This is a genomic window from Bacteriovorax sp. Seq25_V (assembly GCF_000447795.1).
Lineage (GTDB): Bacteria > Bdellovibrionota > Bacteriovoracia > Bacteriovoracales > Bacteriovoracaceae > Halobacteriovorax_A.
On sequence record NZ_AUNI01000011.1, the window covers coordinates 114835 to 172505 of the forward strand.

The following is a 57671-nucleotide window of genomic DNA, read 5'->3' on the forward strand; positions in this document are numbered from 1 at the left end:
AATTTTGTTGAGATAGATTTCTTTGTCATTCTTTCTAATATTTTCACTGAAATTCTTGCGCATCCCTTGTTCGATAGCAATATTCAGAGAGAGAGGTTTTAGGATTTGATTAAGATCACTGTAGTCATCAGAAATTTCTTGAACGTAGAGATCTTGGCCAAATACAGAAAGAGAGAGAAAGAGAAATGAGAATAATTCTTTTTTTCTAATCATGTTAAGTCATCATCCGTGAGTTGTGTGTTTAGTAGACTTAAATGATAGAATTTTTATTTTATAATGTGAAGTTTTTAAAGGGAAATACCCGGACAGCCGCGGCGAATAATATTCTCTTCAAGATCGGCAATTCTTAAGTTGGTAAGCTTTAGTTCTTTGATAATTCCAAGCATTGTTTCAGTGAGTTTTTCTTTAATACTTACTTTTGGTTCGGGAGTGTCTTTTCTAAGCTTCTTGGAGCGTTCAAGTATGTAGGTAAGACGCATTCGATGATTGATTTTTTGTTTACGCTTTTCAATTAATTCGTCACAACGGCGAGAAATACTCGGATCTGTGATAATCTTGTCCTGAATATTGCCCGGTTCGGCCATAATTTCGCTCGCCGTTAATATTTGGATGAAGATAATGATATGTAGCATAACTTTATAAAATTTCATTGATTTAAGCTTATCATACTTTGCCAAAAAATAGAGTGAGTGATAATATTTCCAGAATAAGTATAAGGGAGATTAGTTGAGATGAAAGCTCTAGTATTGATACCTTCGCGCTATGCCTCGACGAGGTTTCCCGGCAAACCACTTGCTAAAATTTCTGGCCTCTCGATGGTAGAGAGAGTTTACCGCGGATGCGAAAAAATTTTAGATTTCTATCCTGACTCAGTTGTTGCGGTAGTAACTGATAATAATGAAATTGAAAATGAAGTTAAATCATTTGGCGGCACAGCTGTCAGAGTTGATGATGATGTTCCAAGTGGTTCTGAGCGAATCAATTTAGCTTATCAAAGACACTTTAAAAATCGTGGATTCGATTTTGTGATAAATGTTCAAGGTGATGAACCTCTTATTGAAGCTGATCTTCTAAAGAAGTTAATTGAATTTCACAGTACATCGAATAGAGATGCCACGACAGTTGTAAAAAAGATTTCTCAAGCTGATGAAAATTTTAAAGATCCAAATAAGGTTAAGGCCATCTTCAATGAAGATAATGGAATTTGCCATTACTTCTCTCGCGCCCAGGTTCCGTTTAATCGCAATCAGGCCGATGGAGTGAATTGGTTCTTACATATTGGAATATATTCATTTAGACCAAATGTTCTCGAGGAGTTTTGTAAGCTTCCTCAATCGAAGAATGAACAGATCGAATGCCTTGAGCAGCTTCGATTATTAGATAACGGTTTTACAATGGGAGCCGTACAAACTGAAATGACTCTTTGTGGAGTTGATTCACCAGAAGATATAAAAGTAGTAGAAAGGATTATAAATGAAAAAAAATAGTACGAAGAAATACATTTTCATCACAGGGGGAGTTTCAAGCTCCCTTGGTAAGGGGTTAGCAGCTGCGAGTATTGCTTCTCTTCTTGAGCGTCGTGGAATTAAAATCAACATGCTAAAGATGGACCCGTATATTAATGTTGACCCAGGAACAATGAGTCCAACTCAACACGGTGAAGTTTTTGTTACGGATGATGGTGCGGAAACGGATCTGGACCTTGGCCACTACGAGAGATTTACTTCTTTGACTTTAAATAAGAAGAGTAACTTTACGACGGGCCAGGTTTATCTTCAGGTTATTGAAAACGAAAGAGAAGGTAAGTACTTAGGAAAAACTGTTCAGGTTGTTCCTCATATTACAAACGAAATCAAAAGAAGAATAGACCTTGCAGCAACTGATGCAGATATTTTAATTGGAGAGATTGGTGGAACGGTTGGCGATATTGAATCTCTGCCATTTGTTGAATCAATTAGACAATTTGCTCATGATGTTGGTCATGAGAATGTTCTCTTTATTCATCTTGTTCTTATCCCATATCTTTCTGCTGCGGGAGAGCTAAAGAGCAAGCCAGCTCAACACTCCGTAAAGGAATTAAGGTCTGCAGGTCTTTTTCCAAACGTAATTATCTGTCGTTCTGATAGGGAAGTTGATGCTTCTATTTTAGATAAAATTTCTCTTTTTTGTAACGTTCCACGTGACAATGTTTTTCAGTCAATTGACTTAGATTCAATTTATAAAGTGCCACTTAACTTCCATGAGCAGGGACTTGATCAGAAGATTGCTTCTCTTCTTGGCATTTGGGCCGCAAGTCCAAATGTCGAAGATATGAAAAATGTTGTTCATAACTTTGATCATCCGCTGCGTGAAGTAAGAATTGGTATTGTTGGAAAATATACTGAACTTGTTGAATCTTATAAGTCTCTTGATGAGGCCTTAAATCATGCGGCTATTTCACAGCAACTAAAACTTAAACCTGTTTATATTGATGCTGAAGATATTGAGTCAAAAGGTGCAAAAGCCCTACTTGAAGGTGTGCAAGGAATTCTTGTTCCAGGTGGATTCGGTGAAAGAGGAACAGAAGGAAAGATTGCTGCGATTGAGTATGCACGGAAAAATAATCTACCATTTTTTGGAATTTGTCTTGGGATGCAACTTGCGATTATTGAATTTGCAAGAAATGTATGTGGGATAAAGGAAGCTACGTCTGAAGAATTTACTTCTGGTGGTGAGCATTTAATTCACTATATGGAAGGGCAGACAAGAGAGGGGTCTAAAGGTGGAAGTATGCGTCTTGGTGCTTATGACTGTGCTTTAGCAAAAGGCTCTCGCGCTTTTGATATTTATAAGGAAGAGAATATTTCTGAAAGACATAGACATCGTCTTGAAGTTAATAATTTCTACGCAAAAAAACTTGAAGACGCTGGACTAACAATCAGTGGTAGAAATAAGGAGCTTGATTTAGTTGAGGTGATTGAGATTACTAATCATCCACACTTTGTAGCTTGTCAGTATCACCCTGAGTTTAAGTCTCGTCCGACAGACCCACACCCATTATTTAATTCATTTATTGAAAAGGCAGATAGTTATGGAAAATAAAAAATTTGATTTCTTCGTTGGTACATGTGTAATTGAAAGTGAACAAATGTGTATGGACGTTGCTGGAAGGCTGACAGAAATTTTTGCAAAATATAAGGATGAGGTAAACTTCTCTTATAAAGGAAGTTTTGATAAGGCGAACCGTTCATCAAAAGATTCTTTTAGAGGACCAGGTCTAGAAAAAGGTCTTGAGATTCTTGCTAAAGTAAAAAAGGCCTATGGTGTTCCACTTATTACTGATTTTCATACTGCTGAACAAGCTATGAAGGTCGCCGAAGTTGTCGACACTCTTCAGGTTCCAGCATTCCTTTGTCGTCAAACAGATATGATTATCGCCGGAGCGGAAGCTTGTAAGAAGTTTGGTGGACAATTAAAAATTAAAAAAGGACAGTTTCTTTCTCCTGAAGAAACTGGAAATATCGTCGAAAAAGCAAATGAGTACCTTCCAAAAGAGAGAATCCTTCTAACTGAAAGAGGAACAAGTTTTGGATATAATAACCTTGTTGTTGATATGGCAAGTTTTCAAATTATGAAGAGCTTTGGTGTAAGAGCAATTCATGATGCTACTCACTGTGTACAAAGACCTGGTGGTCTTGGGAAAATCACAGGTGGGAAAAGAGAACAAATCCTCACTCTTGCAAGAGCTGCTGTTGCTGCTGGAGCTGATGGGATCTTTATGGAAGTTCATCCAAAGCCGGAGGAAGCTAAGTCTGATTCAGCAACAAGTCTACCACTTGATAAGGCTCCAGAGATTATTGAAAAACTTCTTGAGCTTCACCGTGTAGTGAGGAATGGTTAATGAATTTGTTTGAGATTGCAAAGAAATTTGAATCAAAACTTTCAAAAATAAAAGTTGCCGCTTTTGATATTGATGGTGTTTTAACAAATGGTCACGTGTGGTGGGATGATGAGGCTTTAGGTTTTAATCGTTTAACTCATACAAGTGATGGTTATGGGTTGAAGCTCCTTATGGAGGCCGGGATCAAAACTGGAGTTATCTCTGGTGGAAATAGCGTCAGTGTCCAAAAACGTTTCGAAGAAAATTTAAAATTAGATTTCGCTTTTCTTGGAAATGAAGATAAGAGAGAGGCCTATAAGAAGATTCTCGAGATGGGTTATAAAGCAGAAGAAATTCTTTTTATGGGTGATGAACTTTTTGATATTCCTCTTTTAAAAGCTTCTGGTTTTGCTGCGACTGTGACGGATGCTCCACATGAAGTTAAGGCTTTTTGTGATTATGTGTCCGTAAGAGAGGGTGGTAAGGCCGCGGTCAGAGAGGTCATTGATATCGTTAGATATGCACAAGGATTTTCACCTGAAATTCTAGATTTTGACGGAAGTCCGATTGATTTAAAAAATACTTGGCCTAAGCTTTAGGCCAAGATAATTTCGCTGTCACTTCCTTGGCAGAAGTGTTTTCGATTGAATAATGAGAAATTAATTTTGTTGCAAGTGAGTCTAGTTTTTCACATAGAAGTGAGAACTGATCATTATTTTCAATTTTTTTCAGTCTTACTTCCGCATCACTTACTGAAACTGCAGTAAAGATGAAGCTATCATCTGCAAATGAAGCCTTTAATGTCATATGTGTTTCAGACTCAATAGACTCACTAATAAATTTAAGAAAGTGAATGAGAAGAAGAGCATGGCTTCTAATGTTAAAATTTTTGATAAGATCTAAATCAAGACAGTTTTCTGTACTTATTTTTGCACGCTTGAAGCTAGGCTTTGCATAAATAGAGAAAGACTCAAAGAAGTTATGAATTTTCATTTCTTTCTTCTCATCAGACAAGCTATTGGATCGAATAAGCATCGTATTCTCAAGTATTTCTTGTGATCTCTCAATACCGATACTAATATTTTTAAAAAAATTTTTGATCTTTGCAGCTTGAGCTTCTTCAATATTTTCAAGTAGTGGCTCGATTCGATCTTCTAATAGTCCAAGCGATAATTCAATAATTCCAAGTGGATTCTTAACATCGTGAGAGACTGCATTTAGAATATCACTGCTTTCTTGTTGAAAGTATGTATCCAAAGTGTTGATTATTTCTATGCTTGATTTATTTTTTAAAAATGTTTCCATGTACTTAGTATAGCAAACCTTAAGATTGTGACTAAATAAAAAATAGAGGGAATAAAAGTCTTGACTCGCTAAGTCTTTTTTTGGTAATTTTGGCCTATGAATTTAGATAAATTACATTCTTTATTAGACGATCAATATAACTGGCCAGATCATTATACGTTCAAATTTGTCGGAAAAGATGAGCATCGTGATCAGTTAACAGAGGTTATTGGACTTGCTCCAACGAATGAGCGTCCTTCTTCTTCTGGTAAATATATCAGTTATTCTTTTCAGATTAAAATCAATGCTTCTCACGAAGTCATCGAAATTTATAAAAAAGTTTCAGTAATTTCTGGTATCATTACTCTATAAATTAGGAGTAATGATATGAGAAAGGAATACAAAACAGCGCTCGTTGTTGGTGCTGGTGCGTTCGGAACGTCTCTTGCCTCGATTTTGGCGAATAAATTTGAACATGTTATTTTAAAAGTACGTAGTGAAGATGTTTGCACTGCTATTAATAAAGATCGCGAGAACTCAGTTTACCTTCCAGGGATTAAGCTTGCTTCAAATATTCAGGCGATAATTGATTGGGATGAATTTGATGCTAACTATGAAAATACTCTTGAGCTCATCGTTTCAGGCCTTCCAACTGTTGGGATCGCACCATTTTTTGAGGAAAACTATGACCGTTTTTTAAAGTATTTTGAGAGGCAAATTCCATTGATCTCACTTTCGAAGGGGATTGATCCTAAAACATTAGAGCTTAGTGATGATTTACTTTTTGATTTCTATCCACAACATAAAGAATTTATCACTTTCTTGTCGGGACCAAGTTTTGCCAAAGAAATTATGGAGGAGCAGATAACACTTGTTACAGTTGCTGGTCGTTCTAGAAAGGTCCTTGGGCAAATCTCTTCGATGCTTGATACAGAGTATTTTAAGGCCCTGCCAAATTATGACGTCAAAGGCGTACTACTTGGTGGAGCTTTGAAGAATGTTCTTGCTATTGCTGGTGGAATTATTGAAGGTCTTGGTTATAACCATAATACACGAGCAGCAATGATTACTCGTGGTATCGTTGAGATGTTACGCTTTGGAAAAGTATTCAATGCTCGTCCAGAAACCTTCTACGGACTTAGTGGAATGGGAGATCTTATTTTAACTACAACGGGTGGTCTTTCTCGTAATAAACAATTTGGTCTTGAAATCGCCGCAGGCAGAAGCCCTCTTGAAATTATCAATTCACAACGTACTGTAGTTGAAGGATATAAGACAACAATGGCGGCGCACTTAATTTCTGAAAAATATGAAATTCGCGCAAGAATTTTCAATGGGCTTTACGAAGTTCTTTATAATGAGCATGATCCTAAAGATGTGGTGAGCTTACTAATGAAGACTCCAGCAAAATTTGAAATTGAGTAGGTTTAAGAAAATCCAGAAAGTAAGATAGAAATAGAAAGAGGGGATTATTCCCCTCTTTTTTTATAGGCTATTTTTAATTTCTGCGACGGTGATTGTTTCTCCGAGTTTGATAAGCTCCCCCTTGCTATTAATGACAAAGTAAGCTGGTACACCAACAAATCCTTGAGACTTTAGCCAAGCCCCAATCTGTGGATCTCGTTTCGTCCAATCTCCAAGCATAAGCTCAACATTCTTTTCTTTTACAAGATCTCTAAAAGCTTTGGTATCAATAACGAGTCTCTCGTTAACTTTACAAGTGATACACCACTTGGCAGTAAAGTCGATAAAGGTAAGTTTATTGATCCTCATATTGTCATTCATTTTTTCTTCGGACCATTTTTGCCAAGTGATTTCTGCGTCACGATTCTTATCGTTAAGCATATTTGAACCACTTTCCCCATATGAGATAACTGTCCCTTGGGCCTGATAAATTAGCACAATAGTTGGTATCAAGAAGATTATTGACCAAATAATTTTCTTCGTCATCTTAGCACGCATGTAGAAAATAAAGAAAATCAAAACAAGGCCTGTATTGATTTTCATTACAGCAAGGCTAGAGTCTGTTAGAGCTGAAAATACATCAAGAAGCCAAATCGTCGTGAGGATAAGTGTTAAACCTAATATTTTTTTTACGTGATTCATCCACATACCAGGCTTCGGTAAAAATTTAATAAGCGATGGAAAAAAGGCCGTTAAAAGGAATGGAAATGATAATCCAAGTCCAATTGCGAAGAAAATTCCAAAAATGGTTGCAGTTGATTCACTAAAAGCAAAAGTAAGTGCTGTCCCAAGAAATGGTGCAGAACAAGGAGTTGAAAGAATTGTTGCCAGCACTCCTCCAATGAAGTCACCGCTAAATGTATCTTTAAGTTCAACTGATCCAAGCTTAGACCCACCTGGCGTTCTAAATTCAAAGAGACCAAACATATTAAGCGCCATAACAAAGATGATAACTATCATTAGTGCTACAAAGCTTGGTGATTGAAGCTGGAATCCCCAGCCAATTTGCTCACCTGTATTTTTTAAGAGAGTTATAACCCCTGCAAGTGCGAAGAAAGTTGCAATAACACCAGCTGAGTAGGCGAGATTATGTCTGAAAATTGACTTCTTACTCTCATTACTATGTCCAATTAGGCTAAACAGTTTTAAAGAGATAACTGGAAGTACGCAAGGCATAATATTTAATATTAGACCACCAAGGAATGCCATTACTAAGTAGTAGAGCATATTTGGGCCCGTACTTGCTTCAGCAGGAACATCTTCATGACTTTTAACTTCATTTGTTTCAATTACTGGTTTTAGTATTTTAAAGAAAGATTCGAATTGTCCATTGTTATCAAAACTATAAGAACTAAAAGATTTTTTAATAACATATGTTTCTTTAGTGATTGGGTCATTTAGAAGAAATTTGAAATCAAATGGTTTTTCAAACTTTCCGTCAGCTGGCAGTGGCATTTCTGGTTCCATGTAAACGCCATCCCAGTCCATAGTATATTTACCATAAAGTGACTTTTTTGAATCTGTAAAAAGTGACTCTCTTTTAAAAGAGAATGGGAGCATTGGATAAATAGAAAGGACATTGTTCTTGGTTGGGATATCCATCACTGGCTTAGAAATGCTGTAAATGAAAACTAGATTTTCACCTTGTTTCACCAAGCTTATGTCGAAATATACTGGAAGCTCTTTTTCTTTTGGAAGTTTAGAAAAACGAGTTTTCATTTCATCCATTGAAACTTGAAAGTCATTATCAGCAGTAATGAATGCTGAGTCTTTTACTTCTCCATTGATATGTTTTTCACCTGGGATACAGATATTTTTACAGATTAGCCATTTGAAGTGAGCCTCTATCTTTTGATCTTTAAGATCTCCTGGATATTCAAAGAAGAGAGTATACTCATCTTCATATCCAAAAGTCATAATATCTCCATCTTCTTTGAAACGCTTTGGAATTGGCCACTCTTTAACGGTAAGGTTTTTTTCTTCACCATTGATTTTAAATGTTGCCTCTATTGGAAGTCCCGCATCTCCTGGATTGATCCAGTATGTATGCCAGTGGGAAAAATTTTTAAAGTTAGCAGCAAGGAAAGTCTGACCGTCAATATTGATTGGAGACATACTCATTTGCATAACATTTTTAGGTACTTCCTCTGCAAAGATAGAGAGAGCAAGTAGTAGCAAGAATACTATTTTTTTCACGTGAATTTCCCTTTTGTTTCACCTTCTATATCGTCAAATATTAACAGATATATTAGTCTTAGTATTTGATTATCATCAGTTTTGACGAAATTTTGACTTTAAGATAACCTCAGATAATCTTAAATTATAGGAGTCTAGGTGAGAAGCTTTCCACAAAGAATTGTTTGCTTGACTGAGGAATCAGTAGAATTTCTTTATGCCCTTGGTGAAGAAGAGAAAATTGTTGGTGTCTCAGCTTATGCCAAGAGGCCTGTAGAAGTTTCTTCCAAACCAATTGTTACGGCCTTTGTTAACGGGAGCGTCAAGAAGATTAAAGATTTGAAACCTGATCTCGTCATTGGTTACTCTGATATTCAAAAAGATTTAGCCCGAGAGCTGATTGGAGAAGGACTGAATGTCTATATTTCTAATCATCGAAGCATTGAAGAAATTCTTGATTACCTACTTTTTCTTGGACGTCTGGTTGGTAGAGAAGCTAAAGCAAGTGAGCTGATAGCAAAGGTCGAAGCAAAAATTTTAGAGGCCAAAAAATTTGGAGATTCTTTAAGCTATCGTCCAAAAGTTTATATTGAAGAGTGGGATGAACCTATTATCAGTGGTATTCAATGGTTTTGTGAGATAGTTCAACTATGTGGAGCAGATATTGTCTTTATGGATAAATCGACAATGAAGCTTGCTAAAGATCGTATCGTAAATATAGACGACTTTAAAGATCAGGAAATTGATATTATTTTTGGTTGCTGGTGCGGTAAACCAGTTGATATTCACTCAATTCTTAAGCGCCCATATCTGGCCCATACTGAAGCTATTAGAAGGAAACAGATTTATGAACTGGAGCCAGAAATTTTCCTCCAACCTGGCATTGCGCCTATTTCTACGGGAATTGATATCATCATTGATTATTTAAGAAACTACCAGAAATTAGGTGGTTGAGTGGAAGAATCTTCCATTCCTAGGCGTTGGAATATAAAAAGCTAAATTATTTTCATCCATTACCGATTAGTCCTACGAAGAAGTTTAAGGAGCTAGGACTAAGTTCATGAAAAAACTATTACAAATTACGACAGGATCACTAATTTTGGCATCACTATCATCATGTGGCTTTATGGAACATGTTGAGCAACGTGCTGCTGTACTTAATTCTCTTGAGGATAAAGTTCTATCTCTAAACGAGGAGAACCAGTATCTAAGAAATGATATCAGAGAATTAAAATACAAAATTAAGACTCTTGAAAATAAAAACTTCTATCTTGAAACTCAATTGAAAGAAAAGCCTACGATGCCAGCAATGGCCAAAGCGGCGAGTTCTACGAGTCGATCGATTGCAAGCGTTGCTCCAATGAATACAAATGATCTTGTAAAGTTTGACGTTTACAAGTGGAAGCCTGAACAAATGTTGACCATCGCTCAAAAAGAATTTGATTCGAAGAATTATGAAAAGAGTGCTCAATTCTTTTCCGAGTTCTCAAATAAGTACCCATCGGATTCTAATCTAAATGATAAGTTTCTTTTTCAGGCGGGTATTGCTTCGTTTGAATCAGGAAAGCACTATGAGTGGAGTGAGAAGTATCTTTCTCAACTTGTAGAGAGATATCCAACGTCTGAATACTACCTAGGTTCGAAGCTATGGCTAGGACTAACTTATCTTAAGCAAGGTAGAGAGAAAGAGTTTTTTGCTGTTGTAGAAGAATTTAGAAAGAAATATAGAAACACTCCGGAATGGAATATTTTAAGTGGTCACTATGAAAAGATTGTTCAAAAATATAAGTCAAATTAGTATTGTTCTTTCCCTGTGTGGAACTGTCATGGCGGCATCGCCTAAAGCAGTTATTGAAGCAGTGAAAGGAAATGCATTTGTAACTAGAGAGGGGAGAACAGAGAAATTATCTGCTGGTGATTACCTATATGATTTTGATGAGGTTTTCTCAGAAGTTGGTTCTCAAGTAACGTTCGCTGATTACTATGATCATAAATATCACATGTCTGGATCAGGATATGTATCAATTTTAAATAAGATTATTGAGCTTAAAGGTGGATACCTTTGGGTACAAACACAGCAACCATCAGCTTCTCATTTTCATATTCAAACAGTAAATGCGACAGCGGCTTACTCTCGAGGTGAGTTTATTATTTCCTATGATCAGGATTCTGGTAAAACTCAATTACTAAGTATTGATGGAACACATCTATTTTCAAATAACGAAAATAACTTTCTTAAAGAAGAAGTTTCTGCTGGAAAATTTTCTTTTGTAAGTGAAAAGTATGAAAATGGTGCTCCAAGAGTACCAACTCCAATTGGTGCGTCTACTTATTCGTCTGTCGTTTCTCTGTATGATGGGATTAAACCTCTAGATAAGCAATCTGATGTAGTTGAGGATATTGCAAGAGTACAACTTGAAAAAACTGCGATTCCTTCTGCTGGAAGAAATATCGCCTCCACTCCAGCTGCTGACTCTTCAAGCGCAGGGACAGTTATTATCCTCAAAAAAACTCCAATGGAAGATCGAGAGGATAAATTAAAAGCATTTTATAAAAATCAAATTTCTTCAATGGAAAAGAAGTATAAGAAAGTTCCAAAGAAGTTTAAGCCTGATTATTCAACAAAGTCTGAAGTGGCCATTAAAGTATATCGTGTGCCTTCGTCATCATCTCGAGTACCAGCTTCAGTTGATTCAAAGACTCAAAAGAAAGCAGCTAGAATGCCGGCTTCAATGACTGAGTTAAATCCTCAAGTAGAGATTAGTAATGATGCATTTGAAAAATCACTTATTGATCAATATAAGAAACAAATGCGCCATAGCAATGAAATCAACAGTCTAATTAAAGATCTTAAGAGTTATGATCAGGATTATAAACAAGCATACTAGTTTATAGGACATAATTTCTACCTTTAAAATACCGCAATCCCAGTTATTATTGATATATAGATCATTAATTTTACTGGGATTTTTAACATGTCTAAGATTTTATCTGATAATGCATTAACTTATGATGACGTCCTGATTAGACCAGGATATTCAGAAACATTACCTTCTGAAGTATCTCTCAACACAAGATTCAGTCGAAACATTGCTTTGAATATTCCAATTGTTTCAGCGGCGATGGATACAGTTACGGAAGCAAAGACCGCAATTGTAATGGCGCAGGAAGGTGGAATCGGTGTTGTTCACAAGAATATGAGTGCTGATCTTCAAGCTTTTGAAGTTGAAAAGGTAAAGAAATTTGTTTCAGGAATGGTTTCAAACCCAATTACTGTTGGTCCTGAAACACTTCTAAGTGAAGTGGTGGCAATAACGGCTAAACATAGCATTACAGGTGTTCCGGTTGTCGATAAGGATCAAATTCTCGTTGGGATTCTAACGAGTCGTGATATGAGATTTGAGAATAATCTTAATCAGAAGGTTAAGGATATTATGACACCTGCTGAAAGATTAATTAAGGCAGAGATTGGAATTGAATTAGAACAGGCGAAGGCAATTCTTCATAAGCATCGAATTGAAAAATTACCTGTTGTTGATAAGAGTGGAAAAATCAAAGGTCTTATCACTATCAAAGATATTTTAAAAAATATTGAATACCCAAATTCAAATAAGGATTCTCTTGGAAGACTTCGTGTAGCTGCAGCAATTGGAGTAGGTCCAAAAGAAGTAGAGAGGGCGAAGGCTCTTATTGAAGCTCAAGTGGATTGTATTATTATTGATACAGCTCACGGACATTCTAAGGGTGTTATTGAAATGGTGAAGAAAGTCAGAGACCTTACTCCTACTGGCCAAGTTGTAGATATTATCGCCGGTAACGTAGCGACTCAAAAAGCTTGCGAAGATCTTATTAAAGTTGGTGTTGATGGGGTAAAGGTTGGAATTGGCCCAGGATCAATTTGTACAACTCGTGTGGTTGCTGGAATTGGTGTTCCTCAGCTTTCGGCCGTTATTGAATGTGCGGCAGCCTGTAAAAAAGCAAATATTCCTTTTATCGCTGATGGTGGGATTAAGTATTCAGGCGATATCGTTAAGGCAATCGCAGCAGGTGCGAGTTGTGTCATGTTAGGTTCTCTATTTGCTGGGTGTGATGAAACGCCAGGTGAGATGATTTTCTATCAAGGACGTACATATAAGGTATATCGTGGAATGGGTTCTTTGGGGGCGATGAAACTAGGATCAAAAGATCGTTATGGACAAGCAAGTGTTGAAGATAAAAAGCTTGTTCCTGAAGGAATTGAAGGGCAAGTTCCATACCGTGGACCACTTGCAAGTAATATCTATCAGCTTATCGGTGGCCTAAGATCAGGTATGGGATATGTTGGTGCTAAGACAATTGATGAGCTTCAAGAAAAAGCAGAGTTTATCAAAATTACAGCTGCTTCATTGAAAGAGAGTCATCCACATGATGTTATGATTACTAAAGAAGCACCTAATTATTCAATTGATTAAAAGAGAGTAGAGATGAGTTTAAGACAAATATGGATTGTAGATTTTGGTTCCCAGTATACGCAACTAATTACGAGAAAGTCTCGTGAGCTTGGTTTTTCAAGTGAGATTATTACAGTAAAAAAAGCGCGCGATCTTTTTAGTGAAGGTAAAAAGCCAAAGGCCCTAGTTCTATCGGGTGGACCTCAATCAGTTTTTGAGGATGAGAACGATTATAGTTTTATTCTTGACCAGGTAGACCTGCCGATCTTGGGTGTGTGTTATGGAATGCAACTGATGGGGAAATACTTTGGTGGTACGGTAGAAAAGGGAACGATCGGAGAGTACGGCCATGCAAGTCTTAACTTTCAGAATAATTTTTCAATTGATGGTGTTCCAACTTCAATTAATGTTTGGATGAGTCACTCTGATCATATTACGAAACTTCCAGATGATTTTGAACTTGTGATGTCATCTCACAATGGGTTAGTTGCTGCCATTAAGCACAACACAAGACCTGTGTTGGGATTGCAGTTTCATCCGGAAGTGGAGCATAGTACTCACGGTAAAGATATTCTAAATTACTTTTTCAAAGATATTGCAGGTCTTGAAGTTGACTGGAGTGCAACAGAGATGCTTGATGAAGCTAAGCAGCTCGTTAAAGGTGTCGAGAAATCGAATGTGCTTTGTGCATTTTCTGGTGGAGTAGATTCTCTTGTTGCAGCGACGCTCGCTCATGAAGTTATTGGTGATAATCTTTACTGCTTCTTTGTTGATCATGGACTACTTCGTCCGCAGGATTATCATCATATTGAAACATTAAAAAATGAAACACAATTAAATATAGAAATCTTAAACGTAAAGGATGAGTTCCTTTCAAAACTCGCTGGAAAAAGTGATCCTGAAGAAAAGCGAAAAACGATTGGGAAAACTTTTATTGAAGTTTTTGAAAAGAAAGTTCATGAATATGAAAGTGAAAGAGGAATTAAATTTGATTACCTATTACAGGGAACTCTTTACCCAGATGTTATCGAGTCTATTTCTCCGCATGAAGAAGATGGAAAGTCTGTAACAATTAAGTCTCACCATAATGTTGGAGGGCTTCCTGAGAGAATGAAGCTAAAGCTTCTTGAGCCTCTGAGATATCTTTTTAAAGATGAAGTAAGGCAAATGGGTGAGAAGTTAGGACTTGCCTATGAGTGGACACATCGTCATCCATTTCCTGGTCCAGGTATCGGAATTCGTGTGCTTGGGGAATTGACAGCAGAAAGAATTTTAAAAGTTCAACATAGTGATCAGATTTTATTTGAAGAGCTTACAAAAGCGAATCTCTATAATTCTACTTGGCAGGCACTGACTGTTCTTCTCCCAGTGAAAACAGTCGGAGTTAAAGGAGATGCAAGGGCCTATGAAGAGGTTATTTGTTTAAGAATGGTAAACTCATCAGATGGGATGACGGCTACTTGGACAGATATGCCACATGAGTTCTTGTCAAAAGTCTCTGCCCGCATTACAAATGAAGTTAAGGGAGTGACGAGAGTCGTTTACGATATTACCTCTAAGCCCCCTGGAACAATTGAGTGGGAGTAAAAAATGGACTTTATTAGACTTAAAGAAGATGTTTTCTTTGTACGCCTTGACCGTGGTGACAAGGTAAATGAAACTTTGAAGAACTTCTGTATTGAGCATGAGATTAAGTGTGCTCGTCTCCATGGTATCGGTGCTCTTCATAAAGTAGAGCTTGGTTATTATGATTATGATGCCGATCTTTATGATAGAAGACCTTTTGAAGGGGAGTATGAACTTCTTTCGATGGAAGGAAATGTCTCTTTAATGGAAGAGGATACTTTTGTTCACCTGCATGTTTCTATGAGTAATGAAAAGTTTGAGGCGATTGGTGGGCATCTCTTTGAAGCTGAAGTCGCAGTAACACTTGAATGTTTTATCGAAATTTATGATGCAGATTTTGTTCGTCTAAAGGGCCATAAGGAAAAGTTTCGTCCAATTTCATTCTGATGTAAGATTGGAGCTAGTTACTTCACTTCGGTGATATTTGCTTTTTCTTCAATTGCGATTACATCGAGAATATCAAGCGGGTGAAATTTTACGTTATAATCACTAGAAATTGCCAGTGCGACTTCGGGATTGAGCTCACGATTTGAACCACTGAGGTCGAATTCAATATGTGTGTTATTTTTGATGAGAGCTTGAAGGTTATTAACCACGAACTCAAGGTGCTCAAAGCCTTCTTTGTAAGGACTTCCTTCTTTAGGAGCAGGTAATTCCAGGCTCTTGATTACAAGTCCTTTATAATTAATAGGTGTGTGAAATTTAAAAATGGAAATTGGACGCCCTCTTACTATTGTCTCAGTAACAAGGGATGAAATTTTAAGAGCTTCTTCTTTAGCGATATAATACTTCTCTAAGGATGTAACACGATAGCAAATATGATCACATACTAGTGGAGTCGGTATTTTAATTGAGTTTAAAAACTCCAGAGTTGAATCTATAATATGATAATATTGTGAGTACATAAATGTTTTATATTCCAAATCAAATTGAATGACAAGAGAGTGTTTATGAAAGCTGTAGTGTGTGTGGTTGTTTTATTCCTATCTTTAGAAATATGGGCGCAAAGTGCAAAAGTGCTTCGATTACATGGAGATGTCTTTTTAAATGATGTACCAGTAACGGCCGGGAAAAAGTTAAGCGCGGGTGATGTATTGAATGCTAAGGGAAAGTCGAGTTTCTTTGTTGTCGAATATAATAATGGAACAAGGTTTATGCTAAAGCAGGGGATATTAAAAATTGTTTCTTTAGGTGAACTTGAAGATACTGTTGAGCTCAAAGAAGGAACAATATTCACGAAGGTGAAAAAGTCTCTGACTGGTAAGACTAATTTTTCTGTAAGAACTTCAAAAGCTTCGATGGGGGTTCGCGGTACGCAATTTTTTATTCAAGAGTTATCTGATGAGTCTTACTTATGTGTTTGTGAAGGATCTGTAGAAGTCAAAAAGAATCTTGGTTCAAAAGTATTAGTTGAAAAGGGTGAAGATATTCACATTAAAGAAGTTGGGGAGTTAATAAAGCTTCCCGCTACAGAGCAGATGATGACAATGGGAGAAGAGGTCTTCTCTACTTTTTAGATTATTGCGCGAAAAGATTTAGCTGGCTTAATTGAGATTCGTCTTTAGAGAAAACTGTTTTAATTTCATTTTCTAAAACTTCTCTTTTTTCAAAACCATTATCGTAAGTTTGAATAACATAAAAAGACATTTGTGCGTATTTTTTCTTTAGAAAAACCATGGCATCAGTAATGAGGTCTATATTATTTGCATCGTCATCACTCATTCCAAAGCGATGGTGATCGTTGTAACCATAAACCTCAATAGCTCTCTCGACTGATTCGATGATAGCTTTGTATTTGAGTTCTGGTACATTATAGTTATCGTTTGTAGCCCCAAGCTTCTTTCTTGTTTCTGGGTTTGAAACAGCATAAATTGTATGAAAGTTTGGAGTGTTTGGAAGGTGTCCCTCTTTTACGATAAGCTCGATACCTTCTTTTATTGTATCTTCTCTATGACCACGTGCTGTGATTATAGAGACTGGTCTATTATTATAAGTAGCGTGATAAAAGTGATTCCAGCTAGGAGCTTTCCACTGATGATCGTGACAATTTAAAGCATGCTGAATATCGCTGATAAATGATTGTCTCTTACCGGTAAGTCTCTGGGCGATTGAAAAATCTTGGTCTCTAAAATTTCTAAAAGAGCCCTTGTCATCGCAAAAATCCATATAGAAGTCTTTATAAACTCCTTCTTTTCCAATGATCTTATTGTTTTTTGCAAACTCGTGGCTTGAAAGAAGTTTTTCAGAACCTGTATCTTTATGAAAAATAACAATTGGCGTAGATAAGAAAACAACATTGTCGTCAAAATCAAAGAAATAAAAGCTCTTCCCACCGAGGTGGAAGTTACGGTCTTGTTCCTTCGCAAGAGGAAACTCGAACTCGAGCTGGGCCTTATTTTTAGGCAATTTTTTTGATTTAAATACCATAGTGGCAGCATCATAGCCCAATCTGTAAAAAAGGCAAGATAACCCCCTGTAATGCTTGTAAAAAATACATATTTAATAAAGAATTCTTGAGGTTTGACCGATTTGGTCAGGTATGAAAAAACTAATTCTTATAACATTTATGTCTCTGCTGGTTGCTTCTTGCGTATCTAGTAGAAAAACTAGAACAACGGCTTCATCGGCCGAAAAGGTACAGTCTATTCGAATTGAGAGACTTGCTAGGGAGCCTTTACTGGTTAGGCCTGAGAAGTAGCTTTTGATGGATCAGTGCTATTCTCTTTTTGTGCGCCTAATTTAAAGAGCATGATCGTCGTATCATCTCCTAAAAATTTATTTGGGTCTGAAGTCATTTGTGTGAATAGATTAGCAAGACGCGTTTGAAATAGGTCGGCGATCAAAACGTCGCTGATCTCATCTATCTTATGCGTTGTTAGCACACCATCTGTGAAGACTGATAAAAGATCACCGTCAGTGAATGGTATAACTTCGCTAAGTTCTAGCCACATCGGAGAGAAGCCAAGAGCATTAGAAATAATATTATCCGCAATATTACTTTGCTCTCGTGTTGTGACTCCGGCCTCTATTGCAAAGCCAAGAGGTGAGTGTTCAATTACTTTATGCTTTAGTTTTCCTCGACTTCCGAGGTGGAGTCCCATGGAGTCTCCACTATTAAAGAATCGTGCGCCACTTTCTGTAATTTGAATTGCGGAGAAAGTACTACCAGCTCCGATTTTTAAATTATTTATTTCAGCATTTGATTTTTCAATTGCATCGATGATGATATTTCTAAATTCTCTGTCATCATATTTCTTTAGTGTTGAAATATGCTCGTCAATAACTTTGCAGATGAGTTCACTTGCCTTCGCTCCGCCTTGGTGACCGCCCATTCCATCAGCGACAAAGAAGAATTTTAATTCACGATCTATTTCTAAGAAGCCATATGAGTCTTCATTTTGGTCGTGGCTTACTGAACGAAGAGAGTAGAGATGTAGCTCTCCATTAGAAAATGTAAGCTCTGACACTTTGTCGAGATTTTGATTGTTAAAAGTTTGAAGGTTGTATTTTAATCCCATTCTAAGTTCTCCAAGTAAACTTTCAGAGATGTGAGATTTCTAAATTTTTTGAGAATAAGATTCTTCTTTAGGCCAAGACAAATCTCTTTCACCATTGGAGGTTGTTTTGCATAATGCTTTCTGCCGCCAAGACACTCATGAAAGATTTTAATCAGATCGCAAAGATCGTCTTTAAAGTCTTTTACCTTTGGTGGACCGTAGTCAAACATATCAAGAACTTTAACATCATAGCCCAGGCCATAAGGCTTGATTAGGATATTTTTTGAGTGAAGATCTCCATGGTATTCTTTAGAACCGTGCATATCCATGATACCAAGGACTAGTTTATGAAGAAGAACCAGAGCGTTTAGCACATCCATTCTTTTCCCTTTTTGTCTCTTTAGGAACTCATGTAGTGTCTCACCTTCGATGAAGTCAGTGATGAGTAGAGTGATTTTCTCTCCATGGAATTGAATTGTCTCTTGATTAATATACTGGATTACGATTGGATAATTTCTAAGTTTATATAATTTCTTAGCATACAAACTTGCTGTCTTATTTTTGATATTACGTTGTGGGAGATAAAATTTGGCGGCCCTTAAAACATTGGTGCCGACTTCTTGAACTTTGTAGACTTCCCCTTCCCATCCAGAACCAATGCATTCAATTATTTCGTACTTGCTTGCGATGACTTTTCCGGCCGGAAAGTTAAATTCTTTAATATGTGTTTTGGCCATTTAATATGCTCCGAGATCTTTTGCTCTATATCGTAATATTAGCTAATTAAATTAGGGAAAGGAAAAGAAAAGCAGAGATTTTGCGACGAGTTATTAACTTAAGTAAAAATTGGATATTTTTTATATAAAAAACAAGTGGTTATGAACGAAATGACGCTTTCCGCATGGGATATAGAAACTGACATTTTGATTAAAATATAGGAAGATGAAATGCACACACACAACGTTTTTTAAGGATTATAAATGTCAGAACAAACTTCTTTTAGAGAAAGCCATCCAAACAGCTTTGTTCATCTTCACTTGCACACTCAATACTCTCTTTTAGATGGTGCAATTAGGTTAAAAGATTTAATCCCAAGAGCTCAAGAACTTGGTGTTCCGGCCATCGCACAAACAGATCATGGAAATATGTTTGGAGCGATTGATTTTTATAATCGTTGTCACGCAGCTGGAATAAAACCGATATTGGGTTCAGAAGTTTATTTTACTCCTGGCTCCCGTCACGATAGAAGTGCCGCAAAGAGAGCTAAGACTGTTGGCTCTCAGGATGCTGAGGAGTCTTCACGTCAAATTCACCACCTCATTCTTTTAGCAAAAAATAATACTGGTTATAAAAATTTATGTAAGCTTCTTTCTCGAGCTTATATGGAAGGGTTTTACTATAAGCCACGTACAGATATTGAACTTCTTCGAGAGTATTCAGAAGGACTGATTTGTACAACCGCATGTCTCAAAGGTGAGGTTGGTTATAACTTCTTCACTGGGCAAGATGAAAGAGCTGTTAGAGCAATTGAGAAGCTAAGTGAAATTTTTGGACCTGATGATTTCTATCTCGAGATTCAAGAAAATGGTATCCCTGAACAGAAAATTGTTAACGAAAAAGTAATTGATTTCGCTAGAAAAAATAATATTAAACTAGTGGCGACAAACGATGCTCACTATATGACTCCTGAAGATGCGACAGCGCAGGAAGTTCTTCTATGTATTCAGACAGGGAAGACATATGCTGACGAAAATCGAATGAGGATGACGACACAGGAGTTCTATTATAAGTCTCCTGAAGAAATGCGAGCTGCATTCCATTACTGTCCTGAGGCGTGTGATAATACTTTAGAAATCGCTGATAAATGTAATGTGACTTTGAAATGGACGGATGACACTGGTAAACAAATTTATCACCTTCCTGATTATCCAATTGATACAGGAGAGTCTCCTTCAGAATATTTTGCTCGAGTGGCAAAAGAAGGTCTTGAAGAAAGATTTGCTGGTCCACATTTTAGAAAGTTAGTTCAGCAAGATAATTGGGAAACTGAGCTTAAGCAACAGTACTATGACCGTCTTCAATATGAAGTAGATATGATTAATCAGATGGGCTTCCCTGGGTACTTTCTTATCGTTGCTGACTTCATTCAATGGTCTCTTCGAAATGGAATTCCTGTTGGACCTGGACGTGGTTCTGGGGCGGGGTCTTTGGCAGCATACTCGTTGAAAATTACGAATATTGATCCGCTTCCATATAATCTTCTCTTTGAAAGATTCATCAACCCTGAACGTATCTCGATGCCTGACTTCGATGTTGACTTCTGTCAAAGTGGTCGTCAAAGAGTTATCGAATATGTGACTCATAAATATGGTGAAGATAAAGTAGGACAGATCATTACTTTCGGAAAGCTTCAAGCTAAGGCCGTTGTAAAAGACGTTGCCCGTGTATTTGATCTTTCATTTGCTGAAGCAAATATGATTTCAAAATTAATTCCAGATGAGATAGGAATTAGTTTAGAAAAAGCAATTGATACGGAACCAAAACTTCAAGAGCTCATTGAAACAGATCAAAAAATTAAGCAGATCTTTACGATCGCAAGAAGGCTCGAAGGATTATACCGTCACGCAGGTATCCACGCTGCAGGCGTTGTTATTACAAATGAGCCGCTTGTTGAGTACTGTCCACTTTTTAAAGGTGCGAAGGGCGAAAAAGTTATACAGTTTGATAAAGACTTTGGAGAGATGATTGGTCTTGTTAAGTTTGACTTCCTCGGTCTTAAAACATTAACAGTTATTGATCACGCTCAAAAATTTGTAAGAAGAGATTGTGACGAAGTTTTTGATATTGAAAAGATTGATTACGAAGATAAGAAAGTTTTCGATTTCATTGGAGACGGACACACGACAGGAGTATTCCAGTTAGAATCTTCGGGGATGATTGACCTTTGTAAGAGAATTCAACCAGACTCTATTGATGATATTACCGCAATTAACGCTCTTTATAGACCAGGTCCGATGGGATCAGGGATGCATGATGAGTTTGTTGAAATCAAGCACGGTAGAAAGCCTGAGACTTATTTATTTGAAGAGTTGAGACCTATTTTAAAAGATACTTACGGAATTATTATTTACCAAGAGCAGGTAATGAATATTGCCCGTACAATTGCCGGTTACTCACTTGGACAAGCGGATATGCTTAGACGAGCGATGGGGAAAAAGAAAGCAAGTGAAATGGAAAAGCACAAGCAGATTTTCTTGGCCGGAGCGAAAGAGAGAAACTACGATCTTGAAAAGGCCGAGTATCTTTATGACCTTATGGCGAAGTTTGCTGAGTATGGTTTCAATAAGTCTCATGCGGTTGCTTATTCTTATATTTCGTATCAAACTGCATTTTTAAAGCACTACTATCCAGCACAATTCTTTGCAGGCCTATTAAGTACGGAACTTTCAAATACTGAAAAGATTACTATTTATATCAATGACGCCAAAAATTATGGCATCAGTGTTCTCGCTCCATGTGTTAACGAATCTCTTTGGTTATTCAACGTAGTTGAAGGAAATATTCGTTTTGGTATGGGAGCAATCAAAGGTGTTGGTGAAGCAGCTGTTGATGAGATGATACGTGAAAGAGAAGAAAATGGCCCATATACAGGGTTCGTTGATTTTTGCGAAAGAGTAAATCTTAAAAATATTAACAAGAGAGTTCTTGAAGCACTAATTAAAGTTGGTGCCTTCAAAGATTGTGAACAAAAGTTAAATCGTAAGACGATGCTTGAGAATATGGAGATGATTGTTTCTTATGCCAATAAGAAGCAAGAAGAAAAACTTCTAGGGCAAGTAAACCTCTTTGATATGGGTGGTGATGATGTTGCAGCAATGAATGGTGCTGACATGCTTGATATCCACCATGTTGATGACTTCGATGATAGAGAAAAACTTCTCTATGAAGCTGAGTTGATGGGTATTTATGTTTCTGGTCATCCTCTTGATCGTTATCAGGGAGTTATTGAGCAGATGGCATCAATGCCAATTTCACAAATTCAATCTTTCGATGGTCAAGGTAAGAGAGATATGATTCTTGCCGGAATGATCGTTGAGAAGAAAGATATTATGACCAAGAAAGGGGATCGCATGTGTTTTGCAACCCTTGAAGATTTAACAGGAAAGATTGAGTGTATTGTTTTCCCTAAGACTTATGCTGAGTTTGCAGAGTTCTTAAGTACAGATGAACCGATTATCTTGACTGGTCAAGTCAACCTTTCGGAGGAGCCTCGTAAGTTTTTTCCATCAAAAATTCAAAAACTTAAGGAAGAAGCTGAACAAAGGGTTACCTCAGTTCGAATTAATGTTAAAATGGATGGAGTAAATCTAAGTCGAATCGACAGATTGAAACAGATTTTATTAGGTTACCGTGGAAGTGTACCCCTTCACTTGGTTTTTGAAAATGAACTGGGTCGAGCGAGAATTCCATTAGGAGATAGCTTTCTTGTTAACCCTACGCCACAGATGGCCGCGAAGGTGAATGAGATTCTTGATGATAACGCAGTAAGATTTGTTGTCGATGGGAGACTAGAAGAAGTAGTTGTTAACCAATAAAATTAAATAATTCATCATCTAAGGAAGGATATGAAACGTATAGTTATACTTTTATTACTAGTATTAAATGTCTACGCAGCGAAGTCTCTTGAAGGAGAGGGGAAGTTCATTGCTCATGATAATGACTCTCTTGAATTTATCAAGAAGCAGTTACTTTCAGACGCATTCAAGAAAGTTATTGATAACGAACTAAAGGCTATGGGGCTTGATTATGTTACTTTCTGGCAAAACTACGAGCAAAAATTCAATGAGCATTTTAAAGAAATTGAAGAGACAGTGGAGCAGAAGTATACAGCTCCAGAGGGGCAATCTCTTTCTCGCCAAGAACTAGAAAAAAAGAGTGAAGAACTAAGAGATAAAAGACTTACTTCGAAAGCAAAGTTTGGTCGTCTTTCACGTGTTATCAAGTCTTATTCAATTACAAAAATGTCTAAGTCAGTTCGAGTACCGAATTCTCATTATATTAACATTACTGCACAAGTTGATAGAAAAGACTTAACAGATATCTACTACCGCTTTATTGGTGTTTCAAAATTTAGAGACCTGAAAAAAGTCTACCTCGATATTTCTTATAATCTTATTGATACAAATTGGCTTGAGTTAGGTGTTGAGACAGAGACAGATTTTACCAATGTTGTAGCAGACCATTGGAAAAAAAATTTAGAAGGTCAACTCAGTTCAGTTGTAACAAATGGAATTGAGATTGCTGATGATAGTCTGAAGGCGACAGTTAAAGAGAGACTCAAAAAGTCACGTCTTGTGCTCCTTGCAGAAAAGTCTTCTGGAATATCATCTAGTGATGATTTAGAAGATTCTCTCTATATTACAATTGAAGTTAATATTAGAAAGACAAATCTTGATGCTGAGCTTGGAAAGATTAGCTTAAACTTCCAAGGCGGCTTTGTTATCACAGACCTAAAAGATAATGGAGTTATTGCTCACTATGACTTTACGCCTGAAAAATCAGTGTTTGATACAACGGAACAACATAAATTAAATTCAAGTATTGCAAGTACTGTATACCGTCTTCCTTCTCTAAAGTTTTCACAGATTAGAAAGATTGTTGAAGAGAGTGTTAAGAACAATCAAATCATAGAGATCGTTCTTAAAAACACGAACACCATCAATGAGGCAATTTCTTTTGCTCAGAAATTAAAAGAGAAGGGCCTACTTCTTTATATGAATACAGATATCGCTGAAGCAGTAGGGAAGGATGTTAAAATTGAAGTAACTTTTTCTGGTGCACGTGCGAAGGCGATTGAAATTCTTGGAAAAATGGTTTCTGAAAAGTTATCTGATACAAGAATTGTTACTAAAGACAATATGCTTCCATTTGTTTTTAATATTGTAAGTCTAGACGGTGGTAATGGGTCTGAAGTAAAGGCCGAAAATTCATCTAACGGAAATTAATTATGCTAAAAAAAATTACATTTGTTTTATCACTTATCTTTCTTGCCTCATGCGCAACTGATGTTGTTGACAGGACAAACCACGGAAAGAGACCACTTTCAACACCTAAACAGTATTTTAATGGTGTAAAAAAGCGAATTGCTCTTGTTGGTTTCTTTAATGAATCTCCATATGGGGGAGAGGATTTAGCGATAACTGCAACCGAAGAGCTTAGAAGGGAATTATCGCGAGTAGGACAATTTATCATTGATAATCAGGCTTCTCGAATCTTTGGTTCTTCGAAAGAAATTTATGCTGGTGGTGGTGTAAAGTTAGTTCAGATGGCAAGAAGAGCAAAAGACTCTGGTCTTAACTTTGTTGTCTTTGGTCGAGTGATTGAGGCTCGTATTAGAGAGAAAACAGATGAGATTGGAGTCGTGAGACAGACGAAGGCATACACGGAGTCTAAAGTAGAAATTAGAATCTTTGATGTGAATGCTAATAAGGAAATTTTTACAGAAACAGTTAGAGGTTATGCTGATGATAGTAGTTTTAGATTCTTTGTAGCCGATCAAGAATCTAAACTAGAATATCGCCGTGACCTTCTTAGGTATGTTGTAAAGATTGCGGTCAGAAAATCAATTCCACAAATTGTTAATCTCGCCCAGAAACTTGAATGGGTCGGGAGAGTTGCAAAAATTATTGGTACAAAAATTTACATTAACGCTGGTCGCTCAGCAGGAGTTAATATTGGAGACATTCTTAAAGTTGTGACAGAGGGAGTCGAAATTTATGATCCTGAAACAGGGGCACTTATGGGCGTATCAAAAGGTGAAATCAAAGGAACTATAGAAATTATCGATTTTGTTGGTGGAGATGCTTCAATTGCTGTTCTTCATTCGGGAGGCTCAGTCGCGGAAGGTGACTTTGTTCAGTTGTACTAATGTATAAAATCTTAAAAAAGATTCTCTTTTCAATGGATGCAGAGGTTGCTCATGAAGCGATTATAAACCTCTGCCACTATTATCCACACTTTGCCGAATTTCTTGGGCGTAAGCATAAGGCGACAGATAATTTTAAATTGAGGGTAGGCTCAAATGACTGGACTTTTCCTGTTGGACTAGCTGCTGGTTTAGATAAGAACGGATCTTGTTACCCTTTCTTGTCACACCTTGGATTTGGAGCGGTTGAAGTGGGGACAGTTACTCCCTTAGCGCAGGCAGGAAATGAAAGGCCACGACTCTTTCGTATCGTAGAGGAGGAGTCCCTTAGAAACTCTATGGGGTTTAATAATCATGGCAGTGGCCAAATGATGGCGAGCCTTAAAAGACTTAACTTAAGACATGTTCCACTTGGGGTAAATATTGGCAAGAATAAGCAGACTCCTGATGATTTAGCATTTGAAGACTATGCTAAGCTTTTTGAATGCTTCAAAGATCTCTGCGATTATACTGTTATTAATGTTTCATCTCCCAATACTCCAGGTTTAAGGTCCCATCAAACCACTGAAGGACTAGAGCAAATTATAGGGGGACTCGGAGACTTCAAGGGCCATGACCTCTTCGTGAAAATTGCTCCAGATATTGATTCAGAGCAATTGAGAGAAATTTGTGAAGTTGCTAAGAAATATCAATTAACTGGAATTATCGCTACTAACACAACGGCCATGCCTGAAGTCGGTGCTGGTGGTGTTTCTGGAAAGATGCTTTTTGAAAAGTCGAAGCAAGTGAGGCTTAAATGTCTTGAATACCTTCGTGAAACACCTGAGGTTAATCTTATTGGGGTTGGGGGATTTTCAAGCTTTGAGCAAATGAAGGATTATTGGAAAGAAGGTGGACGTGCTATTCAGATTTATAGTTCCTTTATTTTTAAAGGGCCTCAAATGCTAAGAGAGCTTGAGGGCCAACTTGAAGCTGAGTTTGGCATCTATGATGTAAAAAACTTTGAAGAATATCTGCTAGCGATTAGGGATTAGAAATGGAAAATACTTTTTTTGATGAGTCCTTTTTAGAGAGACCTGTAAATCTTGATGAAGCGAAAAAAGAATTAATCAATCTAAAACAACGACTTGAAAAAGAAAAAGACTCTTTACGAATAATAGAAATAAATTTAGATATTGGTCGGGTTTCTCGAGTATTAAACCTTTTAGAAGATGCTGAAAATAGTCTTCTTTGTGCTCATGAAGAAGCGAAAAAGTATAAGTATGCAGATATTTTCTTTAGCTCTGCTAAAGAACTTGGCATTCTATATTGTATTCAAAAGCGTTATACTAAGAGTGATGATTATCTATCAAAGTGTGTGAAAATTTCTTCTAAAGCAAAACAGTATAAGGATCAATTGGCCAAGGTTTTTTTATATTTGGCCATCAGCAAGAAAGATCAAAGGCAGTCAAGCTACGCAACAGAATATACTCAAAACGCCATCGAACTCTCTATCGAAATGGGGAAGCTCGATTTACTCGAAGTATGTAAGAGGTTTCTTCACTCTATTTAATTACAGATCGTTTTGTATGTTATGGAAGCACCTTTGTTTTTTTTAAGGTTAACATTGAAAGCATTGATGATTTTATCGCTTTTTTCTGAGCAAATACTATCAAAAGCTTTTTTAGCTTCTTCTTTATCTATATCTAGATATTCGATTTTTTCGATAATTTCAATCTTGGTATATCCACTTGCATTCTTTAATTCACTATTTAGACTCGATAGAAAAGTATCCCGAAGGTACGGGTCTTGCTTTGTGACCTCATCAAGCATGGCATAGAAAGTTCCTTTAACCTCTTCTTGAATATTATTAGAAAAATTAAAAAGTTTTACGATATCAGCTTGCTCTTGATATCTATTGAGATAAAGCTTAAGTGCATTCTCTTGTACAAAATTATTTTGGCTTTTGAATATTGTTTCAAAATCAAGGTCATCAATATTATAGTCAAAAATATTGGACTCTGTAGAAACTAAGTAGAGAAGTTTTAAATTTCTAGCTAAAACCTTATCGGCAACAGTATTTTTAGGATCAAAATAGCCGTCTTTATCAGCGGACATAGAGCAAAAGTCTGTAAGGCAGTCAGTGATTTGTTTAATCAACTCTTTGGCGTTTGAATAGATTGAAGTGGGAGCTTGTTTTGCAAAGAATTCTTCTTCTGATTTAGAAAAATCGATTACTTCGTCAAAATATACTGATTCGGACATTTCTTTCTTTATTGAAGCCTTGAGACTTGTAATATCACTTTTATTCGGAGCTGGAGTGAGGTCGGGTTCTGCTAATTTTTTCGTTGTTTCAATTTTTTCTTCTTTAGAAGGTTGTTCAACAATCTCCTTATTATCTTTATTTTTTTGTAAGTAAATAATTGAACCAATTATTAAAATGATTACCAGAACTGATGTGATTTTCTTGTTCATATTACCGTCCATAATGGAAGTTTGTAACCTCCATTATGATCGGAATATTATTGCTTTTCAAGTGAAAGACTTAAGATTTTAATATAGCCTGTACTTTTGAGTGCGTTTTGCCATCAGCATTACCTTCGTTGAAATTATTGATAATTTCATCGATTGCATCTTTAACTTCTTTTGAAGTCTCAAATGAAATACTATCTGTGTATCCAACACTCTTCTTGTCTAGGAATCCGTTAACTTTTTCAAGATTGTTTTTGAAGTGAAAGTCTGGATGTCTTTTAATCATTTTGATTTCATTTTCAAGTTGTGTCACTTTCTCTTGATACTTTTGTTTCTTACTGCGACTTGAGACGAACCTAATTTTTCTCGTTAGTTTAGAAGATTCCTTCTCCAGCTCTGCCAGCTTATTAATATCATCGATACGACATGATTTTGATACCTGGCCTTGGTTGTACTTTCCTGACCATGTCGCGCGAATAAGCTTGTTTAGGTCTACTTTTCCGCCAGTCATAACACATGACATCGCCTTTTTAGAGTTTGTACTATCGTAATAGAGCTTTTTAAATCCAGCATGAATAAAATTTAATCCGTAATCAAATGTTTTATCAATTGATTCGTAGTACTTTTTACCAATGAAATTATCAAAGTGCCATCTCAGTGATAGTTGAACTGGACCTATATCTGTCCCATCTCCACCTCGGATAATTTGTCTAATAATTTGATCTTCTTTTACGTCGCTACATTCAACAATAAACGGATTTTCTCCGCCTTTAAGATATTTTTTGAAGTGCCTGTAGTTCGATGGACTTTCTGTATTGGCTATAGACTCTTTCTTTTCTTGCAACTTAATATGTGTATAGTCATCAACAAGAATATTTCTAAGCTTTTCGAAATTTTCAATGTCACTTTCTTTTAAGATTTCAAGCTGTCTTTTTTCTTCTTCACTAGCAAATTCAGACTCTAGATTTACCTGAACATTCTCAAAGATTTTCTTCTTTGTTTGTTGGAACATGATATCACCAGAATTGGCAGGTTCATAACAAAGTCCTTTCTCATCTTTTGTTTCACGGAAACTCATATAGAGACCTTCATGGAGAGGGAAGGTTAGAGAGAGCATCATAAAAGCATTATAAGCTTCATGATCACCATACTCGAGATACTTCTTTGCAATTTTATGGGCCGAAGTAATCAGTGACTTCATATATTCAGTTCCATAACTATTTCGTTCAGCTTCTGTATTTACCCAAATAGGAGCCTGTAGGTCGACATTTCTGTTAACCGTATAAAACATCTTATCCATCCACTTCACACGCGCAGGTGCTTCGCTTGCTTGCGCCATGTTTACAAGTAAAATTGTGGAAAGTATTGCCGATCTTAATGGTCTCATTTTCTTCTCCAAATAAAATGAATTTTTAGCAAAATACCTTAGTTTTTAACGCTTTGCATTAAAAACAGGGCTTCGTGTAATAAATACCTGACCTAAGTGCTCGTTTTTACTTTTATTTTTCTAAGATAGGTCGCTTAAATGTCGATATAGTGGGCATGAAGAAAATACTACTACCACTATTTGTAATGTTTATTTGTAATCAATCTTTTGCTCAGAATAAGACTCCTGACTATTGGAAATGTAATAACAAATCCGGTGGATCGTGGAATTTTGGTAGAGCACCTAGTGTCTGTGATGTTGATCAATTTATAGATCCCGGATATGTCAGTGCGGAGTACGGCCCTGCTATCTTTGATGATGCTAAAGAAGTTACAGAAGAGCGTGCTCGTTATATGTCAGAGGTTTACGGTCTTATCAAAGATACTGCCCGCTACTATATTGAATCTCGTAAACCAGATGTTAGTGAAGAAGAGGTTCAACAATTCATTCATGCTGCTTATGCGATTGGACATCAAGAAAGTTACTGGAGTCACTATAGAATACCGTCTAATAGAAGATACCAGTATATGAGAGGTGATTATGGGCATGGACATGGAATGTTTCAGGTCGATGATCGCTGGCACTTTACGGCAATCAATCAAGGCCGTGGTGCAAATTTAATTCTCAACATGATTTACTCTCTTGAGGAATACTACGATGCTTGGCAAAGAGCACCTTCTATGAGCTGTGTTAATGGTGAAGCAGATTGGAGGGCCAGAGCGAGAGCTGCTTATAGTGCTTACAATGGCGGAGCTTCAAGAATTTGTCGTTTCACGAATCCAAAAGATAAGTGGGCACGAAACGACGAGGGATTTAGATTAAAATACGATGATCGATCATGGGAGAGGTATGTTGATGACCTCGATCGTGAAGGTTATTTAAATATTGAGTGTGCTTTTAATGAAGGTGAAAACTGTAAAAAAGGTGAAAATAGTGTTCTTCCGCGTGAACATATTATTTATCGTTCTTCAAAATATGGGTCATGTGTTTATAAGAAAGATTCTGAAGAATTCTTTTGTTCGACAGCTAATGAATCTTGCTTGTTTACGAAGGTAAATGGAGCCGATTCAACATCATATGCTGTTGGTGTTTTTAAAGATATCTGGGATGAGTTTCAAGTTTCTGAAGTTAGTAAAGAGGGGATCTGTTCTGAGATTGATGGTCTTTATTCGAGAGGTGCAAAAGTTGAAGTTCTAAAGAATATTAATGTGAGAAAAACTCCTGCAGGTGAAAAAATTGGTGTTATTAATAGTGGCTCGGTTACTCAAGTCATTGGTCTTGATATCTCTCATCCAATTACCCAGGATCGCTACTATAAAATTGTGTTTGGAAAGAGTGTTGGTTACATCTTTGCTGGAAGTAAAAGCGATTATGCTGCCTGGGCCAAGATTTCTCAAAAAGCATTTTCTTATCAATTGTTTGCAACTGCTGGGCAATACGTTAAGGCAAGTGATGGACATAAGTCAGTTGATGATCAACAAGTTGAACTCGAAGAGGGGAAATCATATCTAGTACTAGATGTTCACATTGATGGAGAAGCGTTAGTTTATAAACTTGAAGCTGATGGGATTGAGGCAACATTCTATGCGGGGAATTTAGAAGCAGAAAATACGTCTGACTTCTTTACTCTATCTGAAAAGCCAAGTGACAGTAATGGGGATGATGATGAAGTTAAAGATCCTGTTCCTCCTGCTCAACCAAAAGTGAGATATGGACGTTTAAGTAAAAGTATTTGGTGGAAGAAGACTTACTCTTGTCCTGCAACGTCATGTTCGAAAGGACCAACATTTAAAGGTCCAAAACTAACAAGTAGTAAGCTTGAGATCAAAGAAGAGAAGTACGGTTGGTATAAAGCAACTCAAAAGGGTAAGACGGGTTGGATTCAATCGAAGTATGTTTATCTATTTAACTAGGGATATGAATGAATAAAGTAACGTATGGATTAGTTTTATTTTCCGCTGTTGTTGGATATATGTTTTTCTTTCCTGGTTCGAAGGAGTCAGTTGGTAGTCTTTTAGACTACAGAAATCCTTACTCTCGAAAACCAGCAAGTTTATCAGCTCCACAAGAAGTTGTCGAAACTGAAAGTGTCGATAAGACAAAACTTCAGATTAAACTCTCAAAGCTTTATACACTGAAGGACTGTTATACAAGTGATTGTGATATTGCAAGTAATGATGCCAGAGAGTATGAATTAACAATTGGTTCAAAACTCAAAAAAGAGCTTCTATCTTTTTATGAAGAAGTGCTAAAAAGTGGTAAAGTTTCGTCTGAAATTGAAGATGTTGCTTTAGAGTTTCTTGCAATAAATGATGGTCACGTTAAAGAAGCAGCCCTTCTTCTCCTAAGTACACAACCACCAACTCAAGTCGCACTAAATGGCATCATTGATAATGTTCTTGATTATCATGATCCAAATCTTATTGGTCTTGCTCTGATTGAGTTAGAAAAATACAAGAGTGAAGAATACAATCTGCAAATAAAAGAAAGCTTTGTGAGAAATTTCAGAGAGGGAAGCTTACTTGTAAAAGAAGCTCTCGCAAAAGGAATCTATAAGTTTGTTAACCATGAAAGTAGATCTCAATATGAGAATATTCTCAACAATCTTCCAAAAAATTCGAGAGTAAGGAAAAATCTAAAGGCTTCCTTGGAAAGATATGATTATCGCTCAAAACTATAATTCATAAGGTATAGCAGTGTCGACCTTAACTTCTTTGGGAGTCACACTGCATCGATATACCAGTATCTCAACACCAATCTCTTTTGCTTCTTTTAATAGTCTTGCATACTCTGGATCAATTTCCTTGGCAGGTTTAAACCTTGAAACATCCTCGCGTTGGATAATATAAAGCATGCAGGCTCGTTCTCCACCTTTAACAATTTCCATCAGTTCGTTTAGATGCTTTTGTCCACGTTCAGTTACTGCATCTGGAAATGTTGCAAGATCCGATTCACTCTTCATTGAAACATTCTTAACTTCAACGAAGCATCTATTAGTCATTTCTTCATTATCAGCTTGATCATAGAGCAGGATATCGATTCGACTTTTTCCAATTTTATATTCAGGTTTAAGCTTATCAAATCCCTGAAGCTCTTTTATTTTTCCATTCTCGATGGCTTCAATGGCCAGAGAATTTGTGACACTTGTATTTACTCCAATTAGAGATGAACCATTATTTGTGAGTTCAAGGCTGTATTTTAATTTTCTCTTAGGATTATCGTGAAAGCTAATAAGAGCGTTCCAGCCAGGTTCAAGACACGTCTTCATACTACCCGTGTTCGCAGTGTGAATAGTGATAACATCATCCTTCTTGTGTTCTAAATGATCCTGTTCGAGTATCGCATCAACTAAGAAACGTTTATACCTTTTTATCACTTTTACTTTAATCAGTTCATTTTCAAATTTCATATTCAAAGATTACTAAAAAACTCGGTGAATTTCTAGTAATCATCCTTAAAAATCAACCGATTAGTGTTAATATATAGGTTGTGGAGAATTAATTAATGTCAAAGATTTTGCTTATTTCAGATAATGAAGTTTTAAATTCACTCTATAGTGTGAATCTAAAAATCTATGCTGGGCTTGAGTGTGAGGTAAAAAATTCACTTGAGGAGATTGTAGATATCATTGAATCAGAAAGCTTTGACTACAAGATGGTTATATCTCTATGTATGATTGGGGATCAGGACACAGCATTGCTCGTGTATCACTATCTTGTTGAAAATGATCGTGAATCCATTCCATTAATTGTTATGGGAAAACAAAGTGAAGTTCCAACAGAGGTACAACAACTTGGGAACCTCTTTGATGTGAAGTCCCTGATTGGTGAGGTTGCGAGTAGTTTGAATATTACTGCCCAAGATATGGCAAGAAGGGAAGTTCCCGATTTCTATCCAATGCCAATACGCCTTTTCTTTCCTTTGAGAAATGCTCCCTGTAATACTTTTTATTCCGTAAGATCAGCTAATGGTGAAAATGAGTATCTCACAATCTTTCAGGAGAATGAGGGTATTTGGCCAAAGATTAGAAGTTATCTCGATGAAGGAGTCCATGTCCTCTATGTCGAAGCTAAGAATCGTTTTACTCTAGCAAAAATTGTTACGACTCAACTTATTGACGACATGAATGGACTTAGTGAGAGAAGTGAAACTAGTGAGAAACTTGATAAAGTAGAACTTGGAATTGAAACTGTTGCAGAACAGATATTCGATGGCGAGATGACAAAAGAGATCGTCAAACTTTCAACTCAATGTATGGAAACACTTTCAGAAGTCATGAATGAGCTTCCTGATTTAAAGGGACTTCTTCGTGATCTAACAAGTAATAAATCTGGATTCTTGTATAGTCATTCTGTTATTGCTGGTTTTGTGGCAACTCATATCCTTGATAATATCGAATGGGGTGGAGAGTCCCATAAAGAAAAATTAAAATTCGTTTTATTTTTCCACGATATGCACTTAGTAAGTGTTTATAAAAAATATCCTGATTTAATGTATGAGGAGAACTTGATATTTGATGCTCGACTTTCTGAGGAAGAAAAAGAAATTGTTATCTCTCATGCAAATGAAGCCGCAGATGCCATTAAGAGATTTCCAAAATGTCCAATGGGCGTTGATACAATTATCAGACAGCACCATGGTACAGCTAATGGACTAGGTTTTGCTACGACATACAAAGATGATATTTCACCTCTTGCTAAGGTTCTTATTATCGCGGAGGCATTTACTGAGGAGCTTCTTAAAAACCTACACAGTGGGAACAAAGTCGACATTCCTGTGATTGTGGATGAACTCTGTGAAAAATTTCCAAAGCATACCTATGTAAAGATTGCAAAAGAACTACTTAATCTTAAATTATAGTTCTTTGTAATGCTTGGATTGGTTCTTTGAAGTTTCCTTGATTATAAATAATCTTCACTTCTCTAAAAATATTTAGTAGGGCACCTTGCTCTTTTCCTGAATTACAAAGTTTCGTAATGAAATTATTGGCCAGGATAAAAGTACAAGAGTGAGCTGTCAGTTTATTTGTACTGAGCTTACTTGGAAAACCATCTCCCTTGGGTCTTTCATGATGTTGAGCGATAATAAAGTCAGCATCTGGGTAAGTGCTAAATTGCCTTGCTATCTCCGCTGCTTTTAACGGGTGATCCCTAAATTCTTGTTGCTCTGTCTCTGTGAACATTGGAAGACTTGGGTCTTCTAGACTTGTAATCTTTGATAGATCATCATTTTTTAACATCGAATCATAGAGTAGGGATGCTAGTCCTAGTTTCTTTCTGGAAGTTTCACTGGCCCATCCAAGTGCAGTTAGAATTGATTCAGAAAGATAAAGAGTCATAATCGCTTGCTCTGCTAAGTCTGCGTGAGCAGTAGGAAAGAATTGAATAATATTTTTGAACTTCTTATGCTCCAGGATAACGTCGCGAGTTGCCGCGATAACAGCATCACATAATTTTGTTAGAGTATCTGAGACACCAACAGTCTGAACGTACTGATGAATAATCAGGATAGAACGAATTTGATTCGAAATCGTTTTCTTTGCACCTAGTCTCTGACTTGATTCGAAAATAGTGAGAAGCTTTTCGATCCCGTCTTCGAGAAATTTAAGATATTCATTCTTTCTAAGATAGAGATATTTAATATTTTTTTTGGCGTAAGAGTTTATCTCACTGTGAACATATCGCTTATTTGCTGAAATTATCTTTATGTATTTTGTTGAAGTTAGCTCGAGGAAAACATCATATGGAACAGAGTCAAAAAGGTAGAAATTTCTAAGCTTCATCGGAAGTAGTTCTTCTTTATCAATCTCCTCGATAGACTTCTCAAACTCCTCGTTCTTGGCCCAGTCGATGGCCTTCTTGATTTTCTCTTTAAAGAGTGGAACTTCTATTGGTTTTAGAATGATGTGATTCATTTCACTTGTTTCATAGAGCTCTGGAGCAATTCGGTCATTGACGTGAACCTTGTCACCAATAAATACAACAGGTCTCTCTCCTGCTACAGAGAGGAGACTTTTTGTAATTTTTGATGGGTCTTCTTCTTTGAGGCCGGCCTCCATTAGAATTAGAGCGAAAGGTCCCTCGTAGCTAATATATTCCATCGCGTCAGCACCATCGATGACGCAAACTAGTTCTACTTTAGGAAAATGAGACGCAAAAAGATTACGAATAAAATTCCATTCTTCTTTATCATCACATACATATAAGGCTTTCATTGGCACTCCCGAGGGAATATTATCTATTCTAACTTGACCGAGGGCTAGAATTTAAGTTAAGTATCTGAAATATTATACATTCGAAATAGGATAATTGACCAGATGCCAACAAACTCTGCCTCATTCTCAACTAAAGATTTAATAAATAAAATCGTTGTAGCTACAAGAAATTGCAATGGTATTGAACGAGTTTTTCATGGAAGGGGTAATGTTTATAAGGGGTTTGAGCACCTGACAATCGATTTATACCCCCCTGTTTTGTATATCCGTTCATTTAAGCATGATATAAATTTAGAAGAAGTCTTTATTTCCTCCTTACTTTTGGAGCTTGAAGGACAAAAGATTGTTTATCACGACCGTGAGAAGCAACAGTTTGGTTTTCATAATATAGGTGTGGATGAAGCGTCTCACTTTACGTCCGAAGAGTTGGGTTTGAAGTATTTGATTAAGCTTGGAGAGAATCAGAATTTAGGATTTTTTCCTGACATGACTTTGATGAGAAAGTGGCTCTTTAAAAACAAAGATGTACTTAAGGGCAAAAAAGTTTTGAATCTGTTTAGTTACACATGCTCAATTTCGGTAGTAGCAAAAGCATGTGAGGCCTCTCAGGTTCACAATGTTGATTTGAGTAGCAGTTTTTTGAATTGGGGAAGAGAAAATCACCGTCTTAATTTTGAAAATATTGATGGGATATTTTTTCACAAGAAGGATATTTTGAAGTCACTTACATGGCTTTCAAAGAAAGGACCTTATTCTTTAGTTTTCTTCGATCCTCCTTCATTTCAAAAAGGTAGTTTTGATTATAAGAAAGATTATGTGAAGGTTTTAAGAAGAGCTGAGGACCTTGTCGAAGTGGGAGGGTACTTTGTCTCATGCTTAAATACACCTTTTGAAAGACACGATTTTATTTTAGATACTTTTAAAACCGTTAGTGAGTCATTTGAATTAGAAGAAGTTCTCTACTCACCAAATGAATTTGAAGAAGTTGATAAAGAAAATGGCGTTAAGATTTGTATTTTTAAACGAACCAAGTAGAGAAATATGTTAAATGCGCTTCTTGAAATTCAAAATTGCTTTAAGTCTTATAAGAATATTCATTCTGCCTTTGAGTCTTCTTGTAAGCATATGGGAGAATTTCTCGATGCACATCGGATTGTAATTTTTGATCGTCGATTCGATGAAGAACGTGATGAAGCTTATATTTCTTTCTATCATGAGTGGGCTGATGTTGGGCGACCTCTGCGATACTCAACAAATCAAGTACCGAGACGCTTATATCTCGATGACATTTACAAGGCATATAATCAAATTGCTGTAGAATCGTTCTTTGTTTTGTATCCAGACCGTCTTAATAAAAAAGTAGATCCTACATTAAGAGAATTTTATCGTGATTCAGATATTAAATCTGTCTTAATTCTACCAATTATTGTTCACAACGAAATTTGGGGAAGCTTTACTGTTCACGATTTAGATATTGAAAGAGACTTTGAAGCTGATGGAACAGTTCAAAGAGCAGTTTATTTAGCCGGAGAGATTAGCTCATTCATTGAAAGAGTACGTCAATATAACAAAAGGGTGCTTACTCAGCTCGATGATCACTCTTATAGAATGGAGTCACTGGGACGAATGGCCGCAAGTATTGCTCACGAAATTAATAATCCTATTTTCTTGATTGGTGGCTTTGCTACACGTATTGAACAAATTTTTGAAGAAGGTGATGTTGAGAAAAAAAGTGAAGAAGTTCTACGCTGTCTTGATCTCATCCAAAAAAGTTGTAAGAAGACTTCGAATATCATCGAAGGTCTAAGACTGATGTCGAGACCAACAAAGCGAGATGAGTTAGAGGTTTGTGATCTAAAAGATATTATCAATAGAACAGTTGATATCTCAAAAGAGCGATTACAATTTGATAAAATTGAAATAATTAAAGAGTTTAATGATGATCAAGAGTTCTTGGTTGAATGTAAGCCTGGCCAGCTGTCACAAGTACTTACTAACTTAGTTAACAATAGTTTCGATTCATTAATTGAAAAAGATATTAAACGTTGGATAAAGATTGAATGCACAAAAACAGACTCTTGTGTGAAGCTCTCCTTTACTGACGCAGGACAAAGACCAAGTGATGATATTATAAAAAATATGATCGAACCCTTTTATACAACTAAACCTCCAGGGAAGGGAACTGGCCTAGGTCTGAGCCTCTGTAAAGAGATCATAAAAAGATTTAATGGGAATTTTGATGTTGATAGGACTTCAGAGTTCATGAAGTTTGATATAGAATTACCACTAATAAGTTTTGATGAAGACGAATAAAAGAGGTTGGGCTTGAAAGATTTATTAGTTGGCATGCTTGATGTTGGATGTTTAAAAATATCTCCAAAAAAGCCATTCACCTATACTTCTGGACTCAAAGGGCCATTATATTGTGACAATCGTCTCATTCCATCCCACCCACATCTTAGAAAACTAGTCGCCAAAGGTTTCTCTGATTTAATAGATAAAAACCATTTAGAATATGACCATATTTCCGGTGTAGCAACCGCGGGAATTACTCATGCAGCTTTCTTAGCCGAATATAGAAATGAACCAATGTGTTACATTCGCAGCAAGCCTAAGGGACATGGCCTGTCAAAAATAGTTGAGGGTGATGTTAAAGAGAGTGCAAATCTACTTTTAGTTGAAGATCTTGTGAATCAGGGAGCTAGTCTTGAGGCTGTAATTCTCCAACTAAGGGAACATGGCTACAAAGTAAGCTCGGCGCTTAGCATTGTTGACTATCAAACTCCTAAAGCGCAGAAATTACTCAGGAATTTAAAAGTTGACCTTTTTTCTCTAATTAATTTTTCCGAGCTTGCCGAAATGGCATTAAGTGAAAAAATTGTTGATGAAGAGGGATATGATCTTTTGAAAAGCTGGCATGCAGACCCTGAGAATTGGGCCCTGTAAAATGCTGGTTAGACGCATCTCGCTCGACATTCTAACTATTTAGGTATAGATAATAGATGTCACTTAACAATCTATTGTTACTTTAACTCAAAAACATTGAGATAATTATATTATTTTGTATACGGAGGTTATATGTCTGATAACGCGAAACTCGAAATCAAAGGTAACACTTATGAGCTTCCAGTAATTACTGGTACAGAAGGTGAAACTGCGATCGATATTACAACACTGAGAGCGAAATCTGGTGTTATTACAATTGATAATGGGTTTATGAATACTGGTTCTTGTAAATCAGCGATTACTTTTCTTGATGGAGAAAAAGGAATCCTAAGATACCGTGGTTACCCAATTGAGCAACTTGCTGAGAGTTCTAACTTTGTTGAAACTTCATACTTACTATTTAATGGTGAGCTTCCAACTAAAGCTGAGCATGATGCATTCTACTCAAAGATCTCTAGTTTTTCTTCACTACCAAGTGGAGTAAAAAATATTCTTAATCAATTCCCTGCAACTGCTCACCCAATGGGTGTTCTTTCTGCAACGATCTCTGCACTAAGTGGATTCTACCCAGAATATTTAACAGCAGAAGCGACAGAAGAAATTAAGAATAAGTCGATTGCACAACTTATGGCACAAGTTAAAATCATCATGGCTAACTTCTATAGAAAAACTATTGGAAAGGATCCTGTTGATTCTAATCCAGCTCTAGGTTACTCAAAAGATTTCCTAAATATGATGTTTGATAAAGAAATTGATGATGAAGTTGCTCACGCACTTGATACTCTTCTAATCCTACACGCAGACCACGAGCAAAACTGTTCTACATCTACTGTAAGAGTTGTTGGTTCAAGTCATGCAAACGTATTCGCATCTATTTCTGGTGGTGTTGATGCTCTTTGGGGTCAATTACACGGTGGTGCTAATCAGGCCGTTCTTGAAATGCTTGACGAGATTAAGAATGATGGTGGTGACTATAAGAAATTTATCAACAAAGCAAAAGATAAAGATGATAGCTTCAGACTTATGGGATTTGGACATAGAGTTTATAAGAACTTTGATCCAAGAGCTAAGATCATTAAGAAAGCTTGTGATGTTGTTCTTGAAAAACTTAATGTTCAAGATCCACTTCTTGCAATTGCGAGAGGACTTGAAGAGGAAGCTCTTAAAGATGAGTACTTTGTACAAAGAAATCTATATCCAAACGTAGACTTCTATTCAGGGATTATCTATAAGGCGCTTGGAATTCCAACAAACATGTTTACAGCAATGTTCGTTCTTGGAAGACTTCCTGGTTGGTTATCTCAGTGGAAAGAACTAAGAGAAGATACAACTGGTAAAATTGCAAGACCTCGTCAAATTTACGTTGGTGAGAACGAAAGAAACTACAAAAAAATCTCAGACAGATAATTAAAACTAAGGGCCTCATTTGAGGCCCTTGTTCTTAGTGGTGACATGAAGGGCTTGTATGCTTAGTTATGATGTAATTAAAGATCACCTCATTGAAAAAATTTCAGAAAATGAGATTGTAAAAAATCTTAAGAAAATCTCTTTTACCTTCACTCAGGGGCGAGACAAAATCCAAAAGATTTATGAATCCCGTGCAATGGTTGCAAGTTATGCTTGCTTCTATCTGCCAACAAATGCTCAGAAAATGAATTTCTTCTTAGAACGTGTTTCTGAAAATATTCTCGCTGAAATTAAAGAAAGTATTGTCGTTGAGCTTGGAACAGGGCCTGGAACATATCTACTTGCCTTGATGGATACACTTGGTCCTGAACTCACTACTTTTTTTGGAATTGATCACAATCCTTTAATGTTGGAACAGGCCCAAAAGCTGCAACAGGAGCTATTTCCTACAGCTGATGCTTATTGGAGAGAGGATATTCCAAGTCTACCTAAAGATAAGAAGGTTACTCTTATTTTTGGAAACTCATTAAATGAGATGGGATCAGCTTTAGCTTTTAGGTTGATAGATAGAATTAATCCTACAAGCATTATATTTATTGAGCCTGGAACCAAGCAATCATTCCATGAGACATCAAAACTTAGAACGATACTGATCAAGGAAAAATTCAATATCATTTATCCATGTCAAAGTAGTGATGAGTGTCCAATAATAAAGAATAAGCTTGATGATTGGTGTCACCAGGTAGTTAGGACATCGCTTGACCCATCAACTCTTCGTCTATCACAGCTTGTCAGTCTTGATCGCACTGTGATGCCTGCAATTATTCATTTCTATAGCAGGGAAGTTGTACGAGAGGATCAGTCAGGATTGATAATGCGTCTTTTAAAAAGTGTTAAACATGCATTCTTCTGGGAAGTTTGTACTCTTGTTGATGGAGAGTTGAGACTACAGGAAATAGAAGTTCCTAAGAAACTTTTTACTAAGAGTGAACTGAAGGCACTTTCTAAAATGAGTACAGGGTTTAATATAGAATTTAGTGTTGATAAAGTTTTAGGTGATGGAACAATTAGGGCCGGTAAAGTTGTTTTAAAATAATTCTCCTCATATGTCTTTCGACTATTCGACCCTCTCAAGCTCGCATCCGCTTCGCTTGTCAGGGTTGCTCGGTATCAATTAGCTTCCTGCTGAGACTCAACGTCGGCTTCGGCTCCTGCCTCCCGCCGACATACCGTCCATCCTGGACATAAAAAAAGGGACTGAAATCAGTCCCTTCATTATAAGATATTGATTGAAATAACTTAAATAAATTATTTCTTCCCAAGACTTGCGTAGCTTGTACCAAATTTCTTTCTAAATTTATCAATTCTTCCTTCTGTATCAAGGATTTTAGTTTTCCCTGTGAAGAATGGGTGAGAAGCACTAGAAATATCAAGTTTTACTAGTGGATACTCTTTACCTTGGTAAGTTGCAGTTAAATCTGTAGCGATTGTTGATCTTGTTACAATTTCAAAGTCAGAAGAAACGTCTTGGAAAAGAACTTCTCTGTACTCTGGGTGGATACCTTTTTTCATTTTTATACCTCTTGTCTTGGCATTGACAGTTACAATGCTTCATTATTTAAAATTTAAGTCCATGCAATTTCGCTGATTTTGAGCGAAAAGTCAAGGATTAATGGGCCTCACAGCTTGAACAGCCACCCTCTTTCTGGGTTGGATCCATGAAAGTCCAGTGCCCATAAGTCGTATTCATAAATAAAATTGCTTCATCAAGGGCCTTGAAGTCTTTTTGGAAAACTTCCTTTTCTTCAAGATCGAGAACCGTGGCACTGTAAACAAACTCAATGTCGTCCCCTTTAGGTACCCCTGTGAAGGAGATAAGGGCCTTGAAAAACTCGCTGTTGTAGTAGCTAAAGTTCCAATTGGTTAATGACATGTTATTTGTGCTGTTCATAGTGAAATTTTTATCAGTTTAGGCTTGCCATGGCAAATGAATTCAGTTAGATTTGTTAATCTCAAACAGAGTAAGAATTTTAGTTAGCAAATATAATATTTTAAATTGGAGGATGTTGTGGCTAAAGGACCAAGAGTTGTAATCACGTTAGAGTGTACAGAAGCTAGAAAAATTGGGAAAACACCATCTCGTTACACTACGACTAAGAACAAAAAAACAAACCCTGAAAGACTTGAAATTAAGAAGTACAACCCATTCTTAAGAAAACATACAATTCACAAAGAAATTAAGTAATTTAGTTTTTTTCTGAATATTTCAGATTTGAGTGACCTCTCTTTCTAGGAGAGGTTTTTTTTCGTCTTTTCAGTAAGTTATCCACATAATATTACTCAACAATTTCTTTCGTTTGCCGATGCGTATTAGGTAATATAAATCCGTTCTCGAGGATTAGACTTGGCTTTAAATATACTAATTGTTGACCCTGATGATGAATGGCTACAATCAGCCTCATCATTCTTTAAAGAGCAGTTTTATACTGTTAAGGTCGTCAATAATGGTAAGGATGCCCAGTTGGCATTGTACAATGAGAAGTACTTTGCTGTTCTCCTAAATTATTCTGTAAAGAATCATGCTGGTGGGCAAGTTTTAAAGTTTATTCGAACAAATCATCCTTCACAGAAAGTCATACTTATTTTTGAAAATGAAGACCTCTGCGGTGGCCAAGAGGGGATTGATAAATTTAAAAAGATGGGGGCAAGTGAAATTGCCATTAAGCCATTTGAAATGAGTCATCTTTCAGTTTTGCTTGAGGGGCATCAGTCTCTTGGAGATATGATGACATCACTTCCTAAGAAGGAAGGTGTTTCAGCTGAAGTTGAAGTGACAACTCAGGATGAGGAATTCACCTCTATTAGAATCGATGAGTTCTATTCTTCGCAAGCAGTTCTTTTTGATGTTTATGTAAAACTTGCAAGTGGACGTTATGTTAAAATTCTTCATGCTGGCGATACATTTTCAAAAGAAAGAATTGATAAGTATAAAAATGAAAAGGGCGTAGAGTTTCTATATTTCCACAAGAAAGATAGAAGAAAGTATATTCAGTTTAATAATTTTATCGCGAAAAAGTTGATTAATACAAAGAATGTAGGTGGTAATACTAGATTTAATCAGCTTAAGAATGTTGCAGATAAGTATATTGAAGAAGTTCATACGCAAGGGATGAAGCCACAGGTCATCGATCAAGGTAAAGAGATTGTAAGTAATATCTATTCTTTTGTTGAAAAACAAGCCGATCTCCATAAGATCTTAAAAGACTTTGAAGCATTTGATCCTAAAGCATACGAGCATAGTTTTATGGTTTCGGTATTTGCTACTGCGATCATTAAGCAGTTTGAGTGGCAATCTCAGATAACGATCGAATCAACAGCTTTAGCATGCCTATTTCACGATATTGGTAAGATGAAACTTCCAAAAGAAATTTATGACCTAAGGCCAGTTGAAATGGATGATGCTCAAATGGAGATCTATAAGAAGCATCCAGAATATGGCGTTGAGATGGTTGATAATAATCGAATGATTACCAATTCGGTAAAGCAGATAATATTGCAACATCACGAAGCTTATAATGGAACAGGTTTTCCGTATGGAATTAAATCGAGTAAGATTCTAACTCTTGCGAATATTGTATGTTGCGCAGATGACTTTGTTCACATTATGATCGATGAGGATTTACCTCCACCGCAAGCGCTCAAAAAGATGCTAATGGATCGAGAGCAAGTTGCCCGTTACAATTCAATGATTGTAGAAAATTTTATTAAAGTTTTTGTAGATCCCGCAAAAATTCTAAATAGTGATACAAAAAAAGTGTCTTAATAGATTAGTTTCTTAATGGAAGTCCCCTTGTATTGATTTGACCTCTTGTAAAATAACTTCATAAAGTCTTTATTCACAAGGAAAGGGTGTTTTCTATTTGATGCTCTAATAATGAAATTTTGCTTCTTTTCAATTTTTACGTTCGGAAGAGTATTCACAAAGTATGAAATTTCATAAGTATTAGTTTCATTTTTTGTGGTTTCAATTACAATTTTGAAAAACGGAACAGATAGGATCTTGTCAAGTTCTGCTGTTAGTTCATCATCTGTTTTATCTAAAATTATATGTGACTTCATTGAGATAAGTTCATTAAGGTATTCGCCAACTTTCTCCTCGTCTAGTGCCATTGAACCCGAAACCCAGTTTGTGCCGTCTGCAGATCTCTCCATGGCTAATGCAGCACTTGTTTGGCGCTGAGGATAGATCTTTATGCTCTTAACTTGATTCCAGTTAAAATTAAAGATCTGTGAGTCAATGATTGAAGAGAGCTCTATCTTTTCAAATGACATCTTTAGAACATTGATATGATAAATCGCATTGTCGCCAGAGACACTTAAATAAGTTGAATTATCAATAGGGTTAACAAGACCAAACGAGAGGGTTTTAAGTTCATCATTTTTATCTTTGATTGTTAGGGTTGAGATTGGATTATCTAAAGAGAAGTTTGCTAAGTTGATCTGGTCCTTTGGGTAGATTCTTTTTATCTTGATATCTTCGAGAGTCTCAAGAATTTTATTAACGATTTCAAGATTTGCATCAATAACCCTAGGCTTACTTAGTATCCAGTTATTGCCTTCTGCTTTATTTAAAGAGAATTCATCTATCGTTGTTTTAATTTTGATTTGCGTGATGCTTTCAACATCACTTTTAGAGAAAAGAAATTGTAACTTATTTAGCTCCTTACTTGAAAGGATAGGAGCTTGAAAGAATTCGCTGATAAGAGCACCAATTACAATGAAGGTTGCAAAAATTGAAATCAGTAGGGTAGATGTACTTTTCTTCGTTAATGTTGTCATGAGAAGATTTTACTTCTTAATCATCGAGATCGTCAAAGATATCGAAGTCATCTCCACCTGAAGATTTTTCTTCTTTGGTTTCTTCTTTGGCCGCAACAACGGTCTCAACGTCAGGCTCAATAGATCTTGTGAACTCACGGAGGATTGTTCGTTCACCTTCTTTTAAATAGGTAAACTTTATTCCGACGCGGTAAGATAATCTATTCTTAGAGATAATACGACTCTTCATATTGTAAGTACGACAAAATGTAACATCGGCGTTCATAACAAAACGTCTCGGTACTAAAAAGTCGAGGACTATGGATTGGCCAGTTAAGAATGGTTTACTGGAAAAAAAGTACATCTGATCCATATAGATCTCAGAAAGAATTGCCTTTCCAACAGAAATTTTTTCTTCTGGTATTGAAGGAATACGTTGCTTAACAACATTTCGTCCTTCATTACTCTCAAGACCAACTTCAAGGGCCACGACATTGTCTGGTAAAGCTTCTGCTTCTTGAGTTGCTGCTTGGTCACCAAGCATTTCTCTTGCCATTGCATCTGCGTCACTCTCTTCTTGATTAGCCTCTTCAGAGGGTGTTTCTTCTTCGCTTGTTTCGGCTTCACCTTTTTCTGCTGCTTCGGCCTCTGCAATAGCTCTTGCCATTTCATCTTCACCAAAATCATCGAGTTCTGAAGCGTCTTTAACTCCTGCACTGTCATCCTGGTGAAGAGAAGAGATGCTTCCTTTGGACTTGTATTCTTTCATCAAGTCTTCTAGTGGTGGGCGTTCTTGACCTTCTGATATACGTTCCTTAATAACGGCTTCAAGCTCGTCTCTAAGGGTCCATATTCGAAGTGAGATTTTTTTTATCAGAACTGGGTCTGAACTATTTCCGTATATCATTCTAACATTTTCTCACAAATACCTTCAAATGGGGCTTTGGAAAATATTACCTATGACGCTTTGTCTAAATGAAAGTTAGACTTAATTATAATCTTACATGAATGTCTATCTTTTTTATTTTCCATACTAAAGAGAGAAGTATCACATCACACAATGATTAGGAGGATCTATGATGTTAAGAAAAGCTCTGGGACTTGGTCTCGCTGTAGCAAGTACAATGGCAGTAGCAGGAAGTGCTGAACATGTACCAGGTGAGTTAATTGTAAAGTTAAAATCAAATGCTAACAAAAGTGCTTTCAATGCACTGGCATCAAATGGAGTGAATGTTCAAAGAACAATCGAGACATCTGGTGGAGAGTTATTCGTTGTAAAGTTTGATGAGTCTCAAAAAGGTGGAATTGAGTCAGTTCAAAATATGGTACAAGCAATGGAAGAAGTTGAGTATGCAGAGCCAAACTTCATTTATAGAATCGTTAAGCCAATCAAAGAAAAAGATCTAATTTCTGAAATTTTAGATATCGAGCCACAAGGTGTTTATTATACGCCAGCTGATCCAAAGTTTTCTCAACTATGGGGTCTTAATAACACAGGTTCAAATGCTCCGGCAGGTGACCGTGGTGTAGCAGGTGCTGACGTTGGTGCAATGAAGGCATGGGAAATTACTCAAGGTTCTAGAGCTGTAAGAGTTGCAGTTATTGATACGGGTATTGATTATAATCACCCAGACTTAGCTGACCAAATGTGGACAAACGAAGCGGAGTTAAATGGTCAACCAGGTGTTGATGATGATGGCAACGGATATATCGATGATATTCACGGTTATGACTTTGCAAATAATGATGGAGACCCAAAAGATGGTCACTCTCACGGTACACACTGTGCGGGAACAATCGGAGCATCTCATAACGCAATTGGTGTTGCTGGTGTAATGAGTGAAGTTGAATTTGTTGCTGTTAAATTCTTAACTGATGCTGGTTCAGGGACAACTGAAGGCGCGATTAAGTCTATTGATTACGCAACAAAAATGGGTGTTGATATTATGTCAAACTCTTGGGGTGGAGGCGGAAGGTCTGAAGCTCTTAAGGAAGCAATCGAAAGAGCAAACGCTGCAGGTATCGTATTTACTGCTGCTGCAGGTAACTCTTCAACTGATAATGATGCAAGACCACACTACCCATCAAACTATGAAGTTGATAACGTAATTTCTGTTGCGGCAACAACTGCAGCTGATGAGCTAGCTTCATTTTCTTGTTTTGGTAGAAGAACAGTTCATATTGGAGCTCCAGGACACAAGATCCTTTCTACTGTAAAAAATGGTGGATATGAGTCTTACTCAGGAACTTCAATGGCCACTCCACACGTAACAGGTGTTGTTGGTCTTTTAATTGCTAATGAAGGTAGATTAAATCCACTAGAAGTTAGGGAGAGAGTAATGAGAACATCTGATCCAGTTGCAGCTCTTAGAGGTAAAACAATCAACGGTGGTAGAATTAACGCTTTCAATCTTCTTACGAATACAATTCCAGACAGACAAGAACCAGATCCATCAAAATGGGAATCAGTATCTGTAGACGTTTGGGAAACTAGTCACCCATATGCAGACAATGCAAACGAAGTTAGAACTTTCAAGGTAGAGGGTGCAAAATTCATCAGATTAAACGTATCTAAATTTGAACTTGAAGATAGATATGATTACCTAGAAGTAAGAGACGCTCAAGGTAACCTTGTTGAAAAAATTAGTGGAAAAGGTGAAAACCACGAAGGTTTCTATGCAGCAGGTGATTCAATCACTGTTACATTTATTTCTGACAGATCAGTTAATAAGTGGGGATTTGAGATCTCTGATGTTAGCGTTCAGTACTAATTACAAAGACATGCTTAAATAGGAAAAGCCCACTTTATAGTGGGCTTTTTTTATATCTTAATTTCTTTTTAAACTTGAGTTTAAATTAGTTCCAAAGGTGCTTATATTTTCTTAAGAACTTTGAAAGAGATCCAACTTTATCAAGTGTTCTAATTGCACTTGTAGAAAGTCTTAGCTTAATTGTTTGTCCAGTTTCTGGATCAAAAACTCTCTTCGTTTGAAGATTTGGTTTTTGAGTCATTTTAGTTTTATTGTTTGCGTGAGAAACTTTATTCCCAACAAGTCTTCTTTTTCCAGTCAAGTCACATACACGGCTCATAACTACTTCCTTATATTAATCAATTTATTAGATTTTTTATCTATATAGGTTGAAGAATATATACAATTGTTAGCAAAAGGGCAAGAGATTTCTTCAATCTTCTGAATTCAGATAGTTACCTTAAATTTCAATAATTTGCATTCTTTTTTTGACAGTATTTTAAAATCAATGCTCTAATAACCAAACTTTTTAGTCAGACAAAATAACTATTTTAAAGGAAGAGCATGAAATTTCTTTTTTCTTTGTTTATCTCATTAAATATTTTTGCCGCAGTCGATCCTGCAGAGCTACTACTTTCTTCGTTTAGGTCACAATGCCCAAACGTTGTCTCGTTTTCTTCTTCAGCTACTTTATTACTGAATAATTATAAGAGTGTGTTACTTGAGCTCAAAGAGAGAGAGAAGTGTTATGGTTCAACAACTTCACTAACGAGTTTGGCTAATTTTGAAAAATCATATACACAGTTTGAATTGTATCGTCAGGCAAAGCTTGAGAAACAAACAAAAGAAAGACTAGTTGCGGATTATACTTTTTATTTAGCTCAGAACCAAATTAACCTGAGTGCTGAAGATATTGCTTTCTTGAAGGAAGAAATTTTCTCTAACCAGGCCGCAATTGTTGCAATGGATTCTGAAATCGTACGTTTTGAGTCAATGGGCCAGGGCTTTGAACAAGGAAGCCAGGCATTTTTAAATTCTTTTAATGAACTTCTCTCGTCTGTTGACGGTTCTAACCAGTGTTTATCTAAGACAGATAGCCTTTATGGAACACTACTTGGAAATGGTTTATCAATCGCGAGTCTTTTTACTTCTCCGGCAAGTTCATTATATCTATCGATGTCAGGCTCTGTTGTAAAATCTGTTTCTAACTATATTAATGATGCAAAATATACCTCTCTTCTAAATGAAGCAGATAGTATTCTTTGGCCAGAGGCTATTCGTTGTGTTTCTGAAGCAATGACTAAAAATTATTGTGGTGCCCTTCAAACACAGAATCTATTCAATGATTATGTTTCAGATGAAAATGATGAAGACAGAGTTATTTTTGAAGGTGTGGATCTTTTAAACTACTATATTAAAGGTCTTGATGAATGGCTTATTCAAGTTTTTGCGGGGTCTCCAATCACTTCGCAAGGCGATCTTACAGACAGGGAAAAGCCGATTCTCCAAGCAGAGCTTCTTGGTCGTATAGTTCGTTATATGCAAGGATATAAGACAATTAAGGATGGTGAGCTAGATACCCTTAATGAGCCAAATTTAACATCAAACGCTGTCTATGGATCAATTGTTGGTCTTTCATATATAATGAAGAACCCATCGACTTTAAATCCAACAACCTCTGAAGGTGGTTGTTATTCATCAGATTGTCACAGTGATGTACAAAATCCAATTTTTACAGCTCGAACGCAGACCGATTTACTTTTCCAGCTTTATGGATTTAATGAAATTCCAAGTGAATGTACAGTTGATGGTGTGCAAACAGCATGTCCAAGTCTTAAAACTTATCTGGATCAGAAGGGAATAAAACTTAATCGTCAAAATTGGCAAACAGCATATGCTAATGCTCAAACAATTGTTGCTGCAACACTTGATCAGGTAAATGTTCTTAGAGCAAGAACTGTATCATTTGATCCTGTTGGTTTATTTGTTTTGGCCAATAGAAACTTCAGCAATAAGCCAAACGCGCTTCAAGGTCTTGACGCTATTTATGATAATGGGCAAAGGGTTATTTCATATCTTAAAGAAATTGCGTGTGAGGATGAACCAGAGTTTTGTGAGGATAACGCTCCGACATGGATGAATTCATACTCTCTTCAGATTGAAGATGTTCAAGAGACAATCAAACTCACTGAAATGGTGATCGGATTGGTTAAAGAGGCTTCAAATCCAAGACCGATTTCTTCAGTGGATCTTCCTGAGAAATGTAATAAATCCCGTGATCAGGATATTTTTATTGTTATTGATTCAGCAAGAAAAGAGAAGGCCTTCGTTTTATCGACTTGTATCACTGATATCCTAGAGCTTGCAGAACGTGGCAATGACATTTATTTCTCAAAAATTCGCAGCATGGTTTCAATGGAACTCGAGGCGAAGCTTAAAAGAGGAGAACTTTCTTCTCGAGTAGAAGATGTTCTGCGGGCGACTCGTGATGACCTGATTGAAAGATTAACCACAGGTCTTTCGCAGTCTTCAAATGTTTCGATTGGACAGGTTTTAACTGGTCTTGATTCAAGTAAAGATATTACAAGAAAGACGATGAGCTCACTTCGTGATGTTTTTGAAAAACAAATTATTAAGTCAGTTAATGATAAGAATAATTCTAGCCGTGTAAAAACTGAACTTTGTTTTAGAGTTCTTCCACTTGTTGATAGATCAAAGGAGTCGAATAAATTTCTTCATGAAATCTATGACACATGTAAGTCAGAAGTCCTGACAGAAGTGAAGGGAACAAATAAACTCGTTTGGTCTGATTTTGTAAAGAGAGGGAAGAAATTCTTAAAAGCTTATGAGTATAAGCTTACTAAATCACAAGATGAGATGATTTGTGCTTTAGATTACTTCTTTATTGAAAATAAGTTATCTCGAGAAAGAAAGAAGCAGCAACGTCGCCATAGAAAAGAGTTAATTGAAAATGCAAAAATCTATTAGAAATATTGCACTTCTTATTCTTCTCGTCGCGGTAGGGTATTCATTTTATGCTTACTTTCACCGCGAGGTTCGGCCAAACTCACTTCGAAAGTTTTATAAGCAACAAGATGTTAGCAAGATTATAAAAGTTGAAGTTAATACTGGTGTTGAAGAAAAAAAGACCGATGAAGTGCAGAGGGCCCAGATCAATAATGATAAAGGAATGACTGAAGAAAAGGTTGCGGATATTTTAAAGGGGTCATTTGAGTCTTTGAAAAATGCAGATCGTGAATGTAAGAACACTACGGAAAAACTTTTAAAAGATCAGGACATAATTGATCCACGAGCGGGTCTTTTTAAATCGAACGAAGAAGTTATTTCGGTGCTGTCTGATGTATTAGGCAAAATTACTGGTAGGGCCTCTGTTTCGAGTGTTATGGCCATGATGATTGATGTTTATTCTGAAGTTGATTCAATTTCTACTGAAACATTTTTTAATAACCTTAATGGACTGATGATTTGTCGTAAGAATAGACTTCCAATTTTTTTAGATACTGTTGTTGAAGCTTTTGATGAAAAGAGATTTAATGAATCTGAAGTTGAAATTATTAGATCGACTTTAATTAAAACAAGTGAGCTTGCTTTGCAAACTGATCGCCTCAGCGACAATTTATTATATAGCTTGAATCTTATTCGCGTAGCAGCTTCATTATCAAAAGATTCGAAACTTAGGGATGCGTTGTTGTCTGAACTTGATGGTGTTTATGGGAGAATAGCACAGTTTGAAGATAATTTTTATGACTTTGGAAATGATAAGAGTATTCGAAACCCAGTCAGCAAGCTTGATGAGTACACTAAAGAGCTAGACTATATTGCTGAAGAGGTAAGCGGAATTACGAAAAAGTACTTTCCTGAATATCAAAATTAAACTCAATCTTCCATACACAGATATGTTGTTTTATCAATAGATCCTTGTTTAAGACAGAGGTCTCTTATTTTATACATTATCCACATTCGAATAGGACGAGGGTATTTAATCTTTCCATCTTGTCCCTTTGTGAGCTCAGAATAAAAGTACTCACTGTTTGGATAATTCATCTTAACTTGATTGAAGACATCCTTCGTAAACCGAACAACCCCAATTGAGATATACTCTAACTGGTTAAGAGGGATAACTTCGCTAATGCTTTTGATAAGCACTTCATACTCTTCAATAATTCCCTCTGTGTAAATAATCGGATCAAGATGAATACCAATTGGATGTCCTAAATTATAGAGTCTTTTTATCGCCAGAAGTCGAGCTTTAAGCCTTGGTGTTTTTAGGTCGTGATCCTTTATTCGAGAATCAGGCGATAAGGAGAAAGAGGTAATCATATTTGGTATTGGAGTGAGTTTTTCGATTTCCTTCGTGTTTACTGATTTTGTACGTAGCTCAACAAAGGCATTGGGGTATTTCACAAAGAGATCATAGTAGTCGCTAAGTTCCTTTGTCACATGGGAAAGCGCAAGTGTGTCAGAGAACTCGCCAGCATGGAACCAGATTTCTTTGGTCGATTTTTTTTGATGAGCGAGGATTGTCGCTTCGATTTCTGCAACTATGTCTTGATGATTGACGAAGAAAACAAGATCTGGCGAATCGAAGTAGCCTTGAAGATAGCAGTAAGTACATTCATAGATACAGTTATAGGCATGAATATAGTAGTAATGTGGGGCACCACTGACTCCATAGGCATCAGGGGCCTCTTTTACAAGACTTCCTTTCTTCTTTGCGATAAAAAGATTGAGATTCTCTCTCTTCTCAAGATATGGCTTTTTGTATTTCCCAAAGTAGTCGGTGTAGTTATCAATTTCGATAACCTCAGCTTTCTTGAAGTAATCTGTAATTCTTCTCGCATAATCATCTTGAATAAGTTCTTTCTCAATGAATATTTTTCCTATCATAAGCTAAAATTTTCCTTCAAAGATCTCGTTGAGTTTAGCCCAGTTAAATTTTTCGAGGCGATTCATTTTGATTTGAAAGTCTTCTTTGGAGCTTATTTGTGCTGAAAGGTTAAGGCCTGGTCTCTCAAGGGATTCATCAAACTTGATAACCATATCTTGAGTGTTAATTTCTCTTTTAAGATCTTCTAATGCTTTATTAATTTTATACTTTAGAGGATAAAGTTTTCTTTTTAGGGAGTCCTCGAGTTCTTTTGCTCGCATCTTAGGGAGTAAGTCCTGGGACTTTATCTCTTCGACTTTTATATCTTGAAGTAGAGTATCTTCTGTTAAGTTTGGATACTTGTTTAGAAGTGAATCTATAAGATTTGTGATTGATCTTTTCAAGGAGACTGTGAAGTAGAAGTTTTTATCTTCAAATACTTTATAATTTGAAGAGAGTAGTTCTTCACTGCTGTCTTTGAAGTGTGTCAGGTAATGATGAAAAAGCTTATCGCTATAGTCTTCAGCATTCTCTTTGATATATTCACAGATTGCAGCTTCTTTAATATGATCTGAGACAAGTTTGATTGACCTAATCGATCTCCCAAAATCTTTTGCTACCTTGCAAAGGGCCCATAGCTCACGGTCAACAAGTGGTGCAATATTGTTTAGCTCTCCTGCTTTCGAAGTTGTGAGAACTCTTTCTTTCGCAGTAATACAATTTGTTGAGCTTTTACTTAGAGATGAGCAGGGAAAGGACTTAAACTCATCCTCACAGTATACATGTGCTACTTCGTGAATCGAACCTAGCTCTATTGATGGTGTCAGAGCTCCACATATCCCAATATTTATAATTTCTTCCACGCTGGTTAAGAGACCAAGGGCAAAAGATAGTTTGCTCATTGAATCGAAAATTCCTTCCCCGACAATCAGTAGAGACTCATTTTCGCCAATATATAGCTCATTCAACCTCGGATGAGATTTTAGTGGTATATTTTTCAGGAAAATTTGCGCTTCACCACGATGGGCAAAAACTAGAAGCTTCATGGGCGATACCTTAACGATTGCTAATAACTTTGTTATCATCTATATAATTTAATTGATTTTAAGTCCACTTTTGGAGGTCCCTTTGGAAACCCTTTTATCAAAATTCTCAAAAATACCAATAAGTTTTGGCGGAGCGAGTATCTCAGGTGAAGGTGCTGGGTACGGATTTGGGGATATTTCTGAAAGTGAAGCGATTAAGCTTCTTCACTACGCTCAAGAACGCGGAATTCAAATCTATGATACTGCTCCAATTTATGGCTTTGGTGAGTCTGAAAAACGAATAGGAAAGGCCTTTAAAAAGAGAAGGGATGAAGTCTTTATTGTGTCAAAATCTGGTGTGACGTGGGCCAAGAATAAGCGTGTGGATATGAGCAATGACCCGAAGGTGACAGAGTCGATGCTCATTCAATCTCTAAGAGATCTCGATAGTGACTATATTGATCTTTATATGGTTCACTGGCCAGATGCGAGAGTCGATATTAGAAGACCTATGGAGGTTCTGGCAAAAGCACAGGCTCAAGGAAAGATTAAACATATTGGCCTATGCAATACAAATAAAGAAGACTTCATATTGGCCAGTGAGGTTGCTAAGATTGAGACTATACAGTCTCAATTAAACTTCTTTGAAAGGGAGAGTGTTGATTCAATACTTCCTATTTGCAAAGAATTTAGTGCAAGTTTTATGAGTTGGGGGACTCTGGATAAGGGAATTCTTACCGGGCGTGTGACCAGGGATCGTAAGTTTGATCGCGATGATTGTCGTTCTTGGGCACCTTGGTGGAAGCAGATGGATAAGGAGTCTAAGTTTAAGAAGATGGATATAATCACTCCGATTCTTAGGGAAAAAGAGCATACACCTCTTGAACTTGCGATAAGTTACAATCTTTCTCTAAAGGAAGTAACGACTGTGCTTTGCGGGGCAAGAAATGCCAATCAGCTTGATGGTCTTCTTGATGCTCTTGAAAAACGTGTTGATCCAGTGCTGATTGAAGAATTATCAAAAATTTAGGAATAATTTACTTGGTGATAATTTTATTATTGTTAGAATGTTTACAAGCTTAAAGCGTGGGTGTATCTAGCCCTCGTCTTTAAATTAAGAGGTAAGACATGAAGACTATACTTTTATCAATGCTAGTAACACCAATGATCTTTGCAGCTCCTGCTGTTATACCTGAAGTAAAGAAGATTCAGGTTAGTGGAAAGACTTTTGTAAGTATCAAGAACCCAACATCAAACCTAATTTTTTGTCATGTTAAGACTAAGTCAGAATCACCGGTTGAAAGAGAAATTGCGAGTGCAAAATATCTTGAACTCTCGGGGTATGAAGTAACGACGGTTGCCTATGAGTCTAATGATGGGCACACATTTGTAAGTGATGTGAAGGTTTCTTGTCAAAATAGATAATTAGTCGAGAAGGTTTAGGTGGCCCATTTTAATTGGGCGCCTATCTCCCAAGAAATATAATTCCCCTGATTTTAAATTTAGAGAATGTTTTTCTCTGCGATCAAAATCTTTACTTAATTGAAAAGTGATTAGATATTTTTCTATCTGTATTGCTACATTATTTTCTCCTACTAGGAGAAGGTCCTTGTTGACTCCTTTTTGTGTCTTCGTGTGGAGTACTTTCTGGCCATCAGTTAATTCAATTTTGATATTTCCTTTAAAGTAGTGACCGGTATGAGTAAGATCCATTTCCATCTTTACTGCATAAACAGGGTAGCGATCGGAATAGACATTCTTATCGACAATAAAATTGTATTGTCCATTGTCGATATATATAGGCCTAACTAGCGTGTAGCTCTTTTTAAGCTCTGAAAATAGAGTATTTAAATTTAAAGAAAATGGAGGAGGGGGAGTTTCTACTTCGGGCATTGCTGGAACTGCAAGTTCAACTTGTTTCATCGATGCCTTCATCGCTTCTTGTTTAGATGCCTCTAGTTTTTGAGTGAGATTTACTATTTGTTTTCCTAGGTCCTCATATTCTGATTTCTCAAGAATAACGATAGCGTTTCTTTCTTGAAGGCTTAGTCCCATATTAGCAAGTAAGAGTAAGAACACTTTCGAGAGATCAGCATCTGGTGCTTGAAGTTTTTGGCGTATAGATTCAGTAAACTCTGAATTCGTATCTACCATTGGTGTTTTTGAAAATAAGTTCTTTCCTAGGATTAGACCGAGTGCGAAGACAATAACTGTAATTGAAGCTTTCTTTAACATTTGTGGTTTACATTAACTTGTTTGAGTCAGGATCAATGATAACTTCATCCTTAATACCAAGCTCCATTGTTTTTTGATAGAAAATCTCAAGGGATCTTTCCCATGGAGAATTCTCTATTTTATTATCAAGGAAATCAATGAGGTGCGGAAGGAGTTGCTCACAGTAATCTTCTGAACTTTCTCTTGGAAGAAGGGATGGAAGGTGATCAATCGCCGTGATTAGAAGTTCACCGTTGTAATCCATATTAAGGATTGGCATATCCATTGTTGTAATCTGATTATAAATTGGAAGTGGATTACAAGGACCTGTTGGGTCACAAGCAACATCACTTATAACTTTTAAATTTCTTTCACCCTTTAAAATTTCTGCATTTAAAAATGGGGGTCTCGGTTTCTTTGCAAGAGCACAGTTGATAAGAATATCAAAATCTATAATCTCTGGAATTGGGCCAATTCCTTTAGTGTCTTTCGTACTCCAACAAACAGGCTCAATGCCAATTGAGCGCAGAAGCTTAACTGCTCCTGTACCACAGCGACCTTTTGCTCCAATAATGAGAACTCGAGGCTTCATATTCAGTTCATCAAAATGTGAGAGAACTTCTGTGATTAATGCCTGGCTATTTGGCCATTCTTCTAATGGCGCTTTGTCATTATAGTGAAGTCCTTTCTGATTAAAACTCCATGTGTTTACAGCAAGCGCCGCTCCAACAAATCCGGCCCAAACACCAAAAGCAGAAATACGCTTTCCGTCTTCATAAGTTAGGTACTCAAGATCGTATAATTTTCCCTCGCCTTGGATAAAACGAGTAAGCATTTTTGTTGATCCCTCTTGGCCTTTGTAAACGTGAGCAAAGTGGATATGGCGATGAATAAGAGGAAAATCTTGATCTTCTAGTTCTTTCAGACCCACAATGATGGCGCCCTTTGGCGCGTCAGTGATCCAAGAATTAGGCTTAACGATTTTGAGTCCGAGACGCTTAAACTCTTCGTCTGTATAGATTCTATTTGGAGATGATTCGACAATAACCTCGTGACCAAGCATTGCGAGAGTACGACAGGCCTCTGGTGTGAGAGCTGATCTTCTCTCAAATGGTTTCGTTTCGTGTCTTAGCCAAACAGTTTTTCCCAAAATAGACTCCTCATCGTATTTAAAATTAAATACCAAATATTTATATAGCCCAATTCATGGGGTTGTACATCATTTTTTGAAATATTTTCAAGAAATTAACAATATAATTACCTGAAATTATTAAAAAGGTACAGAAAGATAAATTTGGTGAATGGCCGATACCCACATATCATCTTGTGGATTGTTGTAGGGAGTCTTCAAGCCGTAGAAGAATTTGAAGTGCTTGAAGGTCGCACCGAAGCGATAGCTTAGAAAGTCTGTATCAATTTTAAAGAGCATGCGCAGTGGAGATTCTTTAGTGAATTTCATCTTAAAGCCTGCATAGAGACCATCAAAAACAGAGTACTTTTGGCGATGGAAGATTCCATAGATTGCTTCTAGTTTGACGAGATTAAGTTCATAAGTCTTTGAGTAATTAAAGTGAAAGAGAGGAGCATTACCGATCTTATTATCGACTTCACTTCCTGCATCTAGTACTCGTAGGTCTTTTACCTCAAAATGAAACTTTTCTGTCTGTGTTTGCTTTGTGACTCCGAAATCGAGGACATAATCTTTTTGAACTTTTTTAATATCATCAAGAGAGATGAGATCATTATCTGTCGCAACGGCTGTGGCATTCTTTGTCACATCAAGGTCTGAACGTTCACTCATATAGATTGATGTCTTAAAAATATATTCAGGATTATGTCTCGATCTAATCAAAGAGCTTAGTCCATAATTCATTTCTTTCTGTAGATAGACTTTGGCTTCCGGTGCAAGGGCATTGAGTTGGTTGTTGATGGAGATCGATGTTCCAACGGAGAAGTTTCCAAAGAGGCTTGGTAAAATATCGTAATTCGACAGCCGGATATAAGGGAGTGGAACTCCTAGTTCGATATATGCCTGGAGAAATTTCTCTGTATTAACATTCTTTCCTAAGATTTTATTTGTTTCTGTTATTTGATCAGACTCAGAGCTCTGATCAGTAGAAGTAGAAATATCTCCAATTAAGTCTTTTAGTCCTGAAGAAACGTTGAGGTCAAGTTCAAAGAAGGATTGGTGAGATGGTGAAAGAAGTTCTCTGTCGATGATTGAGCGGTCTTTTAGCAAACGAAAGCGATTGAGCTCACTTCTAATATTCTT

The 57671-nt window shown here is 36.6% G+C and carries 55 protein-coding genes (2 of these 55 only partly in view); 33 read left to right on the top strand and 22 right to left on the bottom strand.

Annotated features, from left to right (window positions below; genetic code table 11):
• Positions 1-213, bottom strand: partial view of a TolC family protein gene (locus M900_RS05615; RefSeq protein ID WP_021273771.1) — the 5' end (the start) only. The gene continues 1218 nt to the left of window position 1, outside the view; only the first 213 of its 1431 coding nucleotides appear in the window; it begins with the start codon at positions 211-213; its stop codon lies off the left edge, out of view.
• Between the two features lie 74 nt (positions 214-287).
• Positions 288-677 (bottom strand): hypothetical protein, encoded by a 390-nt coding sequence (locus M900_RS05620; RefSeq protein WP_021273903.1) that lies wholly within the window; start codon positions 675-677, stop codon positions 288-290.
• 54 nt (positions 678-731) lie between these two features.
• On the opposite strand from M900_RS05620, the gene kdsB reads away from it, so the two are divergent.
• The 4 genes from kdsB to M900_RS05640 are packed head-to-tail and all read left to right on the top strand — an operon-like array spanning position 732 to position 4458.
• Entirely contained in the window at positions 732-1487 is a 756-nt protein-coding gene (kdsB, locus tag M900_RS05625; protein ID WP_021273957.1) for a 3-deoxy-manno-octulosonate cytidylyltransferase, read from the top strand.
• Positions 1474-3081 carry a CTP synthase gene (locus tag M900_RS05630; protein WP_021273781.1) on the top strand — a complete coding sequence of 536 codons (1608 nt, stop codon included), beginning with the start codon at positions 1474-1476 and terminating at the stop codon, positions 3079-3081. Before kdsB ends, M900_RS05630 begins: the two co-directional genes overlap by 14 nt.
• Entirely contained in the window at positions 3071-3880 is an 810-nt protein-coding gene (gene kdsA, locus M900_RS05635; protein WP_021273867.1) for a 3-deoxy-8-phosphooctulonate synthase, read from the top strand. Before M900_RS05630 ends, kdsA begins: the two co-directional genes overlap by 11 nt.
• Positions 3880-4458: an HAD family hydrolase gene (locus M900_RS05640; protein ID WP_021273877.1), complete on the top strand. Its 579-nt coding sequence runs from the start codon at positions 3880-3882 to the stop codon at positions 4456-4458. The genes kdsA and M900_RS05640 overlap by 1 nt, the downstream gene beginning before the upstream one ends.
• Here M900_RS05640 and M900_RS05645 read toward each other — a convergent pair.
• Complete coding sequence (locus tag M900_RS05645) at positions 4448-5164, bottom strand: histidine kinase (RefSeq protein WP_021273792.1); 717 nt, start codon at positions 5162-5164, stop codon at positions 4448-4450. The genes M900_RS05640 and M900_RS05645 overlap by 11 nt on opposite strands.
• Positions 5165-5260: 96 nt before the next feature.
• Here M900_RS05645 and M900_RS05650 point away from each other — a divergent pair, with 96 nt between their 5' ends.
• Both M900_RS05650 and M900_RS05655 read left to right on the top strand, forming a co-directional pair.
• The gene (locus tag M900_RS05650; protein ID WP_021273803.1) at positions 5261-5515 is read left to right on the top strand and encodes a DUF493 family protein; all 255 of its coding nucleotides are present in this window, start codon (positions 5261-5263) and stop codon (positions 5513-5515) included.
• A gap of 15 nt (positions 5516-5530) precedes the next feature.
• A complete protein-coding gene (locus M900_RS05655; protein WP_021273890.1) occupies positions 5531-6568 on the top strand; it encodes an NAD(P)H-dependent glycerol-3-phosphate dehydrogenase in 1038 nt (345 codons plus the stop codon).
• Positions 6569-6628: 60 nt separating this feature from the next.
• Here M900_RS05655 and M900_RS05660 read toward each other — a convergent pair whose 3' ends face one another.
• Positions 6629-8803: a protein-disulfide reductase DsbD gene (locus tag M900_RS05660; RefSeq protein ID WP_021273916.1), complete on the bottom strand. Its 2175-nt coding sequence runs from the start codon at positions 8801-8803 to the stop codon at positions 6629-6631.
• A gap of 138 nt (positions 8804-8941) precedes the next feature.
• Here M900_RS05660 and M900_RS05665 point away from each other — a divergent pair, with 138 nt between their 5' ends.
• From M900_RS05665 to M900_RS05690, 6 genes are all read left to right on the top strand, one after another.
• Positions 8942-9736, top strand: a complete 795-nt coding sequence (locus tag M900_RS05665) for an ABC transporter substrate-binding protein (protein WP_021273891.1) — start codon at positions 8942-8944, stop codon at positions 9734-9736.
• A gap of 106 nt (positions 9737-9842) precedes the next feature.
• Positions 9843-10580 (top strand): tol-pal system YbgF family protein, encoded by a 738-nt coding sequence (locus M900_RS05670; protein ID WP_021273804.1) that lies wholly within the window; start codon positions 9843-9845, stop codon positions 10578-10580.
• Positions 10546-11670 (top strand): hypothetical protein, encoded by a 1125-nt coding sequence (locus M900_RS05675; protein ID WP_034731544.1) that lies wholly within the window; start codon positions 10546-10548, stop codon positions 11668-11670. Before M900_RS05670 ends, M900_RS05675 begins: the two co-directional genes overlap by 35 nt.
• 87 nt (positions 11671-11757) lie before the next feature.
• Complete coding sequence (guaB, locus tag M900_RS05680; protein WP_021273794.1) at positions 11758-13233, top strand: IMP dehydrogenase; 1476 nt, start codon at positions 11758-11760, stop codon at positions 13231-13233.
• Positions 13234-13245: 12 nt separating this feature from the next.
• Positions 13246-14799 (top strand): glutamine-hydrolyzing GMP synthase, encoded by a 1554-nt coding sequence (guaA, locus tag M900_RS05685; RefSeq protein ID WP_021273881.1) that lies wholly within the window; start codon positions 13246-13248, stop codon positions 14797-14799.
• 3 nt (positions 14800-14802) lie between these two features.
• Entirely contained in the window at positions 14803-15225 is a 423-nt protein-coding gene (locus M900_RS05690) for a PPC domain-containing DNA-binding protein (protein WP_021273778.1), read from the top strand.
• A gap of 17 nt (positions 15226-15242) precedes the next feature.
• On the opposite strand, the gene M900_RS05695 is transcribed toward M900_RS05690, so the two are convergent.
• The gene (locus M900_RS05695; RefSeq protein ID WP_021273880.1) at positions 15243-15743 is read right to left on the bottom strand and encodes a VOC family protein; all 501 of its coding nucleotides are present in this window, start codon (positions 15741-15743) and stop codon (positions 15243-15245) included.
• Positions 15744-15788: 45 nt separating this feature from the next.
• Between M900_RS05695 and M900_RS05700 the strand changes: the two genes are divergently transcribed.
• Positions 15789-16355 (top strand): FecR domain-containing protein, encoded by a 567-nt coding sequence (locus M900_RS05700; RefSeq protein WP_021273914.1) that lies wholly within the window; start codon positions 15789-15791, stop codon positions 16353-16355.
• A 1-nt stretch (position 16356) separates the two neighbouring features.
• Here the strand turns inward: M900_RS05700 and M900_RS05705 are convergent, their stop codons facing one another.
• The 3 genes from M900_RS05705 to M900_RS05715 all read right to left on the bottom strand — a co-directional run bounded on the left by M900_RS05705 (position 16357) and on the right by M900_RS05715 (position 19072).
• Positions 16357-17265 carry a hypothetical protein gene (locus tag M900_RS05705; RefSeq protein ID WP_021273823.1) on the bottom strand — a complete coding sequence of 303 codons (909 nt, stop codon included), beginning with the start codon at positions 17263-17265 and terminating at the stop codon, positions 16357-16359.
• A gap of 254 nt (positions 17266-17519) precedes the next feature.
• Positions 17520-18356 (bottom strand): PP2C family serine/threonine-protein phosphatase, encoded by an 837-nt coding sequence (locus M900_RS17000; protein ID WP_021273935.1) that lies wholly within the window; start codon positions 18354-18356, stop codon positions 17520-17522.
• Positions 18347-19072, bottom strand: a complete 726-nt coding sequence (locus M900_RS05715; RefSeq protein WP_021273837.1) for a protein kinase — start codon at positions 19070-19072, stop codon at positions 18347-18349. The genes M900_RS17000 and M900_RS05715 overlap by 10 nt, the downstream gene beginning before the upstream one ends.
• 243 nt (positions 19073-19315) lie before the next feature.
• On the opposite strand from M900_RS05715, the gene dnaE reads away from it, so the two are divergent.
• The 5 genes from dnaE to M900_RS05740 are packed head-to-tail and all read left to right on the top strand — an operon-like array spanning position 19316 to position 26812.
• A complete protein-coding gene (gene dnaE / locus M900_RS05720; protein WP_021273851.1) occupies positions 19316-22930 on the top strand; it encodes a DNA polymerase III subunit alpha in 3615 nt (1204 codons plus the stop codon).
• 30 nt (positions 22931-22960) lie between these two features.
• Positions 22961-24340 (top strand): hypothetical protein, encoded by a 1380-nt coding sequence (locus M900_RS05725; protein WP_021273836.1) that lies wholly within the window; start codon positions 22961-22963, stop codon positions 24338-24340.
• Positions 24341-24342: 2 nt separating this feature from the next.
• Positions 24343-25263 (top strand): hypothetical protein, encoded by a 921-nt coding sequence (locus tag M900_RS05730; RefSeq protein ID WP_021273917.1) that lies wholly within the window; start codon positions 24343-24345, stop codon positions 25261-25263.
• On the top strand, positions 25263-26294 hold the full coding sequence (locus M900_RS05735; protein WP_021273830.1) for a quinone-dependent dihydroorotate dehydrogenase: 1032 nt from the start codon (positions 25263-25265) through the stop codon (positions 26292-26294). Before M900_RS05730 ends, M900_RS05735 begins: the two co-directional genes overlap by 1 nt.
• Positions 26295-26296: 2 nt before the next feature.
• Positions 26297-26812 carry a hypothetical protein gene (locus M900_RS05740; protein WP_021273800.1) on the top strand — a complete coding sequence of 172 codons (516 nt, stop codon included), beginning with the start codon at positions 26297-26299 and terminating at the stop codon, positions 26810-26812.
• Here M900_RS05740 and M900_RS05745 read toward each other — a convergent pair.
• Together M900_RS05745 and M900_RS05750 are read right to left on the bottom strand one after the other, a co-directional pair.
• The gene (locus M900_RS05745; protein WP_021273922.1) at positions 26809-27714 is read right to left on the bottom strand and encodes a hypothetical protein; all 906 of its coding nucleotides are present in this window, start codon (positions 27712-27714) and stop codon (positions 26809-26811) included. The two genes, M900_RS05740 and M900_RS05745, sit on opposite strands and share 4 nt — an antisense overlap.
• 70 nt (positions 27715-27784) lie before the next feature.
• Positions 27785-29098, bottom strand: a complete 1314-nt coding sequence (locus tag M900_RS05750) for a hypothetical protein (RefSeq protein WP_021273893.1) — start codon at positions 29096-29098, stop codon at positions 27785-27787.
• Positions 29099-29253: 155 nt separating this feature from the next.
• Here M900_RS05750 and M900_RS05755 point away from each other — a divergent pair, with 155 nt between their 5' ends.
• Together M900_RS05755 and M900_RS05760 are read left to right on the top strand one after the other, a co-directional pair.
• Positions 29254-31050 (top strand): hypothetical protein, encoded by a 1797-nt coding sequence (locus M900_RS05755; protein WP_021273930.1) that lies wholly within the window; start codon positions 29254-29256, stop codon positions 31048-31050.
• Between the two features lie 8 nt (positions 31051-31058).
• Complete coding sequence (locus tag M900_RS05760; protein ID WP_021273919.1) at positions 31059-31817, top strand: hypothetical protein; 759 nt, start codon at positions 31059-31061, stop codon at positions 31815-31817.
• On the opposite strand, the gene sfsA is transcribed toward M900_RS05760, so the two are convergent.
• Positions 31812-32546, bottom strand: coding sequence for a DNA/RNA nuclease SfsA (gene sfsA, locus M900_RS05765; protein WP_021273898.1), 735 nt, complete (start codon positions 32544-32546; stop codon positions 31812-31814). The two genes, M900_RS05760 and sfsA, sit on opposite strands and share 6 nt — an antisense overlap.
• 95 nt (positions 32547-32641) lie before the next feature.
• Here sfsA and M900_RS05770 point away from each other — a divergent pair, with 95 nt between their 5' ends.
• The gene (locus M900_RS05770; RefSeq protein ID WP_021273944.1) at positions 32642-33997 is read left to right on the top strand and encodes a metal-dependent phosphohydrolase; all 1356 of its coding nucleotides are present in this window, start codon (positions 32642-32644) and stop codon (positions 33995-33997) included.
• Here M900_RS05770 and M900_RS05775 read toward each other — a convergent pair.
• Positions 33987-35351 carry an HD domain-containing phosphohydrolase gene (locus M900_RS05775; protein ID WP_021273809.1) on the bottom strand — a complete coding sequence of 455 codons (1365 nt, stop codon included), beginning with the start codon at positions 35349-35351 and terminating at the stop codon, positions 33987-33989. The genes M900_RS05770 and M900_RS05775 overlap by 11 nt on opposite strands.
• A 102-nt stretch (positions 35352-35453) precedes the next feature.
• On the opposite strand from M900_RS05775, the gene M900_RS05780 reads away from it, so the two are divergent.
• From M900_RS05780 to M900_RS05800, 5 genes are all read left to right on the top strand, one after another.
• Entirely contained in the window at positions 35454-36386 is a 933-nt protein-coding gene (locus M900_RS05780) for a class I SAM-dependent methyltransferase (RefSeq protein ID WP_021273949.1), read from the top strand.
• 6 nt (positions 36387-36392) lie between these two features.
• Positions 36393-37664 carry a sensor histidine kinase gene (locus tag M900_RS05785; protein ID WP_021273812.1) on the top strand — a complete coding sequence of 424 codons (1272 nt, stop codon included), beginning with the start codon at positions 36393-36395 and terminating at the stop codon, positions 37662-37664.
• Between the two features lie 12 nt (positions 37665-37676).
• Entirely contained in the window at positions 37677-38297 is a 621-nt protein-coding gene (gene pyrE, locus M900_RS05790; RefSeq protein WP_021273875.1) for an orotate phosphoribosyltransferase, read from the top strand.
• Between the two features lie 132 nt (positions 38298-38429).
• Complete coding sequence (locus M900_RS05795) at positions 38430-39704, top strand: citrate synthase (protein WP_021273843.1); 1275 nt, start codon at positions 38430-38432, stop codon at positions 39702-39704.
• Positions 39705-39762: 58 nt separating this feature from the next.
• A complete protein-coding gene (locus M900_RS05800; RefSeq protein ID WP_021273940.1) occupies positions 39763-40800 on the top strand; it encodes a small ribosomal subunit Rsm22 family protein in 1038 nt (345 codons plus the stop codon).
• 212 nt (positions 40801-41012) lie between these two features.
• On the opposite strand, the gene M900_RS05805 is transcribed toward M900_RS05800, so the two are convergent.
• A complete protein-coding gene (locus tag M900_RS05805; RefSeq protein ID WP_021273871.1) occupies positions 41013-41276 on the bottom strand; it encodes a type B 50S ribosomal protein L31 in 264 nt (87 codons plus the stop codon).
• Between the two features lie 97 nt (positions 41277-41373).
• Positions 41374-41655 (bottom strand): hypothetical protein, encoded by a 282-nt coding sequence (locus M900_RS05810; RefSeq protein ID WP_198295949.1) that lies wholly within the window; start codon positions 41653-41655, stop codon positions 41374-41376.
• Between the two features lie 117 nt (positions 41656-41772).
• On the opposite strand from M900_RS05810, the gene rpmG reads away from it, so the two are divergent.
• Together rpmG and M900_RS05820 are read left to right on the top strand one after the other, a co-directional pair.
• Complete coding sequence (gene rpmG / locus M900_RS05815; protein ID WP_021273896.1) at positions 41773-41949, top strand: 50S ribosomal protein L33; 177 nt, start codon at positions 41773-41775, stop codon at positions 41947-41949.
• A gap of 159 nt (positions 41950-42108) precedes the next feature.
• The gene (locus M900_RS05820) at positions 42109-43527 is read left to right on the top strand and encodes an HD domain-containing phosphohydrolase (protein WP_021273885.1); all 1419 of its coding nucleotides are present in this window, start codon (positions 42109-42111) and stop codon (positions 43525-43527) included.
• On the opposite strand, the gene M900_RS05825 is transcribed toward M900_RS05820, so the two are convergent.
• Positions 43524-44543 (bottom strand): DUF4340 domain-containing protein, encoded by a 1020-nt coding sequence (locus tag M900_RS05825; protein WP_021273910.1) that lies wholly within the window; start codon positions 44541-44543, stop codon positions 43524-43526. The two genes, M900_RS05820 and M900_RS05825, sit on opposite strands and share 4 nt — an antisense overlap.
• A 16-nt stretch (positions 44544-44559) precedes the next feature.
• Positions 44560-45429: a hypothetical protein gene (locus tag M900_RS05830; protein ID WP_021273774.1), complete on the bottom strand. Its 870-nt coding sequence runs from the start codon at positions 45427-45429 to the stop codon at positions 44560-44562.
• A 169-nt stretch (positions 45430-45598) separates the two neighbouring features.
• On the opposite strand from M900_RS05830, the gene M900_RS05835 reads away from it, so the two are divergent.
• Positions 45599-47293 (top strand): S8 family serine peptidase, encoded by a 1695-nt coding sequence (locus M900_RS05835; protein WP_052600780.1) that lies wholly within the window; start codon positions 45599-45601, stop codon positions 47291-47293.
• Between the two features lie 85 nt (positions 47294-47378).
• On the opposite strand, the gene rpmB is transcribed toward M900_RS05835, so the two are convergent.
• Entirely contained in the window at positions 47379-47612 is a 234-nt protein-coding gene (gene rpmB, locus M900_RS05840) for a 50S ribosomal protein L28 (RefSeq protein ID WP_021273887.1), read from the bottom strand.
• Positions 47613-47836: 224 nt separating this feature from the next.
• Between rpmB and M900_RS05845 the strand changes: the two genes are divergently transcribed.
• Together M900_RS05845 and M900_RS05850 are read left to right on the top strand one after the other, a co-directional pair.
• The gene (locus tag M900_RS05845) at positions 47837-50260 is read left to right on the top strand and encodes a hypothetical protein (RefSeq protein WP_021273801.1); all 2424 of its coding nucleotides are present in this window, start codon (positions 47837-47839) and stop codon (positions 50258-50260) included.
• The gene (locus M900_RS05850) at positions 50244-51167 is read left to right on the top strand and encodes a hypothetical protein (protein WP_021273899.1); all 924 of its coding nucleotides are present in this window, start codon (positions 50244-50246) and stop codon (positions 51165-51167) included. The genes M900_RS05845 and M900_RS05850 overlap by 17 nt, the downstream gene beginning before the upstream one ends.
• Before the next feature lie 2 nt (positions 51168-51169).
• Here M900_RS05850 and M900_RS05855 read toward each other — a convergent pair whose 3' ends face one another.
• Both M900_RS05855 and M900_RS05860 read right to left on the bottom strand, forming a co-directional pair.
• Positions 51170-52180 carry a spore photoproduct lyase family protein gene (locus tag M900_RS05855; RefSeq protein ID WP_021273955.1) on the bottom strand — a complete coding sequence of 337 codons (1011 nt, stop codon included), beginning with the start codon at positions 52178-52180 and terminating at the stop codon, positions 51170-51172.
• Between the two features lie 3 nt (positions 52181-52183).
• The gene (locus tag M900_RS05860; protein ID WP_021273821.1) at positions 52184-53206 is read right to left on the bottom strand and encodes a phosphorylase; all 1023 of its coding nucleotides are present in this window, start codon (positions 53204-53206) and stop codon (positions 52184-52186) included.
• A gap of 82 nt (positions 53207-53288) precedes the next feature.
• Here M900_RS05860 and M900_RS05865 point away from each other — a divergent pair, with 82 nt between their 5' ends.
• Both M900_RS05865 and M900_RS05870 read left to right on the top strand, forming a co-directional pair.
• Positions 53289-54215, top strand: a complete 927-nt coding sequence (locus M900_RS05865) for an aldo/keto reductase (protein WP_021273912.1) — start codon at positions 53289-53291, stop codon at positions 54213-54215.
• A gap of 98 nt (positions 54216-54313) precedes the next feature.
• Positions 54314-54610: a hypothetical protein gene (locus tag M900_RS05870; RefSeq protein ID WP_021273839.1), complete on the top strand. Its 297-nt coding sequence runs from the start codon at positions 54314-54316 to the stop codon at positions 54608-54610.
• On the opposite strand, the gene M900_RS05875 is transcribed toward M900_RS05870, so the two are convergent.
• From M900_RS05875 to M900_RS05885, 3 genes are all read right to left on the bottom strand, one after another.
• On the bottom strand, positions 54611-55420 hold the full coding sequence (locus M900_RS05875) for a hypothetical protein (protein WP_034731567.1): 810 nt from the start codon (positions 55418-55420) through the stop codon (positions 54611-54613).
• Positions 55421-55427: 7 nt separating this feature from the next.
• Positions 55428-56549, bottom strand: a complete 1122-nt coding sequence (locus tag M900_RS05880; protein ID WP_021273796.1) for a saccharopine dehydrogenase — start codon at positions 56547-56549, stop codon at positions 55428-55430.
• A 120-nt stretch (positions 56550-56669) separates the two neighbouring features.
• On the bottom strand, positions 56670-57671 hold the 3' portion of the coding sequence (locus tag M900_RS05885; RefSeq protein ID WP_021273806.1) for a hypothetical protein. Its footprint extends 48 nt past the window's final position; only the last 1002 of its 1050 coding nucleotides appear in the window; the start codon falls outside the window, past its right edge; the stop codon is at positions 56670-56672.

Excerpts from the sequence above, each read along its gene's own strand:
- guaB (WP_021273794.1), top strand. The coding sequence starts at position 11,758 with ATGTCTAAGATTTTATCTGATAATGCATTAACTTATGATGACGTCCTG.
- M900_RS05745 (WP_021273922.1), bottom strand. The coding sequence starts at position 27,714 with ATGAACAAGAAAATCACATCAGTTCTGGTAATCATTTTAATAATTGGT.
- M900_RS05730 (WP_021273917.1), top strand. The coding sequence starts at position 24,343 with ATGCTAAAAAAAATTACATTTGTTTTATCACTTATCTTTCTTGCCTCA.
- M900_RS05870 (WP_021273839.1), top strand. The coding sequence starts at position 54,314 with ATGAAGACTATACTTTTATCAATGCTAGTAACACCAATGATCTTTGCA.
- M900_RS05760 (WP_021273919.1), top strand. The coding sequence starts at position 31,059 with ATGAATAAAGTAACGTATGGATTAGTTTTATTTTCCGCTGTTGTTGGA.
- M900_RS05645 (WP_021273792.1), bottom strand. The coding sequence starts at position 5,164 with ATGGAAACATTTTTAAAAAATAAATCAAGCATAGAAATAATCAACACT.
- M900_RS05850 (WP_021273899.1), top strand. The coding sequence starts at position 50,244 with ATGCAAAAATCTATTAGAAATATTGCACTTCTTATTCTTCTCGTCGCG.
- M900_RS05650 (WP_021273803.1), top strand. The coding sequence starts at position 5,261 with ATGAATTTAGATAAATTACATTCTTTATTAGACGATCAATATAACTGG.
- M900_RS05740 (WP_021273800.1), top strand. The coding sequence starts at position 26,297 with ATGGAAAATACTTTTTTTGATGAGTCCTTTTTAGAGAGACCTGTAAAT.
- M900_RS05830 (WP_021273774.1), bottom strand. The coding sequence starts at position 45,429 with ATGATATACGGAAATAGTTCAGACCCAGTTCTGATAAAAAAAATCTCA.
- M900_RS05800 (WP_021273940.1), top strand. The coding sequence starts at position 39,763 with ATGCTTAGTTATGATGTAATTAAAGATCACCTCATTGAAAAAATTTCA.
- M900_RS05805 (WP_021273871.1), bottom strand. The coding sequence starts at position 41,276 with ATGAAAAAAGGTATCCACCCAGAGTACAGAGAAGTTCTTTTCCAAGAC.
- M900_RS05735 (WP_021273830.1), top strand. The coding sequence starts at position 25,263 with ATGTATAAAATCTTAAAAAAGATTCTCTTTTCAATGGATGCAGAGGTT.
- M900_RS05655 (WP_021273890.1), top strand. The coding sequence starts at position 5,531 with ATGAGAAAGGAATACAAAACAGCGCTCGTTGTTGGTGCTGGTGCGTTC.
- M900_RS05785 (WP_021273812.1), top strand. The coding sequence starts at position 36,393 with ATGTTAAATGCGCTTCTTGAAATTCAAAATTGCTTTAAGTCTTATAAG.
- M900_RS05725 (WP_021273836.1), top strand. The coding sequence starts at position 22,961 with ATGAAACGTATAGTTATACTTTTATTACTAGTATTAAATGTCTACGCA.
- M900_RS05780 (WP_021273949.1), top strand. The coding sequence starts at position 35,454 with ATGCCAACAAACTCTGCCTCATTCTCAACTAAAGATTTAATAAATAAA.
- M900_RS05670 (WP_021273804.1), top strand. The coding sequence starts at position 9,843 with ATGAAAAAACTATTACAAATTACGACAGGATCACTAATTTTGGCATCA.
- M900_RS05755 (WP_021273930.1), top strand. The coding sequence starts at position 29,254 with ATGAAGAAAATACTACTACCACTATTTGTAATGTTTATTTGTAATCAA.
- M900_RS05875 (WP_034731567.1), bottom strand. The coding sequence starts at position 55,420 with ATGTTAAAGAAAGCTTCAATTACAGTTATTGTCTTCGCACTCGGTCTA.
- M900_RS17000 (WP_021273935.1), bottom strand. The coding sequence starts at position 18,356 with ATGGGATTAAAATACAACCTTCAAACTTTTAACAATCAAAATCTCGAC.
- M900_RS05690 (WP_021273778.1), top strand. The coding sequence starts at position 14,803 with ATGGACTTTATTAGACTTAAAGAAGATGTTTTCTTTGTACGCCTTGAC.
- M900_RS05825 (WP_021273910.1), bottom strand. The coding sequence starts at position 44,543 with ATGACAACATTAACGAAGAAAAGTACATCTACCCTACTGATTTCAATT.
- M900_RS05715 (WP_021273837.1), bottom strand. The coding sequence starts at position 19,072 with ATGGCCAAAACACATATTAAAGAATTTAACTTTCCGGCCGGAAAAGTC.
- rpmB (WP_021273887.1), bottom strand. The coding sequence starts at position 47,612 with ATGAGCCGTGTATGTGACTTGACTGGAAAAAGAAGACTTGTTGGGAAT.
- M900_RS05700 (WP_021273914.1), top strand. The coding sequence starts at position 15,789 with ATGAAAGCTGTAGTGTGTGTGGTTGTTTTATTCCTATCTTTAGAAATA.
- M900_RS05845 (WP_021273801.1), top strand. The coding sequence starts at position 47,837 with ATGAAATTTCTTTTTTCTTTGTTTATCTCATTAAATATTTTTGCCGCA.
- guaA (WP_021273881.1), top strand. The coding sequence starts at position 13,246 with ATGAGTTTAAGACAAATATGGATTGTAGATTTTGGTTCCCAGTATACG.
- M900_RS05750 (WP_021273893.1), bottom strand. The coding sequence starts at position 29,098 with ATGAGACCATTAAGATCGGCAATACTTTCCACAATTTTACTTGTAAAC.
- M900_RS05810 (WP_198295949.1), bottom strand. The coding sequence starts at position 41,655 with ATGAACAGCACAAATAACATGTCATTAACCAATTGGAACTTTAGCTAC.
- M900_RS05770 (WP_021273944.1), top strand. The coding sequence starts at position 32,642 with ATGTCAAAGATTTTGCTTATTTCAGATAATGAAGTTTTAAATTCACTC.
- M900_RS05860 (WP_021273821.1), bottom strand. The coding sequence starts at position 53,206 with ATGAAGCTTCTAGTTTTTGCCCATCGTGGTGAAGCGCAAATTTTCCTG.
- M900_RS05795 (WP_021273843.1), top strand. The coding sequence starts at position 38,430 with ATGTCTGATAACGCGAAACTCGAAATCAAAGGTAACACTTATGAGCTT.
- kdsB (WP_021273957.1), top strand. The coding sequence starts at position 732 with ATGAAAGCTCTAGTATTGATACCTTCGCGCTATGCCTCGACGAGGTTT.
- M900_RS05835 (WP_052600780.1), top strand. The coding sequence starts at position 45,599 with ATGATGTTAAGAAAAGCTCTGGGACTTGGTCTCGCTGTAGCAAGTACA.
- sfsA (WP_021273898.1), bottom strand. The coding sequence starts at position 32,546 with ATGAAATTTGAAAATGAACTGATTAAAGTAAAAGTGATAAAAAGGTAT.
- M900_RS05630 (WP_021273781.1), top strand. The coding sequence starts at position 1,474 with ATGAAAAAAAATAGTACGAAGAAATACATTTTCATCACAGGGGGAGTT.
- dnaE (WP_021273851.1), top strand. The coding sequence starts at position 19,316 with ATGTCAGAACAAACTTCTTTTAGAGAAAGCCATCCAAACAGCTTTGTT.
- M900_RS05705 (WP_021273823.1), bottom strand. The coding sequence starts at position 17,265 with ATGGTATTTAAATCAAAAAAATTGCCTAAAAATAAGGCCCAGCTCGAG.
- M900_RS05675 (WP_034731544.1), top strand. The coding sequence starts at position 10,546 with ATGAAAAGATTGTTCAAAAATATAAGTCAAATTAGTATTGTTCTTTCC.
- M900_RS05695 (WP_021273880.1), bottom strand. The coding sequence starts at position 15,743 with ATGTACTCACAATATTATCATATTATAGATTCAACTCTGGAGTTTTTA.
- kdsA (WP_021273867.1), top strand. The coding sequence starts at position 3,071 with ATGGAAAATAAAAAATTTGATTTCTTCGTTGGTACATGTGTAATTGAA.
- M900_RS05640 (WP_021273877.1), top strand. The coding sequence starts at position 3,880 with ATGAATTTGTTTGAGATTGCAAAGAAATTTGAATCAAAACTTTCAAAA.
- M900_RS05855 (WP_021273955.1), bottom strand. The coding sequence starts at position 52,180 with ATGATAGGAAAAATATTCATTGAGAAAGAACTTATTCAAGATGATTAT.
- M900_RS05775 (WP_021273809.1), bottom strand. The coding sequence starts at position 35,351 with ATGAAAGCCTTATATGTATGTGATGATAAAGAAGAATGGAATTTTATT.